Here is a 57,671-nt window from a genome sequence, read left to right as displayed (position 1 = left end):
GGTAATACCTGCAATATAAGCACATTCTAGTAATGTAAGGTCTTCTGCATGTTTACCAAAGAAATATCTTGAAGCAGCTTCTACACCATAAATATGACCACTTAAAGGGATAGTGTTTAAATAAGTTCTTATAATTTCTTCTTTGCTTAATTCTTTATCTAATTGAACAGCTAGAACTATTTCTTTTATTTTTCTATTAATTCGATCTATTGAACTAGATTCTGAAGCGGCTTCTGATGATAAAATAGTATTTTTTATTAATTGCTGAGTAATAGTAGAAGCACCATGTATTCCATTTTGTTTACCCAATATTACCATTACATCTCTAGCAGCGGCTCCTAATATTCTCTTGATATCAATTCCACCATGGCTCATAAAACGCTCGTCTTCTATTGCGATATATGCGTTAATTAAATTTTGCGGCATTTCATCATAAGAAATAATATATCTAATTTCAGTTGATGGTAAGTCATCTATAAATTCACCTTTATCATCATATAATACTGATGGTTGATTTAAATTATAAATAGCATTTACATCTAATGAAGGTGTTGTCTTAATTACAGCGACTACATATCCAACGCCTACAACACCGATTAATAATCCTAGAATTAATATTGTAAGGAAAAAGTATTTGAAAAATCTTTTAATTTTCGATGGCTTTTTCTTTAAGCTTTTTTTCGTGTTTTTGGATTTAACTACTTTTTCTTTTGGATTTTTTGATTTATTAGAATCTTTAGCCATTAGTTCCTCCTTTTATTTATATAAAATATAATATTCAATTCAATTATAGCATATTAATTGTAATAGTAAAATAATAACTATTAGGGTGATAGTATGAAGTATTATACAAAGAAACCTAAGTATCATTATAAAATAAATACTAAGCGAAGTAAGTTTCCATATGGATTGTTAATAATTGTTTTGCTAATTATGGTGTTTAATGGAGTTTTTTATATGTTTAGCAAGAGGATATTAGCATCTGTACTTAGTGTTGGAGAAGTTAAGATGAAGTCTGAAGCAGTAAGAATTATAAATGAAGAAAGTGTTAAGGTTTTTTCTGAGGATTTTAATTATGAGGATATTATAAACATAGAAAAAGATAGTGAAGGAAATATAACTATGGTAAGAGCAGATACTGTTAAACAAAATTATTTAGCATCTCAAGTCGTATTAAATTGTGATGAAAAATTATCTGAACTTGGTGATTTGGGGGTTAAAATACCATTAGGGTATTTAACTAATAATATTATGTTTTATAATATAGGACCTAAAATTACAGTGAAAATGCAACAAGTAGGTAATATAACAACATCATATGAATCAGAGTTTGAAAGCGCTGGAATTAACCAAACAAGACATAAAATTTATTTAAATGTAGAAGCGAAAATGAGAATTGTTGTACCGTTTCATAGTGATGAAATAGAAGTTACAACTCAGATTCCAGTTTCTGATACTATAATAGTAGGGAAAATACCAGATACAGCAATAAATATGAATGGATCTAATTAATTTAAAAAAGTGGTGAAAGCCACTTTTTTATTTTTATAAAATATAAATATGTTTAATTATATAAGGTTTACTATGTAAATGGATATAATTTAATTACACTATAACTTCAATGTTTTATTAATTATCTTATTAAATACCAAATTGCTTTAATATAAAGTATGACATATAATTTAAATATAAATAATATGGAAATAAAAAGGAGAATTAAAAATATGAATATAGCATGGATTGGAACAGGCGTTATGGGAAGTTCTATGGCAAAAAACTTAGCAGAAAATGGGTATAATGTTTATGCATTTAGTAGAACACTTTCTAAATGTGAGCCTTTAAAAGAATTTGGGATTACAGTTACTAGTACTATTAAAGAATGTGTAGAAAACGCAGATGTTGTATTTACTATCGTAGGATATCCAAAGGATGTTGAAGAAGTGTATTTAGGGGAAGAAGGCATATTCAAATATGCAAAAGAAGGTACATATTTAATAGATATGACAACTTCATCTCCTTTATTAGCTAAGAAGATATATGATTTAGGTAAGAAATTTAATGTTTTAGATGCACCTGTTTCTGGTGGAGATATTGGAGCAAAAAATGCAACTTTATCAATAATGGTTGGTGGAGACAAAAAAGATTTTGATTCTATGTATAGCTTATTTGAGTGTTTAGGTAAAAATATAATATATCTTGGAGAAATAGGAAGTGGACAAAATTGTAAAGCATGCAATCAAATTGCTATAGCAGGGACAGTTGCGGCTGTAGCTGAATCAATTATTTATGCAAAAAAAGTAGGACTTGATACAAAAACTGTTTTAGATGCTATATCTAAAGGAGCAGCAGGAAGTTGGCAAATGCAAAATAATGGATATAAAATGATTGAAAAAGATTATGCACCAGGATTTTTTAATAAGCATTTTATAAAAGATATGAAAATTGCTAAGGAGGTAATGGATGAAAAGGGAGAAGAGCTTCCTATACTTAACAAAGTACTTGAGATGTATGAAGAATTAGCTAAAGATGGATTTGAGGATATGGGGACTCAAAGTATTATTGAAAAATATTTATAAATAAGGTTTAATAGAAAAATAATATAAACAGTTGAGGAGGACATAAAGTGATTGAAGTAGGAATAATAGGAGAGGCTAAAGATATTGTTAGTGAAAATAATATTGCTAAGACTTTAAGAAGTGGAGAGTTAATGGTATATGCTACTCCTGCAATGATTGCGCTTATGGAAGAGGCAGCTTATAAAAGCATTCAAGGTGAATTAGAAGAAGGAAAAGGTAGTGTTGGAACACTAATGAATGTAAAACATCTTGCTAGTACACCAATTGGAATGAATGTAACTGCAAAAAGTGAATTAATTGAAGTTGATAGAAGAAGGCTTGTATTTAAGGTCGAAGCTTTTGATGAACGTGATAAAATTGGTGAAGGTATCCATGAACGTTTTATAATTGACAATGAAAGTTTTCAAAATAAAACAGATAATAAATAATTTTTATTAAAATAAAAGCTAGTGAAGGCATTGTAATCACTAGCTTTAACTATGTTTATTAATTATTTGCTTTCCCAATTAAATACATAAGGAACATTTCTATAGTAACCTTCGTAGTCTAATCCGTAACCAACTACAAATAAATCTTCTATTTCAAAACAACAATAATCAGGTTTTAAATCAACTTTTCTTCTAGAAGGTTTATCAAGTAAAACACAAGTTTTAACAGATTTAGCACCTAATTTCTTTACATGGTTTATAACAAACTCCATTGTATATCCAGTATCCATGATATCATCAACTATTATTACATCAAGGCCTTCAATATTATCTGGAATATCATTTACAACAGTTACAGTACCAGTACTAGTTTCACCATGACCATAACTAGAAGTTGTCATGAATCCAACTTTTGCTTTTAAATCTAAAGCTTTAAAGATATCAGCTCCAAAAACAAAGCTTCCTCTTAATAAAGGTAATATATAAACTTCCTTACCTTCATAGTCTTTTGTTATTTCTTCACCTAGTTCTTTTACTCTAGCTTTGATTTGTTCTTCAGAGAAAAGAATATTACGTTTTTTATCTTCCATGTTAAAACCCTCCATTACGATATAATTACTATATTATTATATGAAAAAAACTATTCTAATAATCAGATATTAAAAAGAAACTAAAAAATATATATCTTTTTAGACAATATTTTTAATAATAATATAAATTTTAACAAGTTTTTATACGTTTTGCAACTCAAAATTTGATAACTATTAAAGGATAGAATTATTTACATTTAAATTAGAATAAGATAAAATATAGTGAAATATGGAATTGAATAAAATTTCATGAAAAATTATATGTTTACATATCATAGGGCAAAATATTAATGAGTTTGTTAAAGTGATATATAAACAATGTTTAAATTGAGGTGAAAATATGATATATGGAAATATAGATGGAGTAAAAAAATCTGCTATAGAAGAATTAGATAGATTATATAAAGTAAAATGCCCGAAGGATGAAGTTTGCTCAAGGGAAATAATCGAAGTTATTTCTAGAGTATCAGCATTTATTGAAAGAGAAGTAAGTGTTGCTATTGATAGAAGGGGAAACATAAAATCTATAGCCATTGGTGATTCAACATCTGTTGAAATTGAAGCTTTAGATATTCGTGAAAAGAGATTAGCAGGAGTAAGAATTATTCATACACATCCAAATGGAATGAGTAATTTGTCTGCACTAGATATAAGTGCATTAATTAAATTAAAGCTGGATGCTATTGTAGCAATTGGAATTTATGAAGATAAAATTTTAGATTGCTCATTAGGAATGCTTACAGTTACAGATGATAAATTAGATTATGAGGAAATTGGTAATATATCTTTAGAGGAAATTACAAAAATTCATATTTTAAATAAAATAAGCTATATTGATTCTTTAGTAAAAGAAAAAGAAATAATTGAAGATGATGAAGAAAAGGCAATCTTAGTTGGTTCTGATACAAGAGAAAGTTTAGAAGAACTTAAGGAATTAACAAAAGCTTGTGATATACCAGTGCTAGAAAGTGTATATCAAAGCAGAAGTAAAATTGATGCAGCATTTTATATTGGAAGAGGAAAGGTTCTTGAAATTGCCCAATTAAGACAAAAGTTAAGAGCTAATGTAGTTATTTTTGATGATGAATTATCAGGATCACAGGTAAGAAACTTAGAAGCTGCAATTGGAGCTAAAGTAATTGATAGAACAACGCTTATACTAGAAATATTTGCAAGAAGAGCAAAGTCTAGAGAAGCTAAGATTCAAGTTGAACTTGCTCAGTTAAAATATAGAATGAGTAGACTTCAAGGTTTAGGTACTATAATGTCAAGAACTGGTGGAGGTATTGGTACTAAAGGACCTGGTGAAAAGAAGTTAGAAACTGATAGAAGACATATAAAAGAACAAATATATGATTTAAATGATGAATTAAAGAAAATCAAAAAGATAAGAGAAACTCAAAGGGAGAAAAGAAATAAGGAAAGTATCCCAAAGGTATCTTTAGTTGGATATACAAATGCAGGAAAATCAACATTAAGAAATGCTCTTTGTGATGTAGCAGCTCAAAAGGAAGTTGTAGGCAAAGAAAAAGTCTTTGAAGCAGATATGTTGTTTGCTACATTAGATATAACTACTAGAGCAATAGTTCTTAAAAATAAGGGAGTAATTACGTTAACTGATACAGTTGGTTTTGTAAGAAAACTTCCTCATGATTTAGTAGAGGCATTTAAATCAACATTAGAAGAAGTTATATATTCTGATCTTTTATGTCATGTTGTTGATACATCAAGCGACACAGCTTTAGAGCAAATTAGAGCAGTTGAAGAAGTTTTAGCTGAATTAGGAGCTAAGGATAAGAAAACATTATTAGTTTTAAATAAAATTGATAAGGCTACAGAAGAGCAGATAGAAGCAATTAAAGAAGCAACTGCAGAATATGATACAATAGAAATTTCAGCAAGAGAAGGTATTAATTTAGAAGAATTATTAATGCTTATTGAAGAAAATCTTCCTTATAAAATGAAGAAGTGTGAGTATTTAATACCATACGATAGAAGTGACATGAATTCTTTTCTTCATAGAAATGGAAGAGTTTTAGAAGAAGAATATAGAGATGATGGTACTTTTATGATTGTTGAAGTTGATGACGAAAGTTATAATAAATCAAAGGATTACATCATAAATATAATAATGTAATAGTTAATAAGAGATTACTTAAGATTAAAAGATTCTTAGTTTTAGTATAAGTGTCCATAAATAGGAGTTCAATAATATACTAAAGATGAGGTGAGATTATCCATGTTTGTAACAATGAGATAAATAAATTTTAAGTAGTCTCTTTTTAACATAGGTCCTAATATTGTTATTTTAAAAATATTAATTATTTTAATAGTACTAAATTTCAAAAATCCATTCATAGGTACTTAAAGGAATAATTAATATTTAACAATATTAGGGCCATCTTTTATATTAATTAATTTTATAATGAAGTTAGTAAATTATGGAGGGTTTTACATGTTTAATGGAACTATGATGCAATATTTTGAGTGGTTCTTACTGCCAAAATGTAAATTGTGGAATGAAGCATTAAATGAAGCAGAAAATTTGAGAGAGTTAGGAATAACTGCATTATGGCTTCCGCCTGCATATAAAGGTATTGGTGGAATATATGATGTTGGATATGGGGCATATGACTTATATGATTTAGGAGAGTTTAATCAAAAGGGAACAGTTGAAACAAAGTATGGAAGTAAGGATGAATATCTACAGGCCATTAAAAAGTTAAAAGAAAATAATATTCAATGCTATGCTGATATTGTTGTAAATCATAAAATGGGTGGAGATGATGTTGAAGAAGTTGAAGCAAGTGAAGAGGAGTTTTTTAATAGGAATATACCAGTTAGTGGAGCAAAAATTATTAAAGCTTGGACAAGGTTTAATTTCCCGGGAAGAAATAATAAGTATTCGTCTTTTAAATGGGATTGGAGTGATTTTGATGGAATTGATTATGATGATAAAACAAAAAGAAATAGTATATATAAGTTTTTAAGCAAAGAATGGAATAAGTATGTTGATAATGAAAATGGAAATTATGACTATTTAATGGGCGCAGATTTAGATTTTTCAAATAGAGAGGTTATAGAAGAATTAAAATCTTGGGGCAAATGGTATTTAGAGTTTACTGGTGTTGATGGATTTCGATTAGATGCAGTTAAACATATTAGTTATGATTTTTTTGTTAATTGGCTTACGTATTTAAGAAAAGAAAGTGGAAAAGAATTATTTGCTGTGGGTGAATATTGGCATTCAAATGTAGATGTTTTATTAAATTATATAAAAAATACTAAAAATGTAATGTCCTTATTTGATGTCCCTTTACATTTTAATTTTTATGAGGCCTCAAGGAGTAATGGGGATTTTGATATGAGAAATATTTTTAAAGGAACACTTGTCGAGAGAAATTCAACAAAGGCAGTAACATTTGTTGATAATCATGATACGCAAATAGGTAGTTCTTTGCAATCTTGGGTAGAACCTTGGTTTAAGCCAATTGCATATTCACTAATATTATTAAGAATTGAAGGATATCCTTGTGTATTTTATGGAGATTATTATGGGATTCCAAGTTCTGCGTATTATGGAATTGGAAAATGTTTGGATATTTTATTGAAGATTAGGAAAAACTTAAGTTATGGAGAACAGCATGATTATTTTAATGATAAAAATTTAATTGGATGGACCAGAGAGGGAATAGATGAGGTTGAAAACTCAGGATTGGCAGTTTTGCTTACTAATAGATTAGGTGGAGAAAAGAAAATGTATATTAGTAAAAAATATGCCGGTGAAAAGTTTATTGATGCACTAGGGGGAAGTGATGAAGAAGTTTTAATTGATAATGATGGATATGGTAATTTTAAAGTTAAAAATGGAAGTGTAGCAGTTTGGATTATGAAGAAATTTACATTATAGTATGATATACTATAATGTATAGGAAAATTTAGGAGGTAAATTATTAATGAGGGTAAATTTAAAACGCTTTATACTATTTGCTATTGGATTTTTATTAGTAAGCAGTTTTTCATTTAGTGTTTATGCAGATACTTTAGATAGCGCATCAAATAAGTTTTTTACAAATAATAATATTAATGAAACATTAGATGCACAATCTGACGTATATGCAATAGGAAATAATCTAAAGTTTGCAGGGAAGGTTGAAGCAGATATTCTTGCAGCTGGAAATAACATTACTATTGAAACAGAAAGTGTAGGGGGAAGTATTAGAGTTGCTGGAGCAACAATATTAATTAATTCAAATGTAGAAAGAAATATAAATGCTGCCGCAGCTAGTGTTGAAATAAAAGAGGGAACAAAAGCAAAAGGTATATATGTAGCAAGTGGAGATGTAAATTTTAATGGAGAAGCAGAAGATTTATTTGTTAATGCTGATACAGTTACAATAAATGGAACAGTTACTGGTAACGTAAAAGTTAATTGTAGCAAATTAATAATTGGTGAAAATGCAAGGGTAGATGGAACATTTGAAGTAAGAGGAGAAGAAGAACCTATTATATTAGGGGATTTTGATAGTAGTAAAATTACCTTTGATAAAATAATCACTGATTATGACAATGAAAGTTTATTTGCTGGAATTAATATTGCAGGGAAAATTATAAGTCTTATAACTGCAATAATTTTTTGTATATTAATAACTTTATTTTGTAGTAGGTATAACAATAGAGCTTGTGAAAAACTAGAGCATAGAGGTTGGTTACCATTCTTAATTGGATTTGCAACTTTAATTGTTTTACCGATAGCTGCAGTTTTATTATGTATTACAATTGTTGGAATTCCTATTTCTGTAATAAGTTTAATTATTTATGGAATACTTATATATTTAGCACCAGTGTTTACAGGTATAATACTTGGTAGATTTATATTAAAAAATATGAATGAATATCTTTCAGCAATTATATTTACTTTAATTGTAAAGATAATTACATTTATACCTTATGTTGGTGGGATTTCACTATTCATTTGTGTTTTACTATCATTAGGTGTATTTATTCAAAATACATTTGAGGCTATTAATGATAAATAGTTAGTTAAGTTAAATAGTTGGTTGTATCAGATAAGTTTACATTTTGATACAACCTTTTTATTTGACCTAGGATATTAAATTTTTTATAATAAATTGTATGAGTACGATTTGAGGTATTAATTTATTGGGGGATAATATGGAAAAGTATAGTATTGATTTTAATGATTATGAACCTAAATATGTTCAAATAGCAGAAAATATTAAAAAATTGATTAATTCTAGAATTATTAAAGATGGAGATAAACTTCCTCCTATAAGAGAATTATCTAAAGCTTTAAAGGTTAATAATGTAACAGTGGTAAATTGTTATAATAAGCTTGTTTCTGAAGGCTATGCATATCAAAAGATGGGGTCAGGAACATTTGCAAAAAAGAGAGAAATTGTAGATTATTTTAAGAAAGAGTATTCTAAGGAAATAAAGTTGATAAAAAATAAATATGATAGCAATATTATAGATTTTACTGGAGAAAGTTCAAGAATAGTTAATTTCCCAATAAATAAATTTAAAAAAGTTATTAATGAAGTTTTAGATAGAGATGGAGCAGAAGCTTTGATTAAAGAAGAAGCTTTTGGATATTCACAGTTAAGAAGCACAATTAATGAAGTATTTTGGGATAATTCTTTAAATGTTGAAGATTTATTAATTGTATCAGGGGCTCAGCAAGGAATAGATATTGCATCTAAGGCCATTTTAAATATTAATGATAATGTTATTGTTGAAAAGCCAACTTATGCTGGTGCATTATCTGTATTTAAGTTTAGAAGAGCTAATGTATTTGAAATACCAATTGAGGAAGATGGTATAAATATTAAAAAATTTGAAGAAGTCCTTAAGAAAAATAAAATAAAATGTTTCTATACTATGAGTTATTTTCAAAATCCAACAGGTATTAGTTATAGTAAAGAAAAAAAACTTAAAATTTTAGAGTTAGCTAATAAATATGATTTTTATATAATAGAAGATGATTATTTATCAGAATTAATATTTGATGAGAATATAAAGCATGAACCTTTCAGAGTTTTAGATACTAATGATAGGGTTATTTATATAAAGAGTTTTTCGAAAATATTTTTGCCTGGAATAAGACTTGGTTATATAATATGTCCAGAGGAATTTAGAGAAAGTATTCAAAATTCTAAAATTAATACAGATATAGCAACATCTACACTAATGCAAAGAGCATTAGAGATGTATATTAAAGAAGGCTATTGGATTGGATATATAGATGATTTAAAAAATGGTTATATAAAAAGATATGAATTAATGAAAAAGCTATTAAATGAAAAACTTAAGGATTATGTAGCATTTATGGATCCAAGGGGAGGATTAAGTTTTTATTTAAATATAAAAAATAAAAATATACAATCAAAAGAATTATTTTATAAATTAAAGGAAAAAGGTGTTTATATTACTCCAGGAACAATATTTTATAGGGGATTAAATTTGGGAGAAAGTTATTTTAAGATAGGCTTTTCTCAAGTTAATGAAGATGAAATATTAAGGGGAATTGACATTATTAAGGAGGAATTACAACAGTGGCATATATAACGATTAGGGAATATGGTGAAGATAGTTTTATCGAAAAAAAATCAGAGTTTATTGGATATGCTAAAAGGGTAGAAAATGAGGAAGAAGCAAAAGCTTTCGTAGCAGAAATAAAGTCAAAGCATAAACAAGCAAGACATAATTGCTGGGCATATGTTATAGGCGAAAATATGGGAATACAAAGATATAGTGATGATGGAGAACCACAAGGAACAGCAGGTATTCCAATATTAGAGGTTATGAAGAAGTCTGATATAACAGATTGTGCAGTAGTTGTAACAAGATATTTTGGTGGAATATTACTTGGTGCAGGGGGGCTTACTAGGGCATATACAAAAGGAGCATCTATAGCATTAAAAGCCGGTGGAGTTGTTGAGAAAGTTCAAGGTGTAAAAGTATCTCTACATTTAGATTATGATATGATAGGTAAAGTACAGTATTTCTGTGGTCAAAACAATTGGCATATTGAAGATACTGAATATACTGATAAGGTTATAGTTCATATTTTGGCAGAAGTTTCAGTTGCAGATGAAATTGAAAAAGAAGCAATTGAAGCAAGTAATGGAAAGATTATTGTTGAAAAGAGTGAAAAAGATATTTATTTTAAGGAAGAAAATAGATTATTTAAAATTTTATAATTCATATATTTACACAAAAATTGTTTAATATTTTTCATTATGATATAATAAAAAAGATTTTTAGATTATTTTAAGATTTAGGAGGATGAAATAATGTCAGGACATTCAAAATGGCATAATATACAAAACAAAAAAGGTAAAGCAGATGCTAAAAGAGGGAAGATCTTTACTAAGATAGGTAGAGAGTTAATGATAGCTGTTAAAAATGGAGGACCAGATCCTGATAACAACCCTAAATTAAGAGATGCAATAGCAAAAGCAAAGGCAGCTAATATGCCAAATGATACAGTACAAAGATCAATAAAGAAAGCTTCAGGAGAGTTATCAGCAGTTGATTATGAAAGAATCGTTTATGAAGGATATGGACCATCAGGAGTTGCTGTTATTGTTGATACTTTAACTGATAATAAGAATAGATCAGCAGGAAATGTAAGAAGTGCTTTCACTAAAGGTGGTGGAAACATGGGAACTACAGGATGTGTAGGATTTATGTTCCAAGAAAAAGGTGAAATTGTTATAGAAAAGGGAGACCTTGATGAAGAAGAATTAATGATGATGGCATTAGATGCTGGAGCTGAAGACTTCAATAGTGATGAAGAAGAAGTATTCATAATCACAACTGCACCAGAAGATTTTGGTACAGTAAGAGAAGCTTTAGAAGCTGAAGGATTAGAATTCTTAGAAGCAGCAGTTAAAATGATTCCAGATACATATACTGAAATTGATGAAGATGCAGCTAAGAAATTCCAAAAGATGTTAGATTTACTTGAAGATGATGATGACGTTCAAGAAGTTTACCACAATGCTGAATTCCCAGAAGGATGGGATGAGTAATACTGTTAAATGCAGTAATAGTCAGTGTTATCAGTGTTTTTACAATATGTTTTACAGAAGGTAAAAGTAATATGAAGTAGGAAAAAAGCCTCTTCATTATGATAAATGTTAACAGAAAGCATAGTTTTGACTATGATGTTCATTTAGAAGCTACTTTTCAAAGCAGATTAGCAGATAATTTGTTATGAATAGTGCTTCTTTTTTATTGCTTAAAAACATATAAGTTAATATGGGGGTGTATTAAGTATGAGTAGAAAATCAACAGTTACAAAGGTTTGTCAACACTGTAAAATTGAAAAAAGCTTATCAGATTTCCATAGAAACAGAACAAAGACTGATGGACATAATGGAATATGTAAAGTTTGTCAGGCTGAGATAGATAAAAAGAATAAGCAATAATTTAATTAGTCACTATTCATAATTTTATTTAATTATGAAAGGTGGCTTTTTTATTTATGTTAGTAGAAGATATTGTAAAGGAATTTATTTTTGAGTTACAGGTGCAAAATTATACACCTAGAACAATAAAGGGGTATAAGAACAATATTTTAAAGTTCATGGAATACTGTAAACAAGAATTTGAAGTTTTTGAATTAGAGGAAATAAATCATATTCATATTAAAAAGTATTTTCAGTATTTATTAAGTAAAGGAAGAAGTTCTGTTTATGTAAATAATATATTAAAGAACATAAGGGCATTTTTTAAGTATTGCTATAAGGAAGAATATATAAACAGAAATATAGCTTTAAAGGTTGAATGGCAAAGAGAAAAAAGAACAGTAATTAAGACATTTAATGATGATGAAGTACAGGGGATGCTAGGGGTGTACAGCTATAAGAATTATCTTGAAACAAGGAATAAATGTATAATGGCAGTTTTATTTGATACAGGTATTAGAAACCTTGAACTTTGTACACTAGGTATATTAGATATAAAGGATACTGTTATTTATATTAAAGGTAAAGGAAGAAAAGAAAGAGTTGTTCCTATAAGTCCAATGCTTAAAAAGATAATGATAAAATATGAGAGGGCAAGAGAAGAATACATTAAAGATAGTATTATAAAAGATGATGCTTACTTTTTATCATATAGAGGAAAAAGAATGACAGGTGAAGCAGTTGAGAGAATAGTAAAGCTTTGTGGTAAGGAAGCTAAAATAAGAAGTGAAATAAGATGTTCCCCACATACTTGTAGACATTATTTTGCACAAGCACAATTAAGAAATGGATTAGATGTTTATTCATTAAGCAGATTATTAGGTCATGAAGATATAAGTATAACAAAAAGATACTTACAGGGATTAGAAGATAAAAATATTATTGAAATAAGTATTAAAACAAGTCCATTAATGAATTTGAGAATTAAATAAAATGTTAGTTAGGCAATGAATTAAGTTTCATTGTCTTTTTTTATGTCACAAATTTATAGGAGTAAGGAACTTAGCTTTATGTAAAAGGTAGTCACAGTTATTTAAGGACCTTGAACCTAAATGTATGTAGGAGGTGAAAGATATGAAGTTGGTTCATGTAATTGATATAGAAAATGAAATAATATTAGATATTTATTTTATTGATGAAGTAACAGGAAAGAAAGTTGATTATTCAGTAGAAGAATTTAGAAAAAGTATAAAACAGTAAATAGGGTGGAGGATTTGTAAATGAAAAAGGTGTTGTATTTAGAACAGGGTGAAAAATATAGTGATAAACAAGAAAGGTATTTTATGGTTCCTAATTGGTTACTTGATGAAGGTGAATATATTGAATTAGATATTTATGAAAGAATGGCATTAATATATATTATTAGATTAGTTAATAAAAAGGATAATAGCCAAAGAAAAGGTGATTTATTTTTCTTATCATCAGAGCAGTTAGCAAAGATAGGTAAATTTTCAAACTCAAAAGCAAAGCAAGTATTAAAAAAGCTACAGGAACATGGGTATATTAAAAAAATAAGAACAGGAAATAATTTAATTGGTAAAGCTAATACATATAAAGTGATGAACTTACAACCAAGATATGTAGAAGGAAAAGAAGTAGATTTAAGTGAAGTAGAACATAAATTATTAGAAGAAGATTTTAATGAATTATTATATAGGTGCAAGGGTGTTGCTTATTATTATTCTGATGAAGAAAAATATTCACATAGAAAAGCATTACCATTATTAATTGATTATGATAGTGGTAAAGTAGGATGTTTTGTTGATGGTTAAATAATTTTAACAATGGTATATGAGGGTGTTTGGGTATTAAATTATTGATAATTATTAGAACACATTGTAATTTAAATGGTTACCATATGTACTCTATAAAGAACATATATTAAAGAACATAAATAAAGAAATAATTAATTAAGAAGTATTTGCATTAATTTCATTAATGACAACACAATATAGATGTTTGCTTTATTAATTATGAAACATAATGCAACAGAATAAAATTGTATAACTAAGAAAAGTGAGAGTATAGCAATGTTTAATGAATGTAATAAAATTAATATGTTGCATATCAAAATGGAAAAAATTATAATGTAAATAAAAGTAAAGATATTAAAGGGGGAAATATGAAGTTATATCATATGGCAAAAAAGGGATTATTAAAGGAAAATCAGATATTAGAATCAAAAAGTATTAATGATATAAAGTGTATGGATGATTATACTACTTCTTTGTTACAAGAATACTTTAATAAGTCTTTTAGTAAAGGGGTATGTGTTCATGGTGAACATTATTTTGCTATAGGTGGTGCATTTACATATATTCATCCAGTAACAGAATTAATATTAGAAAAAGGTAGACAAGCAATAGATAAGAATTTACCTTCAAGGGCAAATGCTATTTTTGCAATTGATAATTTAGATAAATTTAATCAATTATGTTCTTTAATGAATATTAATATAAGTGATTATGATATTTGGGAAGTTGAAGCAGAAAACATCTTTAAGGCTGATATGTTTTTAGTAGATACAATTCAGAAATTGGTAATAGAGAATCAATCTATGCTTGTTGCATCAATGTTAACTGATTATTATTGGCAAGGAAAGGCATTAAAAGAATTTCTGAAAAATGATGAAAGTTTTTGGGAATATATTTTAGAACCACCTGTTAAAATTATTCAAAAGATAGAGTAAATAAATTTTAAATAGTTGGAGGAATTATATGGTTTATATGGGGAAAATATTAAGTTAGGATATGCTCATAAAGTAATTAATCAAGATAGGTTTATTTATCCAATACTTGGATTAAAATTAGATAAAAATAGTATTTTAAAAGTAGGGTATGTTGACTTTGTTGATAGTAATTATTTGTTCAATAATATAATTGATAAGGAATTACAAAGTGATTTTTTATTTATAAATGAATTTAATAAAGTGACAACATTTGCTGTTATTGATTTGAGGAAGTATAATAATTATAAAAATATATGCAAGGATGGCAATAATTCATTAGCATTACAAATTTTAAAACAAACAATTGGGGCATTATATTTAGCAATATATAGTAAACAAAAAAGCCCAGATTGTGAAAGAAAAATAGTTATAAGTAATAAGGCAATACTTGAAGTTGAAGAAGGTTTAAACTCTTATATGTCTATATATAATGGAAAATATATGATATGTCCTAATATTGTAAGTGAAGAATTAGTAGCAAAAAATATAGATTATGATATGGACAGTATAAAAGATGTATTAGAAATATTAAAAAAAGATTTTAAATATAAAACTGATTATGAAAAAAAGATTTGTAAGACATTAGAGATTATTTATTCAATATATAATGAGGGGTATTCTTCAGAAAGAGTTATTAAATGGGCAATTGCTTTAAACTATATTTTTAGAGAAAATGATGAGCATGAATTTGATAGTACATATATTGGAAGAAAGTTAAGGATAATTTTCAATGTAATAGATAAAAAAGAAATATATCAAAACTTGCCAAAGTATATATTTAAGGAACCTAAAAAAACTAGGAAAATAAGTGGTATTGTTATTAGTGTTTATAAAAGTGTAAGAAATGATTTGATGCATGGAAAAATAGATTTTTACACAGAATATGGAATTTGTAATGTAGAAGAATTACTTATCCTTAAAGTTACAGTACATGAATTATTAAAATTTATGACTAAAGATGAATATATAAAGAAGTTCAAAAATATTAAGGAATTTAGTGAATTTATTGAAGCCAAGGAAGCTGAAAACATAAGAATTAGAAAGCAAAATAAATAAATATTGTATCAAAGTAATATTTACATAATATAGTTACTATTATATAATGATTATGTTTTTACTGATGTTTTCAGTTAAGGTAACTGTTAATATGCTTTGAAGTAAAAAGTAGTAATAAACCTAGTAGAACAGTAAAATAATTGGTAAGTGATGATGACGTTCAAGAAGTTTACCACAATGCTGAATTCCCAGAAGGATGGGATGAATAGGACTTTTAAGTAAATTTAGTAGTTCTAGAAATGGGTGAAAACTGAATTGACTATGGAATACATAATGAAAACCATAGTACTTTCGATATTAAATACCTTTTGTTTTTACTGATGTAATAGCAAAAGGTATTTTTATTTCAAATATGAAAATGGAGAAGGAGGTTTATCTCAATTAAAAAAGTATAAACCTTCTTTAGCTTTAAAATAGCATTTAAAAAAAGTATTTTATATAAAAGATATTACCAAATTTCATTAAATTCAGTTGTAAAAATTAATTTTGGATCGTTTGTTTCTACTGTATTTGGTATAGGTTTTCTATTCATTTTCCCAAATCCAATAGGTATATAGAAAGTAAAAGGTAGAGGTTTTATTCCAGATTTTAAGTCATTAAAATAATTTAATAAAGCATTTGTAGAACTGGTGTAATGGCTATTATTTAATACAATATCACAATATTTAAATATTGAACCATATGCTGAGTATTCAGAAATTGTTTCAGTTGTTGTGCCTCCATATATAGTTGACATATTATAAATATATTCAGCCGTTTTAAAGCTTGGCCAATAGCCTTTGCCATATACCATATTATGAAAAAACAGATCATGGTTCAGTTCTTTATTATTACTTAATTTAAATGCTTCATAAAGTTGCATAGTAAGAATTTTCATTTTTAAAAAATCATGTCCGTCAGCATTCCATTTAGAGTTAGAATATTTAAGCCATAATAATGATCTTAGATAGGTTGCTTTTAAGTCAGCATACTTTTCAAAAGCAGAAATATCAGAAGTATTTGATATTACTTCAATAAGTGAATTTTCAAAGCCAGTACCTCTTTCATTATAATCAATTATTCCATCATGATTTTCATCAAATCCAGCAAGTAATTCTTTATATAAATTACTATGGAATAAAGTATCATTAGATTTGGCATAGCTTAGTATAGTTGGTTGTAAGCTATGAAGTATAGAATTAGAATTATAGTAAAGTGTTTTTGTTAATAATTCATTCATATTATTATTACTAAGAGATATAAGGTGACCATGATAAGAGGCAAGTTTAGTATTATTTGTGAGATCTACTCCCTTTATATAATATGAACAGGAACCTATACCTCTTTTTTCAGCATCATTGTAAAGATAGTATCTAAAGAGTGGAGAATCAACCCAAAGTGTAGATACTATTTGTTGTTTTTTAATTTTGGCTATAGGGACATCATGAATGAATTCAGTTGGGAAGTGGTATTCTTTTTTTAGTTTTTTTGACTCCAACATTGGGAGGGTATTGAAACAATAACGAGCGCAAAAAGTATCAAGTGCTACGCAATCTAAAGAGGCCCAAATAAAACCTTCAGGAATAGGTTGTGCCTCAGTAGGAACAGCATGAACAACATTTACTATATTAATATTATCAGAAATATTAACAATTAATATTCCTTGACTTTGCACAGCTTTAATAATATCACATTGTGTTCCAGAGAATCCGGCAGTGCGTTTTATAATATACCTTCCATATTTATCTCGCATAGGGAGATGAGTATTCCCATCTATTTTCATAATTAATGGAGAGTGTGGAACTAAACTTCTATAGCTCGGTATTTTAGTGTTTTGAGATCCATAAAGCCAATTTGTATCAGATGGGTTTTCAGTTACTGCACATTGAAGTGGATAAAGTCCGAGTCCAAGATTTTTAAGTGCATTAGTAATTAAATCTTGAGCATGAAGTTTCATGGTAGGAACATTAATTAAAACACAACAAGGATAAAGTTTTATATCTTCTAAATCTGAACTATTTCCGCCAACAATAACCTTATGCAAAACAATTTCAGAATAATTTTGACCATCAGGAATATCAATAGTTCGCCCTCTAGATCTATCTATTTGTAATTGGTTAATATCATAAATCATCATTTTATTAATAGCTTCACCAGGAGAAAGGTAAATACCTTTACAGCTTTCCTCGTAACCATTCATTGGATTATCATCTTCATCACTAGTACAGTGATAAGATAAATATTTACGAGCAAAATAAAATCCCCATCCGCCATAAAAGTTATCATCATCACCATAAAAATCATGAGATCGTCCTTCAAATATTGCTTCATTAGTTATTGTATGCTTAGTATACTTACTATATTGAACACCATAAAGCTCAATGCTGCAGCCACCTTCTGCAATAGCCATATGAGAGTAATGGATATTAGCATAATCGTGGAACCAGCGCATAATGGCAGCAATTATACTCCAATTTGTATTTAAATAAATCATTAAGCCAGCACCGTGAGTAGTAGGATCAATACATATAGGAGAAATTAAATTAGGTTTGAATATTAATAGCTTATTATTAGATATATCTTCTTTAACTTTCAGTATAAAATTTGTTTCTTCATCTAATTTAGCTAGCATTATGGAAACAGCAGAATATATATAATTAATTCTATTTTGAATTTGTTGCCAACTTTCATTATCTTCTTCATTAGAATCTATATATTCTTTTAGTAAATCTGGAATATCTGTATAAGCGTTGTTAACATTTAATCTTATACCAGTGATTGAAGAGCCGTATTTATCCATATCAGCAATGTTTATATTGACTAGAATTTCTTTATTAATTATATTCATAATAATGTTACCTCATTTTAAAAAATATTAATTCTAATCATTAAAATTTCTATAGGGATATCCCATTTGAGAAGAATCATATCTTCCTAATAAATATTTGTAATATTCGGGACCATATAGTTTTTCAAGAGTGGTAGGTGGATATTCATATGATTCTGAAGTGATTTGATATTGTGCTCCTAGTGGCTCAATTACTTTAAGCTCTGACCAAGGATTGTCAAGTGAAGGGGTTAAATTAATATCAGTAATAATTGCTTTTTCTGTAGAGGCTAAAATTGTTTCTTGTTCATATTCTTGTAGTTCAATGTTATTGAATAGAAACCTATTGCAATTGTACTTGAAATTACAAGTAATAGTTAAACCTTTTGAAATAGATGGTTGATTAATGCTTGAAGAGTTAGTAGTAAGATTATTAGTATTAATATTACTTGTGACTATTTCTGCTGTAGCATTAAAGAAGTTAATTCCATTACGTTTTACTGATACTGTTACTGTGTCTCCATTACGGTGTAGTGTAATTTTTTCTGCAAGTTTTTTTTGAAAGCCTAAGATTTCGCGACCAATAAGCATAGCCATATCTTGATTATTTGATAAAACTACATCTAACATATAGTTATAAGATTCATTATTATATAATACAGGTATAATAATTCCTGCTTCTGAATAAGGGGTTCCTAAGCTAATATAGGGAATATGACATACATATACAATTACCATTGAAGAAGCTGGTTTAAGTTGTGGTGGTAATATTTTTTCTAATATTTTTATATCTGTGTTCCAAAACAAATTTAAAGTTTCTGTTCCATGAGTAGTTATTTTAGATAAACCTTTATTTATTGCTTTTAAATCATCTGGAGTTTTAATAAAACTACATTTTTTAGACATAAAACTTCACCCCTATTTAATAAATTTTTATTATACATATTATGACTTATGATTACAAAATGTTACATAAGAAATTCTTTATAAATAATAGAGTTAATATTAGTGAATTTTACATAAATTTCATTTATAGTATGTTGGCAATAGTAGATACTTTATAATTTATTGGAGCTGTATGTTTTTAGTTTACAGTTCCAATAAATTATAGTGATAGTTTAAATACTTATTAGTGAAATTTTTACCATATTTCTTTAAAATGAGCTGTAAATATTAGTTTTGGATCATTTGTTTCAATGGTATTAGGAACTTTAATTCCGTTTAGTTTTCCAAAGCCATGAGGGACAAAGAAGGTAAAAGGTAAAGGTTTTTCTCCAGAATTTAAATCCTTGAAGTAATCTGATAGAGCAGTTGAGGGATTTTTGGTATAATTACCAGAATTTTTTACTATATCACAATATTGAAATAAACATCCATATGGTGAAGAAAGGGAAATTGATTTTAAAGATTGGCCTCCATATACATATGTCATATTATATAAATATTCTACGGTTTTAAAGCTTGGCCAATAGCCTTTGCCATATATCATTTTATTATAAAATAAATCTTTTTCTTGATTTTCTTGTTGACTTAGCTTGAAAGCAAGTGAGAATTTTTCAAGAAAAATACTTTTTCTAGAAGGAACTTCCTGAAGCGTATTAATATCATAAATCATTAGTTTATTCTTGGCTTCACCAGGGGCAAGGAGTATGCCGTTGCAGCTTTCTTCGTATCCATTCATTGGATTATCAGATTCATCTTGTGAACAATGTGATGATAAATATTTACGTACATAATAAAATCCCCAACCACCATCAAAAGTTTTAATTTCACCATCAACTAAACCTTCAACTCTGCCTTCTAATATTCCTTCGTTAGTAATTATCTTATTAATTTGTGAACTAAAGGTTTTGTTGCATATTGAAGCAATTAAATCATTACAACCTTCAATTAATCCCATTTGAGAATAATTTATATTACCATTATCATGAAACCAACGCATAATTGCAGCAACCATAGGCCATTTTGTTGCAAGTGAATAGGCTGAACCTGCACCGTGATTATAACCAGATATACAATCAGGAGACATTATATTGGGTTTAAATAGTAAAATTTTATTTTTTTTAACTTCCTCTTGCAGTTTACACATAAAATTTGTTTCTTCATCTAAATAATTTAGCATAATAAAGATACCACTATATATATAATCAATTTTCTTTTCGATTTCTGACCAAACTTCTTCATTTTGAGTATTGATAAATTTTTGTAGTAAATCAGGAAGTTCTGAATAAGCTTTATCTGCATCTATATGAACCCCAGCAATTAATGAACCAGCTTCATCAAGTTTAAAACCTTCATTATCTATAAAAATTGGTTGTGTAAATAGTTCAGGCAAAATAATATCCTCCTTATGGATTTAAAAAATTACATTAACAACTTATTTTATTAGGATAAATATTGTGAAATAAAAGTAAATTTATAAATTAAAGTAAAATATTTTATTATATGTTATATTAAGAATAGTATTAGATAAGGACCTTTTAGTTTTAATGTATAGAACTTTAATCAATGAAAAAGAATTTATATAATAATTGAGATAATAAAGAGGAGAATTGAAAATGGGAAAATATTTATTAGATACTAATATTGTTATTAAGCTTTGGAATGATAATTCAATGCTTTTAGGAAAATTGATAGAGAAAAATAAAGTTGTTATATTAAAAGAAGTATTAGAAGAACTTTCAATTAAAGAGAAAAAGATATATAGAAGGCAAGAAATTTTAAGTGAAAGGTTTTGTAAGCTTTTACCCTGTAGTATTGAAGTTAAAAATAGTTATCTGAGTGGGTTCTTTATGATATATGATTACGAAATAAAAGGAAGATTTGAAAATAATAATTTATCAAAAAATGATTTATTACAAATATGTGCTTGTTATACTGATGAAAGTTTAACTTTAATCACAGAAGATAAGGAATTATTTAATATAGCTAATTACATTTTAGGTGAAAATAGAGTTAAAAGTATTTTAGATATTGAACTGTGATAATAGATATATTATAATTTACAGGTATTTCGTTGAGAAATTTGGGAGATACTGTACAGTTACAGAGCCGAAGGGGAAAGTGCGGCAAACTCTCAGGCAAAAGGACCAAATTTTGAGAAAACTCTGGAAAGTCTAATGTATAAAAGACACCGACGAAGCAATCTTAAATGTAGTAGGAGAATCTTTCAGGTAAAAAGACAGAGGCGCAATTATTTTAATAATTAGTCTATTGTAAAAATAAATGAGGGGGATTTTTTTTGGACTACATAACAATTTTAGAGTATATAGGAGTTTTTGCTTTTGCCGTATCAGGAGCAATAGTAGCAATTGAAGAGGAATTTGACGTTTTTGGAATATATATAATTGCAATAATTACAGCAATGGGTGGAGGCGTACTTAGAGATATTGTTACAAATGTTGGAATACCAGTATTTTTTACAAGTTATATGACAATTCCTTTTATTATTGCTGGAACTTTATTTGCCATACTTTTAAAAGGAAGGCTAAAGCACAAGAATTTATTTGTTTTTATAGATGCTATTGGACTAGCAGCATTTTTCGTATCTGCAGCAGTTAAAGCTATTGGTAGTAATTATAATTATATGTTATTCATATTTGCAGCTAGTATAACTGGAGTTGGTGGTGGTGTTTTAAGAGATATTATAACAAATAGAAAACCACAAATATTCAAACATGATATTTATTGTGTTGCAGGAGTTATAGGAGTAACTTTGCTTTGGTTTATTTATCCACTAATTGGAGTAGATGTAGCACAATTTATTGCGTTAATAGCAATAGTAATTATAAGAATGGTAAGTTATTATAAGACTATTAATTTACCAGTAGTATGCAGAAAAAGTGAATTCTTAGAGAGTTAAGTGAAAGTTTAATTTATAAAAGAATATAAAAAGACTAATATTAAAATAATAAGTAAAGGTATGAGGAAAATCCTCATACCTTTTTTGTATAATATTTATTAAATAACCTTAGAAAATGAAATAGAACGTAAATATAGTATAAATATGTGTTAATTTAATTTAAAGATCAAATATGCTACTATATGGTCTATAAGAGCTCAAAATAAAAAAATAACAATTTGATATAAGTTAATTAATACTATATAATACAATTATAGAAAATGTTTTAAATAATTTTTAGAAATGTATAAAAAGATAAAAAATACATATTTAAATTTTTAGGGGGAGGAAATGGTATTAGCTTTAATTATTATAATAGGATTAGTTTTACTTTGGGTAATAATTTCACCCTGTTTTGAAAAAATAGGAGAATTTATTAGGAGATATTATGAAAAAATATTTAATGAGCAGGGGGACGAAAAAAATGAAAAAAGGTAATAAAATAGTTGGTGGAATAGTAGTTGCTGGAGTAATGGTAGTGGGAGGAGTATTAATAACACTGTCAACACATAAAATAAAACCAGGATATGTTGGAGTTGTATATAATTTAAGAGGTGGTATTCAAGATAACATTTTAACTCAAGGTTTAAGAATTGTTTCACCATTTCAAAAGGTATCACAATATTCAGTAGCAACTGAGCAGGCGTATCTTTCAAGAGATAAAAAGGAAGGTTCTTTAGATGATGATTCATTTATGATACCAACATCAGATGGGAAGACCGTTAATGTCGATTTAGAGTTTAGCTATCATTTTGATTCAGATAGACTTCCAGAAACATTCACTAGATTTAAGGGACAAACAGGTAAAGAGATAGAGGATAATTTTATAAGAGGTAAGATGAAAGCATGGACTTCAGAAGTATCTTCTACTTTTTCAGTAATTGATATATATGGTGAAAAAAGATCAGAGTTAAATTCAAATGTATTAGCTCATGTAAAAGAGAAGTTTTATGAGTATGGAATTATAATTGATTCAGTAAATTTTTCTAGAATTGAATTAGATGATGAAACAGCTAAAGCTATTCAAGAAAGAATAAATAAGCAACAGGAGTTAGAAACTGCTAAAATAGAGGCACAAAAAGCAGAAATAGAAGCTGAAAGAAAAAAAGTTGAAGCACAAGGTGAAGCAGATGCAAAAATTATCAAAGCACAAGGTGAAGCTGAGGCAAATAAGATTTTAACACAAGATCTTAATGATGAAATTTTAAGTAAAATGTATATTGAAAAGTGGGATGGTGTATTACCAAAGGTTACGTCAGGTGATATAAGTCCGCTTTTAGATTTAAATAACATAGAATAATAAATAAAACATAATGGAGGAAAATAAAATGGAATATAATATTTTTGGAGGAAATTTACCTGCTGTAACAATAAGATTGAATCAAGGGGAAAGTATTTACACACAATCTGGTGGAATGACTTGGATGACGGAAAATATAGAAATGAATACGAATATGAAAGGTGGATTATTTAAAGGTTTAGGGCGTATGATGTCTGGGGATTCAATATTTATGGCAACATATACAGCGAAACACTATCCGGGAGAAATAACAATATCTTCATCATTTCCGGGTGAAATAATAGTGCTAGATTTATCTGATGGAAGAGAATATGTATGTCAAAAAAGTGCATTTTTATGTGCAGAGCCAGGTGTTAATCTATCACTTACAACTAATAGAAGTGTAAAAGGAGGATTCTTTGGTGGAGAAGGCTTTATAATGCAAGAAGTAAGAGGAAAAGGTAAAGTATTTCTTGAAATTGATGGTAGTGTAGTTGCAAAAGATTTAGCACCAGGAGAAAAATTAATAGTAGATACAGGAAATATAGCAGCTTATGAAAGAAGTGTTAAATATGATGCTAAAATGGTAAAGGGATTTAAAAATATATTATTTGGGGGAGAAGGATTGTTTTTAACGACTTTAACTGGACCAGGTAGAGTATATCTTCAAACTATGACAATGCCAAGTTTTGCTGAAAGAATAATACCATATTTACCAGCATCAAGAAATAATTAAATATTTATATTGAAAGAGCGGTTAATTTGACAGCTCTTTCTTTTTATATCTTTGAATATAGCTATGAGTGGCTGAAATGTTAAAATGATTGTAGCAGATTGTACTATAAGTAGTTATTTTAAAAAATATAATAGAAATTAAGGAGAAAAATAAAAATAATATAGGTATAACTAGGTTGTTGGAAAAAATTAAAAATGATACAATTTTGTTATTAAACAATTTATGGAAAATAGAAATATAATATTGGGGGGAGTTTTTATGAATGAAAAAACAAAGGATTTGGTATGGGCCGCATTGTTTCTTGCAATAGGTATAGTTATACCTTATGTTTTTCATGTAACTAGTTTGCCAGGACAAATATTTTTACCTATGCATATTCCAGTTTTATTATGTGGAGTAATATTAGGAAAAAAGTATGGTTTGATTTTAGGAATATTATTACCTTTTGTTAATTCAGTACTTTTAGGAATGCCAGCTATATTCCCAACAGGAGTTTCTATGGCATTTGAGCTTGCAACATATGGAATAGTTACAGGACTATTATATAAAGATAAAAAGTATAATATATTTATATCATTAATTGTAGCTATGGTTGTTGGAAGAATAGTATCTGGAGTGGCAAATTATATTTTATTAACAGTAGGTGGAAATGTTTTTGTATTTACAGCATTTTTGACTACAACTTTTATTAAAGCAATACCAGGAATAATTATTCAGCTCATATTAATACCAGTAGTATTAAAGGCTGTAGAGCATGTGAAAAAAGGAGAAGCTGTGATAAATGAATAATAGAGAATTTTTTAATAGCTTAGCTTATAAATGGGATGAAATGTGTCATCATGATGATAAAAAAATAAGAAAAATACTTCAACTATCGGATATAGAGAAAGGCTCAAAAATTCTTGATATAGGAACAGGAACAGGTATATTAATTAGTTATTTGTTAGAAAAGTCGCCATCAAAATTGGTTGCTGTTGATATCTCAGAAAATATGATAGAAGTAGCAAGAGAAAAATATAAGAAAGAAAATGTTGAGTTTGTAGTATCTGATATTATGAATTTTAATGAAGGTAGATATGATTATATATTTATATATTCAGCATACCCTCATTTTAAAGATAAAGAAAAATTATTTGAACATTTATATAAATTATTAAATGAAAATGGAAAAGTTATAATAGCTCATTCTCAAAGCAGAAATGAAATAAACCATGTGCATTCTAAAAGTGATTTAGTTAAAGAAGATTTACTATTACCTGTAGAAGATAATGTTAGAATAATAAATAAATACTTAAGTACTAGAACTACTATTGATAATTCGGAAATTTATTATATAGAAGCTATAAAAAATAAGTAGACATGTTTTAGCATTTATAAAGTATAAGGAGCTGAATTTATAGCTTCTTATACTTTAAAATATAAAAAAGTCTAGACATTTTGAAGAGTATTATATATACTAATAAATATAAGGCGCCATAGCCAAGTGGTAAGGCAGAGGTCTGCAAAACCTTTATTCCCCAGTTCAAATCTGGGTGGCGCCTCCAAAATAGTTTAAATTAAGGGGTTATACACTAAATATTAGTGTATAACCCCTTTTGTTAAATATTGGAATAAAAGGATAGTAAATAAAAATATTTCATTTGTATTGAGAATAAGAAATTAATATTTAGATTTAAAGGAGTTAGAGTAAATAATATGAAAAAGCTAAAAAGATTAATTTCAGGAATGATTTTTTTGTGTATGTTTATAACACTTATATCAAAAAGTACCTTTGCAGATGGGACATTATGTAAAATAATATTTTATGATGGTATTCATTATATTGAAGATCCTAAAAACACTCAAGAAGATATTGTTGTTTATTGTATGAATAATGAACTTAATTGGCCACACATAACAGAAAATGGACAACAGATTCCAGATTATGTATATGGGTACCTTGATTCAAAGGATATTCAAAATTATGATGAAATGATTAAAAATTTGAAAAAGATTCTTTTTATGGGATATCCTTATAATGGAATGAGACTTTACGAAATTATTGAAGATAAAGATGGATATATTCCTTCTGAAGAAGAATTTAATGATATGTTAAAGCCAGATCCTATTCTTGTATAGGCATTCCCAGAATTAGGACATCATAAATTTACTATTGATAACTTTAGTGAGAATAAAGATGTTTTATTAAAATTTATTTATGATGTTTTAATGACGAAAGAAACTAATATAAATAGTAGTTTAACAAAACCAGATATTATGGTTAACCCATTTTATAAAGCAGTAATATGTTTAATTAATTTTGATAACCCATTAGAGGCATTTGCATATATGTATTCAGATTCTTATTATGTTACTGAAGAAGAAGCCTATAATAATACTCAAAGTGCAATTTGGAAATTGATGTATGATTATGGAGTTCCATCTAATAACTTAAATGATATATCGAATTATAAACTTGGTGAAGTCTTCATGCAGTATGCTAATTCTGATTTTATTATTCTTGCAGAAGAACCTTTAAGTGATAAAATTGAAGTTAAAAGTGATTTTAAATTTACTCAAGGAAGCGATGGAAAATGGTATAGTGGGAATTTTAGAATAGAAGAGCCTGATGAATATAATGGAATGTATATATTAGATTTACCAGATGGAATTTCATTAATGAATGGATCAGTAGATAATATTTATGGAAATCAAGATTATGTTTTTGTTTCAGATCATATGCCTGAAAGTGATGAAGAATTCAGAATATGGAGTAATATAATGTGGGCAAAAGAACCAAGTCAGTATTCCCCTTTAAAAGATATTGAATATAAAGGTAAAAAGTATCAAAAAATGACGGGACTTTATACAAATAGAACACATTTGTGGACTGAATTTACATATGGAGATGTTTCAAGTGGAGATTTGAAAGTAACGAATAAAGTATCAGGAAATGCAGCAGATAAAACAAAAGAATTTACATATACAGTAATACTTTCAGATAAAACTATAAATGGAAAGTATGGAGAAATGGAGTTTAAAAATGGAGTTTCAATTTTTAAACTAAGAGATAATGAAAGCAAAGAAGCAATAGGATTACCAGCAAATGTTGAGTATGAAATAATTGAAAGTGATAATGAAGAATACCAAGTAACTTCAAGCAATTCAACTGGAAAAATTGAAGCAAATCAAATAATAACGGTAGAATTTACAAATATAAAAAATTTAAAACCAACACAAATACCAGATTTAGATCCAATGCCAATACCAGATGAGGAAGCAAATATAGTTGATACTAATAAACCAATTAATCCATCAACTATACCTAATAAAGAAGAGATAAACCAAAATACTATTGATAAATTACCTAATACAGGTAGAAGTAATTTTATATTAATAGGAATATTAATGATTTTAAGTGGTGTAGCCATAGTAAAAAATAAAAAATAATTTATGAAAATTTAAGACTGTAAATAATTTTATATAATTTAGTTCTAGAAAAATATTACTGGAAAATTTGATTTCCAGTAATATTTTTTTATATAGATTTATTTTTATGAAATATAAAATAGTTTAAGAAATTTTTAAGAAAACTGTAATGGAAAAGAAAAGATAATTAGTGAAAAATAAGGTAGAATATGATAGGATAATATGCAAAGGTAAAATAATGTAAAAAATGGGGGAAGGATGAATGAAAGTAAAAAATATAAAAATATTTAGTGCCATTTTATTAGTCTTTATCTTTAATTTAATTGCACCAAATATGAAGGTAAATGCAAGTAAAAATGATGATAAGTATGATCTGACTATAAGTTATGGTATAGATGGAAAATATAAGGCTCAAAAATATATGCCAGTTACTGTACAAATAAATAATTTAGAAAAAGATTTTAATGGAGAAATAGAGCTAAGGATAGTATCTGACTATGCAGGAGGATATAACTCATATTCAAAGGAAGTTTACGCAAAAGTTGGAGAAAGTGTAAGTGTAACAATTCCAGTGAAATTTTTAGATGGAAATAATAGTGGAACACTTTGTTTAGTGGAAAATGATAAAGTTTTATATGAAAAAAAATTTCATGTTTCTTCTGGAAGAGTAAGTGAGGGAAATGCACTAACAGGATTATTAACTGATGATGCTACTGCATTAGGGTATTTAGGAGATATAACTTATTTTGATTCTTCTTATTCAAATGTAGGAAGAATGAATTGCGTTAATATAGATGAAAGTTATCTGAGTGAAAACGGATTAAATATAGATGTATTAGATTTAATAGTAATAAATAACTATAATATGGCCAATTTAAATGAAGATCATTATGGTTCCTTAAATAATTGGGTTAATGAAGGTGGAACTTTAATAATTGGTACAGGTGCAAATGAAAGTAAAACAATAACTAACATAAATAAGAACTTCTTAAATATTTCTTCAGAAGGAACTATTGAAAGAAATGTTGCTATTACTAATGAAAATTTAAATTTAATATTATCACAAATAACTTTAGAGGGAGCAACCGTTACAAATAACAGTTATGGAAATAAGTTAGTTTATTCATTAGATAGAGGTGCAGGAACTATTTTAGTAACTACATTTGATTTAGGATTAGAGCCTTTTATATCAAGTAGTGATGCAACTTTAATGTTACAAAATATGTTGATAGAAACGTTTGATAAGATTTATCAACAAGATTATAATGGCAGCTATAATTCATCAAGCTATCAAGCAAGTTATATGTTAAGAAATATTCCAGTTCAAGATGTAGTAAGCCCAGTAACATTAGGAATAATACTTGCAACATATGCAGTTTTAGTTGGAATAGTTTTATATGTTGTTTTAAAGAAGATGAAAAGAAATGAATTAACATGGATACTTATACCTATAACAGCAGTAATATTTACTATATTAATTTATTTATTAGGAAGTAAGATGAAATTTAAGGATGTTGTAGTAAACTCAGTTAATATTATATCAACTGATGAAAACGGAAAAGGGCAAATAAATGGATATATAGGTATTGGAAGTAAAAATAAAGGTAATTTAAAGATAGAAAAAGAAGAAAATTTAAATATGAAGTATATTTCTGATGACTATTATTATTATGGAGATACAAGTAGTGAAACTAAAACTTTAAAAATTAAAACAACATATATAAAAGATAATTCATATTTTACAGTAGCCAATAATGTATCAGAAATGAATAAATTTGAGGTTTCAGGAAAAGAAATAGTATTACCTAAAATAGAAAACTCTTTAAAAATTAAAGATGGAAGTTTAGAAGGAACTATTAAAAATAATTTAGACTATGATATTAAAAAATTAATTATAGTATCTGGGCAGAGTGTATGGGATTTAGGTGAAGTAAGTACAGGAGAACAAATTTCTATTTCAGAAGCAGAAATAAAAAATAGTTATGGAATTCAAGGATATGCAGATAGTATTCAAAATGAATATTATAATGCACAATGGGATGATTCTGTAGATAAGAGAGATCCGAAATTTAAAAATGTAGAAAGATATTCTTCATTATTATATTTACTAAGTAATGGTAATTATATTGGAGCGAAAACAAAAATTATTGCTATTACTGACTTACCGGTTGATTATAGTTTAAAAATAGAAAATAAATCAATTTCAAATTATGATTTAACTGCGGTAGTACAAGATGCAGATATAGATTTTAAGGATGAAGATGGAAATTTAAATTTTCCAGAAGGATATTTTGAGTACAATATTGCTTCTATAGCTGATACAGCAAACTTTGATTATTATGAAGGATATATTTATGGTTATGGTGATGTAATTTTAGAATATGATATTGATACTAACGTAGATGTAAAAGAAATTACTATTAATTCAGGTACTGATAGATGGGGATATCAATATGGAGTTGATGGAGAGTATTATATATACAATTATAATACAAATGAATATGAAAAATTTAGTTTATCATCAGGAAGCTATAAGATATCAAATGATGGAAGCTATACTTTAAATAATAAGATACAAATAAAGATTGTAGCTAGCAATGATGGTAATAATGCAGCTCCAAAATTAATGATAAAAGGGGTGGAGAAATAATGTTAGTTATAAAGAATCTTGAAAAATCATATGGAAGTTTTAAGGCTGTAAATGGATTAAATTTAGAGATTAAAAAAGGTGAGATATTTGGTTTTATAGGGCCAAATGGTGCAGGAAAAAGTACAACGATGAAGATTATTTCAGGACTTTTATCACCAGATAGTGGAGAAGTTTATGTTGATGGAATAGATGCAATAAAAAATAATAAGGCATTAAAAGATAAAATTGGATACATGCCAGATTTCTTTGGAGTTTATGATAATTTAAAAGCAATTGAGTATTTAGAGTTTTATGCTTCAATTTATGGGATTGTTGGAAAAGAAGCAAGAGAATTATCTATGGATTTACTTAGATTAGTTAATTTAGAAGATAAATATGACGCCTATGTTGATGGATTATCAAGAGGGATGAAGCAAAGATTATGTTTAGCAAGGTGTCTTGTTCATAATCCAGATCTTTTAATTTTAGATGAACCTGCTTCAGGAATGGATCCAAGAGCTAGATATGAAATGAAGGGGATATTAAGAAACTTAAAGGAAATGGGTAAAACAATTATAGTTTCTTCTCACATATTACCAGAGCTTGGGGAAGTATGTACTAATATTGGTATAGTTAAAAATGGAGTTGTAGTTTGCCAAGGAACTGTTGATGAAATAATGACAAGAGCAGCAGGGGCTTCACCTATAGTATTTACTGTTTTAGATAAAGAAGAGGATGCAGTTAAAGCTCTTAAAGAATTACCATATGTAGATAGCATTAAGGTTGATGATAAGAAGATTACTGCTAATATAAAAGGTGATGATGAAGTTATAAGCAATCTTTTAAAGTTCTTAGTGTTAAAAGATATTCCAATATTAAATTACAGTAGAGCAGTTGGTAATTTAGAAGATGTATTCATTCAAATTACAGCAGATAGTGATGAGGAGGTATAATTATGAGAGTAAATCCAGTATTAAGAAATGAGAGTAAAATAGCAGTAAGAAGTATTAAATTTACACTTATGATATTTGCATATATAGCTGCCTTATCAATAGCAGTAATGATTTATTATACTTCATTAAATTCAAGAATATTTTCAAGTGGATTAGATTTAGAATCATCGGTTATATTTTATGTTGTAATGGCAATTGGTCAAGCTTTATTGTTACTCTTCATAGTTCCAGCATTAAGTTCAACTGCAATATGTTCAGAAAGGGAAAAACAAACATTAGACATATTGCTATCATCAAAGTTGACACCATTACAAATAATTCTAGGAAAGGTTTCGGCTTCATCGTTAAGAGTTATAGTTCTTATAATTTCAACAATGCCGCTTTATGCAATAGGAGCATTAATTGGTGGTGTTAAGCTTACTAATATATTATGGTTGGTAGTATTTTTTATAATTAACACAATTTTTGTTAGTTCAATAGGAGTTTTTGTTTCTACATATGTAAAAACTTCTAAGGCGGCTACAGCATTAACATATGGATTAGTTTTACTTATTTATATAGGAATTATTGTTATTACCTGGGTAATACTTATTGTGACTGTTTACCAAATGAATATGAGTGGAAATTATACATCTACAGTACCTAAAGCATCTCCTATAGTGTATTTAAGCCCTATAGTGGGATTTGCAAGCTTACTATTAAATCAAGTTGGATCAGGTATGGGCTTTGAGTCTATAATATCTGAATTTGGAATAAGCACATATTCAGAATATATTTCAATAGCAGTGCAATTAGGGCTTTCTATATTATTTATATATTTAGCAGCAATAAAACTTAATCCATTAAAGAAGAAAAGAAAAAGTAAATCTAAAAAAGTAAAGGAGTAGTAAAATGGATTCTTTAGATAAAGCTATTTTAATGTTTTTAAATAAGGCTTCTAAAAGAATTAAAGCAAACTTCTTATTAAATTTAAGCATAGTAGGATTGAAAATTCTGCTATGCTTAATCTTTAGTTTGCTTTTAATATCACTTTTTATAAGCATTCCTTATGTCTTAGAAATTTGTATAGGAATATTAGTAATAGGACTAGTAATTATTTTAATTTTTGGATTTATTAAATCACCGAAAAAGAATCAAATCGCCCTTATGGTGGATTCAAAAGGATTAGATGAAAGGCTTATTACTTCATTAGGACTTATAGAGTGTAATGATAATATGTCAATAGCGCAAAAGCAAGATACAGTAAGTCATATTAAAAACTTTGATATAAAAAAGAATATTAAGATGAATATAGATAAAAAGCAAGTACTATTAGTTTTAGCACTAGTAATTATGTGTATTTTAGTAATGTTTGTGCCTACTACTGCAAGAAAAGAAGCACAAAAAATAAGAGAGTTTGATAAATACCAAAAATCAGTTATTGAAAAAGTTGAAAAAGAAAAGAAGGAAATAGAAAAGTCAGAAGATTTATCAGAGGAAGAAAAAGAAGAAGTTAAAAAGCTTTTAGAAGATGCAGTTAAGGAATTAAAAGAAAGTGAAAAGAAGTCTGAATTAAATAAGACTTTAGAACGTTTAGAAAAAAAGTTAGAAGATAAAAAAGAAAAATTATCTTCAGAAAAAGCTAAAGAAGCATTGGAAGAGGCTAAAAAGAAATTATTAGATGAATTTAATAAAGAAAAAGAAGATACAGCTAAAAAAGATGTAAATAAATTAGTAAATGAGCTTATGAAAAAAGAAGAAAGTAAAGATTTAGCAGAAGCAATGATGAATGGAGATACAGAAGGTATAAATAAAGAATTAGAAGAAATTCAAAAAAAACTAAATAATATGAGTAGTGCAGAGCTAAGTGAACTTTCTGAAGCCTTAAAAAATGCAGCATTAGAAATGAGTGATGAAGAATTAGCAGAAGCTTTGAAAAATGCTTCAAATTCAGTGCTAGATAAAAAACTTGATAGCGAAAGCCTATCTGATGCTATTTCAAAATCAATAAGTAATAGTACTGGACAAAGTAGTAGTTCGCAATCATCAGAATCAGGAGAAAATCAAGGTCAAGGACAAGGATCTAGTAATGGTCAAGGCTCAGGTTCTGGAAGTGGTGAAGGGCAAGGCGGATCAAGTGGAAATGGATCAGGGGCAGGTTCTGGAACGGGATGGAATACTGGTAGTACTGAAGGCAAAGAAAATGATTTAGAAAATTCTAAAGGTGAGCAAATATATATTCCAGGAAGAAATGAAGGTGAAGATGGGAATCTTACTGGTAATAAAAATGAAAATGGAAATTCACAAGGAATAGAAAATCAAACTGGGATGAATATAGGTGGAGAAAAGATAGATTACGATAAGGTAATTGGTGATTATAGTAATAGTGCTTTAGAAGGAGCTAATAATAGCAATTTACCACAAAGCTTAAAAGATATTATAAAAAATTATTTTGAGCAATTAAATTAATCCAAATATTAATAAATTTAACTAGAAAATTTTATGAGGTGGCAAAGATGGAAATTAATGAAGTATCAATTATAGAAGTTTCAAAGAAGATAAAAAGATGTGAAGAAGAAATAAGTAAAGGAATAATTGGGCAAAAGGATACAATTAGAAATGTATTAATAGCTATATTTGCAGAAGGAAATGTACTTTTAGAAGGTATGCCTGGAATGGGAAAAACTCAATTAGTTAAAACAATTGGAAAGGTGTTAGATTTAAATTTTTCTAGAATACAATTTACACCAGACTTAATGCCAGCTGATGTAGTAGGAACGAATATTGTAGTTAAAGAAAATGATAACACAGTATTTAAGTTTGAAAAGGGGCCAGTATTTACAAATCTTTTATTAGCTGATGAAATTAATAGAGCTACTCCTAAAACTCAATCTGCACTTTTAGAAGCAATGGGAGAAAAAACAGTAACAGTAGGTAAAACAACTTATGAGATGCCAAAACCATTTATGGTATTAGCAACTCAAAATCCTATAGAGCAAGAAGGTACTTATCCTCTTCCAGAAGCCCAGCTTGATAGATTTTTGTTTAAGCTTAATGTAGAATTTCCTAATTTAGATGAATTAAAAGAAATAATGGATTTAACATTAACTAATAACAAGTTAGAACTTTCTAATGTACTAGAAGGTAGTGAAATATTAGAACTTAGAAATATTATTAAGGAAATTAAAATTGCAGAACCAGTTAAAGAATATGCTTTAAAGTTAATACTTGCAACCCATCCAGAACTAGAATATGGAGCTGAGATAGCTAAAAAATATGTAGAAGCAGGAGCAGGACCAAGAGCTGCACAAGGTATTATTGCAGGAGCAAAAGTTAGAGCTGTAATGGAAGGTAGATTAAATGTATCATTTGAAGATATAAAAGAACTGGCATACCCAGTATTAAGACATAGAATTATCTTAAATTTTGATGCAATAACTGAAGGATTAAATGAAGAAGATATAATTTCTAAAATTTTAGAAGACTTAAAGGTAGTGTAAAAAATGAGGGAAACGATATTTAATGAGGACTTCTTTAAAAAGCTAAATAAAATTAATATGTATATTAATTTTAAGCTTAGTGGAGGTACTCAAGGTGGAAGAAAATCAAAAGCAAAAGGGGTATCAGTTGAGTTTTCAGATTATAGAGAATATGCACCAGGTGATGATTTTAGAAGGATAGATTGGAATGCTTACGGAAGATTTGATAAATTCTTTGTAAAAGTATTTATGGAAGAAAGAGAAGGTTTATTTAACTTTTTTATTGATAAAAGTAAATCTATGGATTATGGAAAATATAACAAAAAAGAGACAGCTTTAAAAATAGTAGCGGCTTTAAGTTATATTGCATTGAATAATCTTGATAGAGTTAATATAAGCACCATGAATGATGGAGTAATAGAAAATTTAAAGACAAGCACTGGCAATAAAGGGTTTCAAAAAATATTGAGAGATCTTGAAAATATTAATTTTGATGGAAGTACAGATTTAAGCTCAAGCATTAAAAAAAGACATTTAAATTTGAGAGGAATATCTATTGTAGTATCAGACTTCTTAAATAATTCAGGATTAGAAGGTTTAGAAGAGGGATTAAAATATTTAGCTTATAAAAAACAAGAAATAATATTAGTACAAGTATTATGTGAAGAAGAAATTAATCCTGAATTTAATAATGAAATAACTTTAGTTGATAGCGAAACAGGTGAAAATATTAAGCTTAGTGTTACACCAGCATTAATAAAGGATTATAAAGAAACTTTAAAAAAATACAATGATAGTATTGAGGCATTAGTCAGAAAATACGGTGGAAAGCTTATAACTGTTAATTCGTCTATGAATATAGAGGAAATAATTTTAAATGAATTTAGTAAAAGAAAAGTATTGTATTAGGGGGAAGAAATATGGGCTTTACTAATTTATGGCCATTATTTTTACTTTTGACTATTCCTCCAGTAATAATGCTTTACATATTAAAGCGTAAATATAAAGAAGAAGTCATATCTTCATCTTTATTATGGAAGGAAGTTTATAAAAATACTAGGGCCAATACACCATGGGAAAAATTCAAGAAAAATATAATGCTATTATTACAAATTATAATAATTTTAAGTGTAATTTTAGCTCTTATGAGTCCTTTTATTAGTATAGGAGGGCAGAGCTATAAAAATGTAATAATAGTAATAGATAATACTGCAAGTATGAATGCAATATATGATGGAGATAAGAGTAGGCTAGAACAAGGGAAAGAGATTGCAAAGGAATATTTAAATAGTACTAAAGATGGAACAAATGCTTATATTATTTCTTATGATGGAACTTCAAATTTACTTTTAAATGGGGAATTTAATAAAGCTAATACCAATTCTGTTATTGATAAAATAAGTAAAAGCTATGGCAGTGGAGATATAAATGATGTAATATCCTTTGTTAATGCTATAGGTGATGGAATAGGAGAAGAATATGAAGCATTAATTTTTACTGATAAACAAGCCACAATTTCGGATATAAATGGAAGAATAGTTTATTTGGGGAATAGTGGATTAAATGCTTCTATAGATAATATTTCACATAAATTTGTAGATGATAAGATTAAAGTAATTGCTAATGTTACTAATAATGGAGATGGTTTATATGAAGGTGATTTTTCATTATATAATGGTGAGGAATTAGCTTTAGTAGAAGGGTTAACTCTACAAGTTGGTGAAAGTAAAACTTTATCTTTTGAATTGGATGCTTTAAATTCTGATTACTTAAAAGGGGAGTTATCAAGAAAAGATATATTAATGGAGGATAATGTTTATTATCATGTAGTTAGTGAAAATAAGGTAAAGAAAATATTATTAGTTACAGATGAAAATGTATTTTTAGAAAAGGCCTTTGGAGTTATTGAAAATACAGAAGTTTATAAAACTAATGATGCATCTAATATAATAGGAAATGATGAGTATGACCTTTATGTATTTGATAATAAGATGCCAGAGGCTATGCCAAGTAAGGGAAGCATATTGTTTATAAATCCTAGTTCTAATGAATTCTTTAATGTATTAAAGGGTGGAGAAATAGGTCAGGCTAAAGCTGTTAAGGGAGAAGTTTCTAATTATTTAGAAGATACACAATTTACATTATCAGAATATAACATAATAGAAACGCCGTATTATGGTACTAATATACTTACAGTAGATAATAATTCTATTGGATTTAAGGGTGAATTAAGTAATAGAAAAATAGCAGCATTATCTTTTGATTTACATTCAACTGATTTTACACTTAAAAAAGAATTTCCGATTCTTGTATATGAACTTGGGGAAGAATTAATTTCTACAGGAATGGTATATAGTAATAATTTTAAAGCTGGAGAAAAAATAGTAGTAAAATCTTCAGACTTTGAAAGTAAAATAAATATATCTTACCCTAATGGAGATATTAAAAGTTTAGAATCAGGCGAAGAAGTAAAAGGAGAATTAGCTTTAGGTGTATATAAAATAAATCAAAACGATAATAAAGAAAGTTTTTCGGTAAACTTCCCAACTTCCAGTGAAAGTGATACTTCAATAGAAACAATTGGAGAAAATGATAATATAGTTGATGGCAAAAGTAACTTAAAAAGTGGGATCAATTTAGCACCAATATTCATATTACTAGCTATGTTAATAGTTGCTTTTGAGTGGATATTATACAAGAAAGGTAATTAGGAGGAGATAAAAATGAAATTAGATATAGGAAATTTATACTTTTTAATATTAATTCCAATACTTATCTTCTTTATTTACTATAGTGTGAAAAAGTTTAGAAGTAACAGTAAAAATGATACATTAATATTAATAAGTAGAATAATTATTTTTACTTTATTACTGCTATCATTTGCTAATATAACAGTAAGTATTAAGGGGAAAAACATTTCAACAGTATTTTTATTAGATGTTTCAGAAAGTATTAGTTCTTTTAAAAATAATGGTGAAAGTTTTATAAATAATGCATTAGAAATAATGCCTAAGGGAAATAAAGCTGGAGTAATATTATTTGGTGATAATGCAAAAGTAGATAAAATTATAGATAATAAATCTTCGTATAAAAGTTTAAATTCCAGTCCAGTTTCTACAGCAACCAATATCCAAAGTGCAGTAGAAACAGCAATAACATTATTTGAAGATGGTGCATCTAAGAGAATAGTTCTTATAACTGATGGAGAAGAAAATAAAGGAGATATACTAAAATCTATTCCATTAATTAATGCTGAAAACATAGATTTAAAAGTATATAAAGTTAGTGGGCAAAGTGGTGATGAGGTTTATGTAGATAGTGTAACTATCCCAGACAATATATCTATTGGGGAAGAATTTTCTGTACAAATAGATTTAGAGTCTAATTATTCAACCTCAGCAAAACTTACTCTTTTTAGTGGGAGAGAAAAAGTTGGAGAACAAGTTGTAGAAGTAAAAAAAGGAAGTAATTCTTTTATTTTTAGGGATGTTCAAAATAGTGGGGGATTTAAGAGTTATAGAGTTACAGTTGAAGCAGATGGTGATACTAATAAGATAAATAATGAATATAGTGCTTATACAAATGTAATTGATAAACCTAATGTTTTAATAATAAATGGTGTAAGGGGGGATTCGCAAGCACTAGAAGAAATATTAAATAATGGTGGGGCTAATATTAAAACTATTTCTCCAAGCTCATCACCAAGTACATTAAATGAACTTTTAGAATATAAAGTAATAGTACTAAATAATGTTTATAAAGATGATTTAACTAATGGTTTTATGGATAATATTGAAAGCTATGTTAAGGATTATGGCGGTGGAGTTGTTACTTTTGGTGGTGAGGATTCCTATGCTCTTGGAGGATATAAAGATACAGCATTAGAAACTATACTTCCTGTAAATATGGATAAGAAAGGTAAAAATGAGGTCCCTTCTATAAGTATTAATTTAATTATAGATAAGTCTGGGAGTATGAGTGCTGAAGGTGGAGGAGTTAGTAAATTAACACTTGCAAAAGAAGCTGCAATGAAGGCTATAGATAATTTAAGGGAAATAGATGATATATCAGTAATTGCTTTTGATGATACTTTTGATGTTGTAGTTCCTACTCAAAAAGTTACTGATAAGGATTATATAAAGGAGCTTATATCAGGAATACAAATAAGAGGTGGAACATCAATATATCCGGCACTTGAAAAAGGATATAATATTCAAAGTGAAAGTGATGCAAAAATAAAGCACACAATCTTATTAACTGATGGACAAGATTCAATTCCTTATTCAACTTATGAGGAACTTATACAAAAATTTAATAATGAAAATATAACATTATCAACGGTTGCAGTTGGAAGTGATTCTAATTCAAGTCTTTTAAGTGATTTAGCAACAGCAGGAAATGGTAGAAGTTATTATACTGACATTTATACAGATATTCCAAGAATATTTGCTCAAGAAGTATTAATGTCTGTAGGAACTTATATAATAAACGAAGAATTCACACCAAGTGTAGTAAGTAATCATGAAGTATTAGCAGGAGTGCAGACATCAGAAGGGCTTCCATCATTACTTGGGTATATAGGGACATCTTTAAAGGACGATGCAATTGAAATATTAAGCTCTAATAGAGATGAACCAATACTTGCAGTAAGGCAATATGGAATTGGGAAAACAGCAAGCTTTACAAGTGATATTGATGGAAGTTGGAGTAAAAATTATTTAACTTGGGAGTATGGTGCTCAATTAATTAAAAATATAGTTTATTATGCAATACCATCATATGGTGAAGAGGGTAATTTATTTATATCCCAAGATGGGAATGAAGCTAAGGTTGAATATTATAATGATAATGTTGATTCTGATACTAAAGTAACTGGTGTTTATAATGGGGATGATGGTACTCAAGGTGAGTTTACTTTAATTCAAACTGAACCAGGAAAATTTGAAGCAAATGTTCCATTAAGTGATTTAGGATTTTATAATTTCAACATTAGGCAGCAAGAGGGAGAAAATATAACTAGTAATTATAAAGGAGCTTTTGCTCTTAAGTATTCTGATGAATATAAGTTTAATACTAATTCAGTTAAACTAGATTCTCTTGTAAGTGAAACTAATGGATCTTTTATAAATAAGCCTGAAGAGGTTTTTGAAGGAAAGCTTAAAAAGGAGTATAAGAAAATTAATTTAACTAATCCACTTCTTATATTAGGGTTAATATTATTCTTATTAGATATAGTTTATAGAAGATTGAATTTAGATTTTTCTAAGTATATTAAAATTGGTAATAAGAATAAGAAAAAGGAAGTTAATAAAAAGAGTTTGATTAAGGAAGAATTAGCAGTAGAAAAAGATAAAAATGATATAAAGACTCCAGATATATCTAATGATAATATAAAGGATAAAGTTAACAAGAAAGAGAAGAAACCTAAGGTAAAAAAGAAGAGTGAAGAAAAATCTAAGCCTAAAGCTATTAATACTAGGGAGTTACTTAAAAAGAAAAAAGATAGAAATGGTATATAGCAAATAAAAAAACTGTTGCAAAGTTATAAGTTGCAACAGTTTTTATTTAAATTACAAAATTCTTCCATGGTTATATTTATTAGCTAACCTTTTTATGGTTTGCTCTTGCAGCTTCTTCTCTATGCTTTCTAGCATACCAATCTTCACATATATTATCAAACTCTTCCTCAGTTAAATCACTTTTAGACATCATAGAAGTATAAGGTGCATATTTGTTGGTAGTAGTATAGAATTTATCAACTAAGATATGATCCTTCTTATATTCAAATTTGTAGTCTTGATGTTTGTCATAATTATAAATTGTCATAAAATCACTCTCTTTCATTTATTTTAATTTTAAATTATTGTTGACAATATTAAATAAGACTTATTTAAAATATTAGACAATCATTATTTTGTGTACATTTCTTATTTCTTTGTACAAATATATTATATGTTTAAAGTCAATAAAGATCAAAAAAGTATCAGTGATAATGAAGGAGAAACAGTGAGAAAATCAAAATATTAAATGTATAATATTTGAATAAAAAATTTTTTTCATCAATTTTTAAGCAAAATAATCTTATTTAGGAAAAATTAATTAGTAAATAAAATATTTAAATAGTTGTAATAGATTAAATTATTAAATTAAGGCACTTGCAATAATATAGGTGTCTTTTGTTATTTAAAATCATAGGATAATATGAAGCAATTATGGAGGATAGTTAATGAAAAAAAAAAGAAAAAATAAATACAAATGCAGTTGCGATAGATTTGAAGATTTTACGGTTCCTCCGTGTGCAAAGTTTTTAGGAAGTGTTAGTCCATTAGTTAAAGATGGAAAGATAGTCTATAGAAATTATAATAGACTTTATTTATTTTTAAGTTACAATTATTCGAGATTTAAGACAGAACAATATAATCCTTTAAATCCATTAACTTTTAATACTAAAACCAATGGGAATTTACAAATCGATTTATATTGTTTTATTATAGGTTTATATATTAATGAAGTTGAAAAAGGTAATATAAAATTTGATAGAAATGTAAAAATTCATGATAATAAATATGCTGATCAATTTATAAAAAAAGTTATGGGTAATAATTATGATTTAGATAGTTCATTTATACCATCACTAACATATGTAATTTCTAATTCAAGTGCAGTAATTCCATTTTATACTGGAGTTATTGATATAAGTATTACTAATTTTTATATTATCCTTATGCTCAGCAGGTTTAATACTGATTACGGATTATTATTTTCTGATAATGCTTATATTACTAATGATTTTATTAATAGAACACTTGCTAATATTTATGTTGAGTTTAATACATGTAATAATTAATAATAATTGAAAAAGGTTAATTAGGTTGATACTATAATTAATAAATATTAAAATAAATCTTGAATAAATCAAGAAGTAATATATACACATGATGTGAGGTAGAAAATGAAAATAAGAGTACCAGAATATTTTAAAGATTTTAAATGTATATCTTCAGAATGTGAAGATACATGTTGTGCCGGATGGGGAATAGTAATTGATGATGAAACTTATAAAAAGTATCAAAAGGTTGAAGGACCTTTTGGTGAGAGACTAAGAAATGAAATAGTACATGATGCTGGAGAAAATATATTTGTATTAAGGGGAAATAATTGTCCGTTTTTAGATGAAAAAAAATTATGTGATATTTATAAGAATGTTGGAGAAGATGCTCTTTGTTATACTTGTAAACAGTATCCAAGGTATACAGAGGAATTTGGAAGTTTACGTGAAGTTGGAATTTCGTTATCATGTCCTGAAGCTGCAAGAATAATTTTAAGAAATTCAAAGAAAGCTACTTTTGAGTTAGATGAAAATGATGAAGAAGTAAATAGTTATAATGATATTAATGCAAAACTTTATTTAGAACTTATACAATGTAGAAAAATAATATTAGATATTATTCAAGATAGAGAGATTGATTTAAATGTAAGAGCTTCAATAGTATTATATTTCACTAAAGAAATTCAAGATAAAATAGATGAAAATGATATTTCAGATATAAGATTTATTAGGGAAAAATATCTTGATAGAAATTTTGTAAAAGATGTTATCACTACATTGGAGAAATATAATAATAAAGAAAATTATAAATATCATAATATGAAGGAATATTTTAATGTGTTTAAGAGATTAAAGCATATAACTCCTAATGATCCTTTAGGCTTAGATGATGCTATAAGATATTTTTGGCAAAGTGAAGATGATAAAGAGGTGTATTTATCTAAGCATAAGGCATTTAATAAGTATTATAAAGAAAAGATATATAAGTTTGAACATATATTAGTCTACTTTATATTTAGATACTTTATGAAAGCAGTATTTGATTATGATGTATCTGCAAAGATAAAAACAGCAATAGTTAGTTACTTGATGATTAAGGAGTTATGTATTGTAAGATTTACTGAAGAAGGTCAGCTTAATGATGCGGATATAGTTGATATTAGCCATATGTATTCAAAGGATATTGAGCATTTAGAAGAAAATATTGAAAGTTTAGCAGAAATATTTGAAACTAATGATGTTTTTTCTGTTGAAGAAATGTTAATTACATTAATGAATTAAATTGATCACAATAAATTTAAAAAATAATAATATATAAGTATATTAAGTAAAAGAAGGTGCAAAAGACAAGAATTATTCTTTTAGCACCTTTTGTATATTATAAAAAATTGTGGAAGAGTAATGAACTATAGTGTGAGAAAGGAAGATAATATTGTTAAATTTTAAGTGTTTAAGTGATATATTAAAAATGAAAAAAGAAGATAAAAAATTATAAGGTAAGACAATAGGGTCTAAAGCAATGATTCCTGAAGTCTGCCTTTTTTATTTTATAATTAGAATATTAGATTTATTATATAGATGATTTTTAAATTATGAATTTAAAGTTTTATAGAGGATAATATTAAAATTTTCAAAAAGGTATTGTCATATGAAAAATAATGAAATAAGATGAAAAATAAGTAAATAAAAAAAAGGAGATAACATATGAAAAATTTAGATTTTATTTATAATAGAAAAAGTATTAGAAAATTCAAAGATATAGAAGTACAAGAAGAAGATATTATTAAAATGTTAGATGCTGCTATACATGCGCCTTCTCCAAAAAATCAGCAAACATGGCATTTTGTTGTAATTCAAAATAATGAATTAATTAATAAAATAGCAGATATAGTAACTAAAAATCATATAAATTTAGCAGAAATGGCTAAAGAAGAAAAACAAAGAAAACTTATGATGAATTTACTTTCTTATTATACTTGCTTTAGGAATGCGCCAGTATTAGTTGTTGTTTATTCAAAAGAATATTATATGGTAGAAGAGACAATACTTAGAGATAATAATGCTAGTCAAGATATTATTAATGAGCTAAAATTCCCTAATTCCGCAGCACAAGGTATAGGAGCAGCTATAGAAAATTTCTTATTAGCAGCGACAGAACTAGGATATGGAACATGTTACATGACAGGACCAACTCATTCTAAAATAGAAATTGAAGAGCTTATTAACTTTGAAAAAGAAGGATATAATTTAATGTCAATGATAGCACTTGGAGTTGCTGAAGATGATGTTCCAAATTCACCACCACGTAAAAAAATAGAAGAAGTAGTTACATTTATAAAGTAATAGTTTTATGTTAATGAAATAAAAAATCTGGACAAAAGATGTTCAGATTTTTTTATTGGCAAATATTATAAAAATATTTTAAAAGTGAAGATGCGAGGAAATTTTGTAAATTCAAGAAAAATTACGGAAACACAATAAATTATTATTAAAATTAAAATATATAATTATTTTTATAAAAAAATTGCAATAAATAATCGAAAAAGGTTGATAAATTGATAATGGTATAGTAAAATAATACTAAATTAACTATAGATTTGTAGTGAAAAACGTGGGGGGATAAAATGGAACAAAGAACAGAAGAAAAAGTAATTGATTTGCAAGAAAAGAGAAAAGTATCTTTAATTGAAAAGATTGGGAAGAAAATACCAGATCCAGTTATAATATTTGCAATATTTTATGTTGTTGTTTTAGCGGCAACTTTCTTCTTAGGAGGAAAAACATTTGATGTTATGAATGGTGATGGAACTTATACAACTCATACTATTTTAAATATGTTTGATGCAGAAAATGTTCAATGGATATTTTCAAATGCATTACTTACTAACTGGTTAGCATATGGTGGAGGGGTACTAGGTACAATTCTAGTTGTTATGCTAGGTGTTGGTTTAGCAGAAGAGTCAGGACTTTTATCTACATTAATAAAAAAGGTTGGATTAAAAGTTTCAGATAAAATGCTTCCAATAGTTTTAGTATTTTTAGGAATCATGAGTAGTATAGCTACTGATGCAGGTTATGTAATTTTAATACCTCTAGCAGGTCTTTTATATGCAGGGTTAAAGAAAAATCCACTTATTGGTATGGCTGCGGCTTTTGCAGGGGTTTCAGCAGGATTCAGTGCTAACTTAATTCCAGCTACACCAATAGATATAATAATTGGTAATAATGCGAAGATATTTGCAGAAGGACAGGGAATTCCTTTTACTAATGCTGCTGGACAAGCTTTAAATCCAGCTACTATGCACTATTACTTCGTAGTTGCATCTACATTTATGTTAGCAGCTATAGGTGCTTTTGTAACTATAAAGATAATTAAGCCAAGACTTGAAAAAGAAAGTTATATAATTCCAGAGGATATGAACTTAGATGACTTTACAGTTAAGCCTGTTGAAAATAAAGCTCTTAAGTTTGCTGGTTTAGGATTTTTAATTGCAGCTGTATGTGTAATAGGATTATATTTTGGTCCTTTAAAGACTTTTATAGATTCAGATGGTTCGAAAGTAACACCATTTATGGATAATATTATATTAATAATAACATTCTTATTCTTTATGCCAGGGGTATTCTATGGTATAAAAGTTGGAAAGTTTAAAACAGCTAATGATGTAGTTAAAGGTATGTCTAAACAAATGGGATCTATGGGATCAGTTCTTGTTTTAACATTCTTCTCATATAACTTCTTAGCATTATTATCTAAGAGTGGACTTGGAACTTATATTACTTACTTAGGTGGTAATTTATTAAAAGCTATGAATTTATCAGAGTATCCAATTCTTTTAATAATAGGATTTATACTTATTACAGCGGTAATAAACTTATTTGTTGGAGGATTAACTTCAAAATGGATGTTACTTGGTCCAATATTCTTACCAATGTTATATAAAGTAAATTCAAATATGACACCAGAAGTTGTAGCTGCAGCTTATAGAGTTGCTGACTCATCAACTAATATAATAACTCCATTAATGTCTTATGCAGGTATAATATTAGTATTTATGAGAAAGTATAAGCCAGAATATACAATTGGTGATATGATAAGATTAATGATGCCTTACTCAGTAAGCTTCTTAATTGGATGGACAATACTTTTACTAGGATTCTTTGCATTTGGAATTCCATTTGGATTCTAGTATTTAAATAATAAGAATAAAACTCCTTTTACAGTGATTTAATGTAAAAGGAGTTTTGTTTTACATTAGTATTTTTATTAAAAAATATAATATAAAAGAAATAGTATGTACTAGAATTCATATAATAGGATTTTTTAGTTTGTTGAATGTAAAATTTTATATTGATATACTAAAAATAAAGAGGTATAAAGTTAAAAGGGGTAGGAGTTAATAAAATGAGAATAGAAACAGATTATCTTATTATTCGTAATTTTGAATTAAAAGATGAGAAAGATTTAAGAGAATATATGCTACAACGAATAGATGCAGAATTTGAAGGATATCCGGATTTTAAAAAAGAGAAATCAAAAGAAGAAATAAAATTTAGAGCCGAAAGTGATGAATTTTTTGCTATTGAGCTAAAAGAGACTCATAAGGTTATTGGAAATATATATTTAGGGAAAAGGGAATTTAATAACAGAGAATTAGGATATGTATTAAATGAAAATTATCAAAATAAAGGATATGGTACTCAAGCTAGTAAGGCAATAGTTGAATATGCATTTGAATAAGGAGTACACAGAGTTTATGCAGAATGTGCGCCACAGAACATAGCTTCTTGGAAGGTTATGGAGAAGATTGGATTAAAAAGAGAAGCTTATTTTAGAAAAAATGTTTATTTTCATTTAGATTTAGAAGGAAATCCAATATATTGGGATACGTATGTATATGCAGCATTAAACCCTAATGATAAGTAGTAAAACAGGTAGCCTGTTAATTCATATTAGATATGAGCTAACAGGCTTATATTTATACTTTTTTTAATTTTTTAAATACATTAGATTTTTCAAGTGCTGTAGCTAAAACTAGGGCAATAACTATACCAACAATTGACTGAATAATATTACTAGGGATTGATGCGATTGCAGCAGGAAATCCATATAGTATAGTTTCAAATAAAGCATAACCTAATACCTGAAATGCACATCCAAGAATACAGCCTATAATCCAAGCGAATTTATTTTTATTAATTAAATTGTGTGCAATTGTGCAAATGATTATAACCATGATAGCTTTAATAAAAAATGTAGGAATTATATATTGCATGTATCCACTCAATAAATCACATAATGCTGCGCCTAAACCAGCTGCTAATGCCCCTTCTTTCTTTCCTAAAATAAAGGCAGATAGGATAACCATGGAATCACCAATATGAGTATATCCATTTAATGATGGAATTTTAATTAAGTATGTTGCTACAAAGACTAATGCAGCCATTATAGCTATTTTTGTAATATCTTTAGTATTAACACTTTTATTTGACATAAAAAAACCTCCACAATAATTTCCATATTAATAAGATACACTAAATAAAATAAACATTCTAATGTATGGGTACAATTATAGATGGTAATATAATAATGTATTTATATTAAGTTTAAGTTATAGTACATGTAAAATGTGATATAATAGTGAAAAAATAAATGCTTAAAGGAGAACATATTATGGATAAAAATAAAAATGTTAGATTAGGGTTAATTGAATTGTGGAAAAATAAGGCTAGAACTTTAGGATATACTCAAAAAGAAGTTGATGAAAGAAATAACCAAAATTTCTTTTTAAAAGAAGAGTATGATATATTAACTGAATTTTATAGAGAATATGAAAAAGGGAATGTAAAGTAAGAAAATATATATTAAATATTTAAGGAAAACTAAGATTTAAACATAATTATTGACTAATTTTAGTTTTCCTTGTAAAATTATAACATGTTTATGGTAATATATTCTATGTAATTGTTTTAATATTGAGAAAAACACCGAAGATATAAAAGTATAAGTTAATTGGAAATGGGATTAAAAAAGAAAGAAGCAGATAAGTTATAGTAATTTTAATTCTAAGGGAATGAGGGGAAAGAATGGACAATAAAAGAAAAGATGAATTAGGAAGTTTATTTGTATTTAATAATAAATATAGTAATAAGGAGTTTGAAAAGGTTACCATACAAGAGCTTGTATTTTTGATTTATACAATAAGGGTTTTTAAAGAAAAGGAAATTTTAAAAAACTATGATTATGATACTAAAATTATAACATTTACTAAAGTTTTAATTAATAAGATTAAATTAACAAAAAAATTATATATTGCTTATGATAAAAATACTAAATATCCATATTTAGATTTTCAAGGGAGAGCATGGATATTTTCAGAAAAAGAGTTTGCTGATAAAGCAGAAGAATATTTTAATAAAGAAGAAACATTCTTACAGATGAAGGAGTTAATAAACTTAAATGTAATGAATGAATTTGGTAAATTGCATTATTTGGGTATTGAGAAAGTTATAATTGATAATGGACAATATAACATAGAAATAAATAGGAATGATATATTACCATCACCTGATTATAGTAATATACCAGCAAGAAAAATTCCAGTTATGAATCCAAAGCTTCAATTTGCTATGATATATTTTTTCCAATATGCTTATTCAGGGAAAAATTATAAGAATAAGGCAGAAGTAATTCGTGGGTTAGAAGCAAATATGCTTGAAGAGGTTTTAAGAGCTAAATTTTTATTACCAATAAAATTAGAAAGTGATAATATTGGGATTGATAGCAATGGAGCAAATGTTGTTGAAAAAGGAAGTAAAGTTAATTTTACAGTTATTAAAGATAAAGACAGCTTAAGATGGCTTCCAGCATTTACTGATTGGTATGAATTTAATAAGGCTTTTGATAAAAGTAAACTAAAGAGTAGTATTTGTTCTTTTGAAGATATTTTAACTATTTCTAAAAATCTAGAAGGTATAGTAATTAATTGTAATGGGTTAGCTCTGAAGATTGATGAAAACAATAGAAAAGTAATTATGGAATTTATGGAAAATAAAAAATAAATATTTAAGAAGAATATTAAACTGATTGTGTAAAAGTTTAGAATTTTATACAATCAGTTTTTATTATTTTTAGAGTATATATTTTAGATTAAAAATAATTTATTGACATAAAATAAGATTATATGTAGAATTAAAAACTTTATTATGGTAAAATAAGCAAATTAAAAAGTACCAAAGGAGGAGAAAAATGAAATTAATATTAAGGTATTTAAAAAAATATAAAGGGCTTGTCTTACTGAATTTGGTAGGTGTATTTGGATTTGCATTAGTAGAATTGGGTATACCAACAATAATGGCAGATGTAATAGATAAAGGTATAGCCTATAATGATATAAACTATGTAAAGAAAATGGGATTTGTTATTGTTGTAATATCAATATTAGGTGCTATGGGTAGTATTTTGTTAGGATATACTTCAGCAAATATTTCTACAAAGGTAGTCAGAGATATAAGAAATGATATATTTAAGAAAGCACAGGAATTTTCACATACTGAATATGATAAGTTTGGCATTTCTTCTATGATAACAAGGACTACAAATGATGCATTTCAAGTTATGCAATTTACCAATACAATCCTAAGGATGGCCATGATATGTCCAGTAATGTTTATTTTAAGTTTATTTATGATATTAAAAACAAATGTAAGATTATCATTAATATTAGTAGTAACATTACCACTTATAGTATTAGGTGTATTTTTAATTGCAAAAACATCTCATCCATGGTCACAAAGTCAGCAAAAAAACTTGGATACTTTAAATAGGATTTCAAGAGAAAATTTAACAGGAATAAGAGTTATAAGAGCTTTTGGAAATGATGATTATGAAAGCAAAAGATTTAGTAATGCAAATAATAAATATGCAAGTATTTCAAAAAAATTATTTAAATTGATGTCAGTTGCGCAACCATCATTTTTTTTATTACTGAATTTAGCAATAATAGTATTATTTTGGGTTGCTAGTAAAATGATTAATATTGGTATACTACAAGTTGGACAATTAGTAGCATTTATAGAATATTTATTTCATGCAATGTTTTCGTTAATGCTATTTTCAAATGTATTTGTAATGTATCCTAAGGCTCAAGTTTCAGCAGAAAGAATTGAAGAAGTATTAACTTCCGAAACAATAATAAAAGATCCTGTGCAAGGAGTAACAGAAACAAATAATGAAGGTACATTAGTATTTAATGATGTAACATTTACTTATCCAGATGGAGAGGAGCCTGTAATAAAAAATGTTTCATTTAAAGCTAAGAAGGGGGAAACAATAGCTTTTATAGGAAGTACCGGAAGTGGTAAATCAACTCTTATAAATCTTATACCAAGATTTTATGATGTTACGGGAGGTAGCATAAAAATAGATGGAATAGACGTAAGAGATTTTAAAATTAAATCATTACGTCAGAAAATAGGATTTATAAGGCAAAAAACATTACTATTTACAGGAAGTATTAAAAGTAACATAAAATTTGGTAAACAGGAAGCAAGTCATGATGAAGTAGTAGAAAGTGCTAAAACAGCACAAGCATACGATTTTATCAGCAAAAAAGAATTAAAGTTTGATGAACCAATAGGTGAAGGTGGTTCAAATGTTTCTGGAGGTCAGAAACAAAGGTTATCTATTGCAAGAGCATTAGTTAGAAAGCCTGAAATATATATTTTTGACGATAGTTTTTCAGCCTTAGACTTTAAAACAGATGCAATTTTAAGGGCAGAACTAAAAAAAGAAACAGCTGACGCAATAGTATTAATAGTAGCTCAAAGAATAGGTTCAATAATGGAAGCTGATAAAATTATTGTATTAGATGAAGGTAAAGTAGTTGGATGTGGAAAACATAAAGAACTTTTAAAGAGTTGTTCAGTATATAAAGAAATAGCATTATCACAACTTACAGAGGAGGAATTAGCATAATGGTAAAGATTAAGGATTCAATAAATAAAATTACTCCTTTTGTGAAACCTTATAAAATAGGATTTTTAACAGCAATATTACTTATAATCATAGCAGCAGTATTTACAGCGCTTGCACCAAAAACTGAAGGTTTAGTAATAACTCAGCTTACCAATGATTCCTTTGAATTAATCAAGGGAGTACCGGGAGCAAGTGTAAATTTTAAATATATTACAAAAGTTTTAATATTATTATTAGGTGTATATTTAGGAAATGTATTAGCAACATTTGCAGCAAGTTTCTTATTAACTAATGCTATTCAAAATAGTATGAGAGATTTGAGAGGAGCAGTTCAAGATAAAATAAGAAAATTACCAGTGAGCTATTTTGATAAAAATAGTTATGGGGATGTTTTAAGTAGGATTACTAATGATATAGATACTATTTCAAATGCACTTCAACAAAGTTTAAGTCAAGTTGTAAATTCTATACTGTCAGTAGTTTTAGCATTAGTAATGATGTATTCAATAAATATCAAGCTGGCATTAATAGCAACGATTATAATCCCACTAAGTTTTATAGTATCAAAGGTGGTAGTAAGTAAATCTCAAGGATATTTTAAGAAGCAACAAGATGCATTAGGTAAATTAAATGGAACAGTACAAGAAATGTATACTGGATTTAATGAAATTAAATTATATGGGAAAGAAGAGGATGCAATAGAAGAGTTTATCACTATAAATGGTGAACTTCAAGTTGCTGGATTTAAAGCTCAATTTATCTCAAGTACTATGGGGCCACTAGTATCTTTAATTTGTTACCTTGGGATAGCTGCTATTGGTATACTTGGAGCTGTTATTTCGATTGCTGGAGGAATTACTGTTGGTAATCTTCAAGCATTTATAAGGTATATATGGCAAATAAATCAACCTTTATCTCAAGTAACTCAACTATCATCAGCAATTCAATCAGCATTTGCTGCTGTTGATAGAGTATTTGAATTTTTACAGGAGGAAGAAGAAATACAAGATAAAAGCACTTCAATTAAATTAGATAATCCAAGAGGGGATGTTTCTTTTGAACATGTAAGGTTTGGATATAGTGACGATAAAATTTTAATACATGATTTAAATGCGGAAATTAAAGCAGGCCAGATGGTAGCAATAGTAGGACCTACTGGAGCAGGTAAAACTACATTGATTAATTTATTAATGAGATTTTATGAACTTAATGGTGGAGCTATTAAAATTGATGGAGTAGATACTAGAGATATGAAACGTGAAGATTTACGTAGTATGTTTGGTATGGTACTTCAAGATACTTGGTTATTTAATGGAACAATAGAAGATAATATAAAGTATGGTAGGTTTAATGCTACCAAGGATGATGTTATACTTGCAGCTAAAATAGCTAATGTACATCACTTTATAAAAACTTTACCGGATGGATATGATATGTTTTTAAATGAAGAGGCATCAAACATATCACAAGGAGAAAAACAGTTATTGACTATAGCAAGGGCAATAATATCTGATCCAGCTATTTTAATTTTAGATGAAGCAACAAGTTCTGTTGATACTAGAGTTGAGCTTATGTTACAAAAAGCTATGCAAAATATTATGAAAGGTAGAACAAGCTTTGTGATAGCTCATAGATTATCTACAATTAAGAGTGCTGATTTAATACTAGTAATTAAGGATGGAAATATAATAGAGCAAGGAAATCATGAAGAATTAATGGAAAAAGGTGGGTTCTATAAAGAATTATATAATAGTCAATTTTCCGAAGAGGCAGAATAAGTAACAAATAATAAATTTATATTGGAGGTGTTATTCATGAAAGATAAAGAACAAGATAAAGAAGAGTTTTATAAGAAAATACAACAAGAACAAATGTTAATAGATATAGATGAATTTGCTCATAAAATGCTTGAGGGAGAAGAGGAGAATATTCCAGGAAGTAATAAAGGATTAGATTAAAAATATAGTAAAGTACACCTATAAATGAACTGCCCTTTAAAATAAATATAGGGCAGTTCATAAAATTAATTAAAGTATTTGATTTCACTTTTATACAAATCCTAATAATAGACCAATCATATGAATTAAAAAAGAAATAATCCAAGCTATTGCACATTGTATTACTACAATTCCAAGGGCAGCCTTTCTTGAGCCCAGTTCTCTTTTAATACATGCTATTGCAGCAACACAAGGTGTATATAATAATGTAAATATTAAAAATACAAATGCAGTAAAAGGTGTAAATAATGTTGATAAAGCTGATGTATTCCCGCCTAATAAAACTGTTAATGTGCTAACTACACTTTCTTTTGCTGTAAAGCCTGTAATCAATGCTGTGGAAATCCTCCAGTCTCCAAAGCCTAAAGGAATAAATAAAGGAGTTATTAATCCACCAATACTAGCTAACATGCTTCTACCAGAATCTGCTACGACATTAAGTCTAGTATCAAAAGTTTGTAAAAACCATATTATAATAGTTGCTACAAAAATAATTGTAAATGCTTTTGTAATAAAGTCTTTAGCTTTAGTCCAAATTAGTTGCCAAACACTTTTAGGACTAGGAAATCTATAGTTTGGTAGTTCCATTACAAAAGGTATTGGCTCACCTTTAAAGGCACTATTTTTAAGAAGTAGGGCAAATAAAATACCAACTATAATTCCGGAAAAATACAAAATAACCATAACTAACACGCGATATTTATTAAAAAAAGCATAAGTGAACAAAGCATAAATTGGAAGTTTAGCTGAACAACTCATAAAAGGAATTAATAAAATTGTCATTTTGCGATCACGCTCAGATGAAAGTGTCCTTGTTGCCATTATAGCAGGGACAGAACATCCAAAGCCAAGAAGTAAGGGAACAAAACTTCTACCTGAAAGTCCTATTTTTCTTAAAAGTTTATCCATTATAAAAGCAATTCTTGCCATATATCCACTATCTTCTAAAATTGATAAAAAGAAAAACAATACAACTATTATAGGTAAAAAGCTAAGAACGCTTCCAACACCACCAAAAATACCATCAATTACAAGTGATTTTACTGTTGGATTAAGTCCATAAGAGGTTAATGCAGTGTCACAAATATTTGTAAACCAGTTTATTCCATAAGTTAGTAAATCTGAAAATGTAGCACCTATTACATTAAAAGTAAGCCAAAATACAATTGCAATAATAGCAATAAAGGAAGGAAGTGCTGTATACTTTCCAGTAAGTATGTTATCTATTTTTATACTTCGTTTATGAGATTTACTTTCTCGGGCCTTTATAACAGTATTATCGCATACTCTGTTAATAAAGCTAAAGCGCATATCTGCCAGAGCAGCTTGTCTATCCTTTCCAGTTTCATTTTCCATTTCAATTATAATATGATTTAGCATTTGTTTTTCATTAGTATCTAGTTTTAAAGCTTCTAAAATAATGTGATCTCCTTCAACTAGTTTTGTAGCTGCAAATCTTTCTGGGATATGTGCATTTTTAGAGTGATCATCGGTTAAATGTATTATTGCATGAATGCATCTATGGATTGCGGCTTGTTCATCAGAAATTTTTTCATCACAAAAATCTAACCGTCCAGGGCACTCATTGTATCTGGCTACGTGAATAGCATGTTCTATTAGTTCATCAATACCCATATTTTTTGAAGCTGATATTGGGACAACTGGAATTCCAAGAGTTTCTTCCAATAAATTAACTTTAATTGTACCACCATTTTCTTGAACTTCATCCATCATATTTAAGGCAAGAACCATAGGAATATCCATTTCAATTAGTTGCATAGTTAAATAAAGGTTACGTTCAATATTAGTAGCATCCACAATATTTATTATTCCCCTAGGACGATTATTAATAAGAAAATCTCTAGTTACAATTTCTTCATCAGTATAAGGAGAAAGAGAGTATATTCCAGGGAGATCTGTTACTGTAGCTTCAGGATGATTTTTAATAATTCCATCTTTTCTATCAACTGTTACACCAGGGAAATTACCAACGTGTTGATTACTTCCTGTTAACTGATTAAAAAGAGTAGTTTTACCAGAGTTTTGATTTCCTATTAAACCAAAGGTAATAGGTTCACTTTCACGTAATTCATTTCCTTTTTTACGGACATGATAAATGCCCATTTCACCAACTTGCGGATGTGGAATATCGTTAATTCTTTCTTTTAAATCTTCAGTATACTTTGTATCTTGAATGTCTTTAATTTCAATTTTTGCAGCATCCTGTAGTCTTAAGGTTAATTCATAGCCACGTAAGCGTAATTCTATTGGGTCTCCCATAGGTGCTGTTTTTATAAGAGAAACTTTAGTTTCAGGAGTAAGTCCCATATCCAGAAAGTGATTTCTTAATGCTCCTTTGCCTCCAACTTTTACAATAGTAGCAGTTTTTCCAACTTCTAATTCATCTAATGTCATTTTAATCACCTACCTTTAATTACTTAACTAATATAATAATTATTCAAAAAAATAATTTATTTGATTAAAATAAAAATTTTATTAGAAAAAGTTGAATTAAATTTGTTTAAATATACAAAAAAGAAATAGTTTAATATTTATTTTCAATAAAATTTATTACAAATATAAGTATAAACAATAAAATGAATGGAAATATCAGCAATAAAGAAATCTAGTATTTCAGATTAAGTATTATATATAAAATTATAAGATGTAAGAAATAATAAAAGTATATCATTGGAAATAAATAAAGAAGAAAAGATAATATTATTAAATATATTATAAAAATATTTAGTGTAGCATAAAGGGAAAAAATAATATATACGAATATTGTAGAAAATGTTGAAAAAAATATTCGTATAATGTAAAATGCTAATTGAACAAAGGGATAAAATGTAATTATCTTTACAAATGGAGGGGAAAAACTTGTTAAAAAACAATAATAAATTAATTGCATTAATTACAGCACTTACAATAAGTGTAGGAATGGTAATGCCGTCTAGAATAGCAAAGGCAGATGAAATTACTAATGAAACTATTGAATTAGTAGATGAAGTTTCAAATAGTGATGAATCAAAAATGGATAGTGGAAATAAAGTAATTGATATTTTAAGCTTTAATGATTTTCATGGAAATGTTTTAGAATCAGGAAAGAATATAGGTGCGGCGAAATTAACAGGCGTAATCAAAGAGTATCAAACTAAAGATGAAGCAAGCGATACATATGGTGTTGTAACTGTATCAGGGGGAGATTTATATCAAGGTACAGCAATATCAAACATATTAGAAGGTAAGCCAGTAAATGAAATGATTAAAGAAATTGGAATGGTAGCTTCAGCTATTGGCAATCATGAATATGATTGGGGTTCAAATAAAATAAAAAATTGGGCTGATGAAGCAGGATTTGATTTTGTTGCTGCAAATTTAATAGATGAGACTACAGGTACAATACCAGACTATGCAGTTCCATATATTATAACAGATGTAGAAGGAGTTAATGTTGCATTTATAGGTATTGCGACTCCAGAAACATTAACAAGTACAAAAGCAGAAAATGTAATAGGATTGAAGTTCTTAGATATAATTGAGACTTTAGATAAATATTCTCAAATAGTTAGAGCTGAAGGTGCAGATATAGTAATTGCATTAACTCATTCACCAGCAACTGAAGATAGCAATGGAGTAATAACAGGAGAAGCAGCTGAAATTGCAGCAAATGCAAATGATATTGATGCAGTTATTGCAGCTCATAATCATAAATTTGTAGATGGATTTGTAACAAATATCAATAACGGTAAAGAAATTCCTGTTGTGCAAGCTGGTTATAATGGTAGAGGACTATCAGTGCTTACTTTTACTGTTGATGATAATAATGAAATAATAAGTATAGATGCAAATACAAGACAATTCTATGTTGAAAGTACAGTTAATGACTTCCCTATTGATAAAAATGTTGATGAAGCAATATCTAAATTTAATGATGAATTAGCACCAACTTTAGCAACTGAAATAGTTGATTTAGAATTTGATTTAGATCATGATAGATATGCTGGTGTTACACCACTTGGTATTACAGTTGCAGAAGCCATGAGACAAGCCGGAGGAACACAAGTAGCAATTGCAAATGGTGGAGGTATTAGAGCGCCATTGTCTAAAGGAATGTTAACACTAGGAGATATGTATACAATATTACCTTTTGATAATAATGTAGTTACTATGAAAGTAACAGGAGCTAAGCTAAAAGAATTAATTCAGCATGGAATTAATCCAGATGGATTTGGATGGGGGCAGTATTCAGGTTTAACAGTTTGGTATGATTCAAAAACAGATGAAATAACTTCAATGAGATTATCAGATGGAACAAAAGTTGAAGATGATGAATATTACACACTAACAAGTATTGATTTCCTGATGACTGGTGGAGATAGCTATAATTTTGATGGACACATTGATCCAGTAATAATTGGAGAAATGAGGGATGTAATCATAAATGAATGGCAAACAAAGGGAATAGAAAAGTTAAATTATAATTTATTAATTGACGGAGAAGATACTACTGATATTGTTGCAGATGAAAAAGTAGAAGTTAAGCCAGAGATTACTCCAGAGCAAGTTCCTTCAGAAACTCCAGATTCAAATGAAAATGTAGAAAGTGATAAAGGAACAGGAAGTGTTGAAAAGTTACCACAAACAGGTACACCATTATCTTCAGCACAAGTTATATTTATATCATTAGCTATAATTGCTGTTGGATTTGTTATTTTTAATAAAAAAGAAGAGATTGCATAAAAATTAAAGGGGCTGTATCAAAATAAATTTTGATATTAGCCGATAAAAAAAGGAGGGTTCGAATTCGAATCCTCCTTTTTGC

52 protein-coding genes, 1 tRNA gene and 2 riboswitches (1 of these 55 running past the window's edge) are annotated in these 57,671 nt (G+C 27.6%); of the genes, 45 read left to right on the top strand and 8 right to left on the bottom strand.

Annotation, left to right across the window (positions count from 1 at the left end; translation table 11 throughout):
- A protein-coding gene (locus ABUA17_RS05870; protein WP_042393603.1) for a transglycosylase domain-containing protein crosses the window boundary here: on the bottom strand, window positions 1–744 show its beginning. 1,959 nt of this gene lie to the left of the window's left edge; 744 of the gene's 2,703 nt are visible here — the first part of the coding sequence; it begins with the start codon at window positions 742–744; its stop codon lies off the left edge, out of view.
- Between the two features lie 93 nt (window positions 745–837).
- Here ABUA17_RS05870 and yunB point away from each other — a divergent pair, with 93 nt between their 5' ends.
- From yunB to ABUA17_RS05855, 3 genes are all read left to right on the top strand, one after another.
- On the top strand, window positions 838–1,512 hold the full coding sequence (gene yunB / locus ABUA17_RS05865; RefSeq protein WP_042393605.1) for a sporulation protein YunB: 675 nt from the start codon (window positions 838–840) through the stop codon (window positions 1,510–1,512).
- A gap of 185 nt (window positions 1,513–1,697) precedes the next feature.
- Window positions 1,698–2,576 (top strand): NAD(P)-dependent oxidoreductase, encoded by an 879-nt coding sequence (locus tag ABUA17_RS05860; RefSeq protein ID WP_074431740.1) that lies wholly within the window; start codon window positions 1,698–1,700, stop codon window positions 2,574–2,576.
- A 47-nt stretch (window positions 2,577–2,623) separates the two neighbouring features.
- Window positions 2,624–3,004 carry a thioesterase family protein gene (locus ABUA17_RS05855; protein ID WP_042393610.1) on the top strand — a complete coding sequence of 127 codons (381 nt, stop codon included), beginning with the start codon at window positions 2,624–2,626 and terminating at the stop codon, window positions 3,002–3,004.
- 62 nt (window positions 3,005–3,066) lie between these two features.
- Here the strand turns inward: ABUA17_RS05855 and hpt are convergent, their stop codons facing one another.
- A complete protein-coding gene (gene hpt / locus ABUA17_RS05850) occupies window positions 3,067–3,594 on the bottom strand; it encodes a hypoxanthine phosphoribosyltransferase (RefSeq protein ID WP_042393614.1) in 528 nt (175 codons plus the stop codon).
- 340 nt (window positions 3,595–3,934) lie between these two features.
- Here hpt and hflX point away from each other — a divergent pair, with 340 nt between their 5' ends.
- The 12 genes from hflX (at window position 3,935) to ABUA17_RS05790 (ending at window position 15,873) form a co-directional block, all read left to right on the top strand.
- Window positions 3,935–5,731 (top strand): GTPase HflX, encoded by a 1,797-nt coding sequence (hflX, locus tag ABUA17_RS05845; protein ID WP_042393617.1) that lies wholly within the window; start codon window positions 3,935–3,937, stop codon window positions 5,729–5,731.
- A gap of 318 nt (window positions 5,732–6,049) precedes the next feature.
- Window positions 6,050–7,504 (top strand): alpha-amylase, encoded by a 1,455-nt coding sequence (locus ABUA17_RS05840; RefSeq protein ID WP_078061260.1) that lies wholly within the window; start codon window positions 6,050–6,052, stop codon window positions 7,502–7,504.
- Between the two features lie 46 nt (window positions 7,505–7,550).
- Window positions 7,551–8,633, top strand: coding sequence for a DUF8173 domain-containing protein (locus tag ABUA17_RS05835; protein ID WP_042393621.1), 1,083 nt, complete (start codon window positions 7,551–7,553; stop codon window positions 8,631–8,633).
- A gap of 136 nt (window positions 8,634–8,769) precedes the next feature.
- The gene (gene pdxR, locus ABUA17_RS05830) at window positions 8,770–10,182 is read left to right on the top strand and encodes a MocR-like pyridoxine biosynthesis transcription factor PdxR (RefSeq protein WP_042393623.1); all 1,413 of its coding nucleotides are present in this window, start codon (window positions 8,770–8,772) and stop codon (window positions 10,180–10,182) included.
- Window positions 10,170–10,817, top strand: a complete 648-nt coding sequence (locus tag ABUA17_RS05825; RefSeq protein WP_042393625.1) for a YigZ family protein — start codon at window positions 10,170–10,172, stop codon at window positions 10,815–10,817. Before pdxR ends, ABUA17_RS05825 begins: the two co-directional genes overlap by 13 nt.
- Before the next feature lie 93 nt (window positions 10,818–10,910).
- Window positions 10,911–11,651, top strand: a complete 741-nt coding sequence (locus tag ABUA17_RS05820; protein WP_042393627.1) for a YebC/PmpR family DNA-binding transcriptional regulator — start codon at window positions 10,911–10,913, stop codon at window positions 11,649–11,651.
- Between the two features lie 246 nt (window positions 11,652–11,897).
- Window positions 11,898–12,050 carry a hypothetical protein gene (locus tag ABUA17_RS05815; protein WP_195951244.1) on the top strand — a complete coding sequence of 51 codons (153 nt, stop codon included), beginning with the start codon at window positions 11,898–11,900 and terminating at the stop codon, window positions 12,048–12,050.
- A gap of 56 nt (window positions 12,051–12,106) precedes the next feature.
- Entirely contained in the window at window positions 12,107–13,021 is a 915-nt protein-coding gene (locus ABUA17_RS05810) for a tyrosine-type recombinase/integrase (protein WP_195951243.1), read from the top strand.
- Window positions 13,022–13,163: 142 nt separating this feature from the next.
- The gene (locus ABUA17_RS05805) at window positions 13,164–13,289 is read left to right on the top strand and encodes a hypothetical protein (protein WP_279325359.1); all 126 of its coding nucleotides are present in this window, start codon (window positions 13,164–13,166) and stop codon (window positions 13,287–13,289) included.
- Window positions 13,290–13,309: 20 nt separating this feature from the next.
- The gene (locus tag ABUA17_RS05800) at window positions 13,310–13,861 is read left to right on the top strand and encodes a hypothetical protein (protein ID WP_195951242.1); all 552 of its coding nucleotides are present in this window, start codon (window positions 13,310–13,312) and stop codon (window positions 13,859–13,861) included.
- A gap of 350 nt (window positions 13,862–14,211) precedes the next feature.
- A complete protein-coding gene (locus ABUA17_RS05795) occupies window positions 14,212–14,778 on the top strand; it encodes a DUF2441 domain-containing protein (RefSeq protein WP_195951241.1) in 567 nt (188 codons plus the stop codon).
- Window positions 14,779–14,793: 15 nt separating this feature from the next.
- Window positions 14,794–15,873: a hypothetical protein gene (locus ABUA17_RS05790; RefSeq protein ID WP_349817973.1), complete on the top strand. Its 1,080-nt coding sequence runs from the start codon at window positions 14,794–14,796 to the stop codon at window positions 15,871–15,873.
- A 448-nt stretch (window positions 15,874–16,321) separates the two neighbouring features.
- On the opposite strand, the gene ABUA17_RS05785 is transcribed toward ABUA17_RS05790, so the two are convergent.
- From ABUA17_RS05785 to ABUA17_RS05775, 3 genes are all read right to left on the bottom strand, one after another.
- Window positions 16,322–18,700 (bottom strand): DUF362 domain-containing protein, encoded by a 2,379-nt coding sequence (locus ABUA17_RS05785; protein ID WP_243275937.1) that lies wholly within the window; start codon window positions 18,698–18,700, stop codon window positions 16,322–16,324.
- A gap of 33 nt (window positions 18,701–18,733) precedes the next feature.
- Window positions 18,734–19,585, bottom strand: a complete 852-nt coding sequence (locus ABUA17_RS05780; protein ID WP_195951239.1) for an acetoacetate decarboxylase family protein — start codon at window positions 19,583–19,585, stop codon at window positions 18,734–18,736.
- 235 nt (window positions 19,586–19,820) lie between these two features.
- Window positions 19,821–21,014 (bottom strand): hypothetical protein, encoded by a 1,194-nt coding sequence (locus ABUA17_RS05775; protein WP_042393670.1) that lies wholly within the window; start codon window positions 21,012–21,014, stop codon window positions 19,821–19,823.
- A gap of 223 nt (window positions 21,015–21,237) precedes the next feature.
- Here ABUA17_RS05775 and ABUA17_RS05770 point away from each other — a divergent pair, with 223 nt between their 5' ends.
- The 18 genes from ABUA17_RS05770 (at window position 21,238) to ABUA17_RS05685 (ending at window position 40,562) form a co-directional block, all read left to right on the top strand.
- The gene (locus tag ABUA17_RS05770; protein ID WP_042393673.1) at window positions 21,238–21,663 is read left to right on the top strand and encodes a PIN domain-containing protein; all 426 of its coding nucleotides are present in this window, start codon (window positions 21,238–21,240) and stop codon (window positions 21,661–21,663) included.
- A 32-nt stretch (window positions 21,664–21,695) separates the two neighbouring features.
- A riboswitch (glycine riboswitch) is annotated at window positions 21,696–21,781 on the top strand.
- A gap of 3 nt (window positions 21,782–21,784) precedes the next feature.
- Window positions 21,785–21,866: riboswitch (glycine riboswitch) on the top strand.
- 54 nt (window positions 21,867–21,920) lie between these two features.
- Window positions 21,921–22,541, top strand: a complete 621-nt coding sequence (locus ABUA17_RS05765) for a trimeric intracellular cation channel family protein (RefSeq protein ID WP_042393676.1) — start codon at window positions 21,921–21,923, stop codon at window positions 22,539–22,541.
- A 330-nt stretch (window positions 22,542–22,871) separates the two neighbouring features.
- Window positions 22,872–23,018 carry a DUF8570 family protein gene (locus tag ABUA17_RS05760; RefSeq protein ID WP_172676187.1) on the top strand — a complete coding sequence of 49 codons (147 nt, stop codon included), beginning with the start codon at window positions 22,872–22,874 and terminating at the stop codon, window positions 23,016–23,018.
- Window positions 23,005–23,880, top strand: coding sequence for a prohibitin family protein (locus tag ABUA17_RS05755; protein WP_042393679.1), 876 nt, complete (start codon window positions 23,005–23,007; stop codon window positions 23,878–23,880). Before ABUA17_RS05760 ends, ABUA17_RS05755 begins: the two co-directional genes overlap by 14 nt.
- Before the next feature lie 28 nt (window positions 23,881–23,908).
- Window positions 23,909–24,595 carry a TIGR00266 family protein gene (locus ABUA17_RS05750; RefSeq protein WP_042393682.1) on the top strand — a complete coding sequence of 229 codons (687 nt, stop codon included), beginning with the start codon at window positions 23,909–23,911 and terminating at the stop codon, window positions 24,593–24,595.
- 258 nt (window positions 24,596–24,853) lie between these two features.
- Window positions 24,854–25,384: an ECF transporter S component gene (locus ABUA17_RS05745; RefSeq protein ID WP_042393686.1), complete on the top strand. Its 531-nt coding sequence runs from the start codon at window positions 24,854–24,856 to the stop codon at window positions 25,382–25,384.
- On the top strand, window positions 25,377–25,952 hold the full coding sequence (locus tag ABUA17_RS05740) for a class I SAM-dependent methyltransferase (protein WP_042393689.1): 576 nt from the start codon (window positions 25,377–25,379) through the stop codon (window positions 25,950–25,952). The genes ABUA17_RS05745 and ABUA17_RS05740 overlap by 8 nt, the downstream gene beginning before the upstream one ends.
- Before the next feature lie 112 nt (window positions 25,953–26,064).
- A tRNA-Cys gene (locus ABUA17_RS05735) sits at window positions 26,065–26,139 on the top strand.
- A 151-nt stretch (window positions 26,140–26,290) separates the two neighbouring features.
- Window positions 26,291–26,713 carry a hypothetical protein gene (locus ABUA17_RS05730; RefSeq protein WP_052330558.1) on the top strand — a complete coding sequence of 141 codons (423 nt, stop codon included), beginning with the start codon at window positions 26,291–26,293 and terminating at the stop codon, window positions 26,711–26,713.
- Between the two features lie 90 nt (window positions 26,714–26,803).
- A complete protein-coding gene (locus ABUA17_RS05725) occupies window positions 26,804–28,024 on the top strand; it encodes an LPXTG cell wall anchor domain-containing protein (protein ID WP_195952441.1) in 1,221 nt (406 codons plus the stop codon).
- A gap of 241 nt (window positions 28,025–28,265) precedes the next feature.
- A complete protein-coding gene (locus tag ABUA17_RS05720; RefSeq protein WP_195951237.1) occupies window positions 28,266–30,653 on the top strand; it encodes a DUF8725 domain-containing protein in 2,388 nt (795 codons plus the stop codon).
- Complete coding sequence (locus ABUA17_RS05715) at window positions 30,653–31,585, top strand: ABC transporter ATP-binding protein (RefSeq protein ID WP_042393695.1); 933 nt, start codon at window positions 30,653–30,655, stop codon at window positions 31,583–31,585. The genes ABUA17_RS05720 and ABUA17_RS05715 overlap by 1 nt, the downstream gene beginning before the upstream one ends.
- 2 nt (window positions 31,586–31,587) lie before the next feature.
- Window positions 31,588–32,472, top strand: a complete 885-nt coding sequence (locus tag ABUA17_RS05710) for an ABC transporter permease (protein WP_042393698.1) — start codon at window positions 31,588–31,590, stop codon at window positions 32,470–32,472.
- Between the two features lie 4 nt (window positions 32,473–32,476).
- A complete protein-coding gene (locus ABUA17_RS05705) occupies window positions 32,477–34,033 on the top strand; it encodes a DUF8809 domain-containing protein (RefSeq protein ID WP_042393701.1) in 1,557 nt (518 codons plus the stop codon).
- Between the two features lie 47 nt (window positions 34,034–34,080).
- Window positions 34,081–35,064 (top strand): AAA family ATPase, encoded by a 984-nt coding sequence (locus ABUA17_RS05700; protein ID WP_042393704.1) that lies wholly within the window; start codon window positions 34,081–34,083, stop codon window positions 35,062–35,064.
- Window positions 35,065–35,067: 3 nt separating this feature from the next.
- Window positions 35,068–35,952, top strand: a complete 885-nt coding sequence (locus tag ABUA17_RS05695) for a DUF58 domain-containing protein (protein WP_042393707.1) — start codon at window positions 35,068–35,070, stop codon at window positions 35,950–35,952.
- Between the two features lie 11 nt (window positions 35,953–35,963).
- Window positions 35,964–37,754 (top strand): vWA domain-containing protein, encoded by a 1,791-nt coding sequence (locus ABUA17_RS05690; RefSeq protein WP_195951236.1) that lies wholly within the window; start codon window positions 35,964–35,966, stop codon window positions 37,752–37,754.
- A 12-nt stretch (window positions 37,755–37,766) separates the two neighbouring features.
- Window positions 37,767–40,562 (top strand): VWA domain-containing protein, encoded by a 2,796-nt coding sequence (locus ABUA17_RS05685; protein WP_055291138.1) that lies wholly within the window; start codon window positions 37,767–37,769, stop codon window positions 40,560–40,562.
- A gap of 79 nt (window positions 40,563–40,641) precedes the next feature.
- On the opposite strand, the gene ABUA17_RS05680 is transcribed toward ABUA17_RS05685, so the two are convergent.
- A complete protein-coding gene (locus ABUA17_RS05680) occupies window positions 40,642–40,869 on the bottom strand; it encodes a hypothetical protein (protein ID WP_055291140.1) in 228 nt (75 codons plus the stop codon).
- Between the two features lie 400 nt (window positions 40,870–41,269).
- On the opposite strand from ABUA17_RS05680, the gene ABUA17_RS05675 reads away from it, so the two are divergent.
- The 6 genes from ABUA17_RS05675 (at window position 41,270) to ABUA17_RS05650 (ending at window position 46,799) form a co-directional block, all read left to right on the top strand.
- Window positions 41,270–41,890: a hypothetical protein gene (locus ABUA17_RS05675; protein ID WP_042393718.1), complete on the top strand. Its 621-nt coding sequence runs from the start codon at window positions 41,270–41,272 to the stop codon at window positions 41,888–41,890.
- Window positions 41,891–41,995: 105 nt separating this feature from the next.
- A complete protein-coding gene (fliB, locus tag ABUA17_RS05670) occupies window positions 41,996–43,153 on the top strand; it encodes a flagellin lysine-N-methylase (RefSeq protein ID WP_042393722.1) in 1,158 nt (385 codons plus the stop codon).
- Between the two features lie 423 nt (window positions 43,154–43,576).
- A complete protein-coding gene (locus ABUA17_RS05665) occupies window positions 43,577–44,215 on the top strand; it encodes a nitroreductase family protein (protein ID WP_042393724.1) in 639 nt (212 codons plus the stop codon).
- A gap of 281 nt (window positions 44,216–44,496) precedes the next feature.
- Window positions 44,497–46,062 (top strand): AbgT family transporter, encoded by a 1,566-nt coding sequence (locus ABUA17_RS05660; RefSeq protein ID WP_042393727.1) that lies wholly within the window; start codon window positions 44,497–44,499, stop codon window positions 46,060–46,062.
- A 215-nt stretch (window positions 46,063–46,277) separates the two neighbouring features.
- Window positions 46,278–46,613, top strand: a complete 336-nt coding sequence (locus ABUA17_RS05655; RefSeq protein WP_242833211.1) for a GNAT family N-acetyltransferase — start codon at window positions 46,278–46,280, stop codon at window positions 46,611–46,613.
- Window positions 46,614–46,670: 57 nt separating this feature from the next.
- On the top strand, window positions 46,671–46,799 hold the full coding sequence (locus ABUA17_RS05650; protein WP_260457827.1) for a hypothetical protein: 129 nt from the start codon (window positions 46,671–46,673) through the stop codon (window positions 46,797–46,799).
- Window positions 46,800–46,851: 52 nt separating this feature from the next.
- Here ABUA17_RS05650 and ABUA17_RS05645 read toward each other — a convergent pair whose 3' ends face one another.
- On the bottom strand, window positions 46,852–47,367 hold the full coding sequence (locus ABUA17_RS05645) for an ECF transporter S component (RefSeq protein WP_154820479.1): 516 nt from the start codon (window positions 47,365–47,367) through the stop codon (window positions 46,852–46,854).
- Window positions 47,368–47,546: 179 nt separating this feature from the next.
- On the opposite strand from ABUA17_RS05645, the gene ABUA17_RS05640 reads away from it, so the two are divergent.
- The 5 genes from ABUA17_RS05640 to ABUA17_RS05620 all read left to right on the top strand — a co-directional run bounded on the left by ABUA17_RS05640 (window position 47,547) and on the right by ABUA17_RS05620 (window position 52,807).
- Window positions 47,547–47,726: a hypothetical protein gene (locus ABUA17_RS05640; protein WP_055291988.1), complete on the top strand. Its 180-nt coding sequence runs from the start codon at window positions 47,547–47,549 to the stop codon at window positions 47,724–47,726.
- 233 nt (window positions 47,727–47,959) lie between these two features.
- Window positions 47,960–48,934, top strand: a complete 975-nt coding sequence (locus ABUA17_RS05635) for an SseB family protein (RefSeq protein WP_195951235.1) — start codon at window positions 47,960–47,962, stop codon at window positions 48,932–48,934.
- Window positions 48,935–49,121: 187 nt separating this feature from the next.
- Complete coding sequence (locus ABUA17_RS05630) at window positions 49,122–50,849, top strand: ABC transporter ATP-binding protein (RefSeq protein WP_055275200.1); 1,728 nt, start codon at window positions 49,122–49,124, stop codon at window positions 50,847–50,849.
- Window positions 50,849–52,627 carry an ABC transporter ATP-binding protein gene (locus ABUA17_RS05625; protein ID WP_055291990.1) on the top strand — a complete coding sequence of 593 codons (1,779 nt, stop codon included), beginning with the start codon at window positions 50,849–50,851 and terminating at the stop codon, window positions 52,625–52,627. The genes ABUA17_RS05630 and ABUA17_RS05625 overlap by 1 nt, the downstream gene beginning before the upstream one ends.
- 36 nt (window positions 52,628–52,663) lie before the next feature.
- Complete coding sequence (locus ABUA17_RS05620; RefSeq protein WP_156327341.1) at window positions 52,664–52,807, top strand: hypothetical protein; 144 nt, start codon at window positions 52,664–52,666, stop codon at window positions 52,805–52,807.
- Between the two features lie 90 nt (window positions 52,808–52,897).
- Here the strand turns inward: ABUA17_RS05620 and feoB are convergent, their stop codons facing one another.
- A complete protein-coding gene (gene feoB, locus ABUA17_RS05615) occupies window positions 52,898–55,261 on the bottom strand; it encodes a ferrous iron transport protein B (protein WP_042393747.1) in 2,364 nt (787 codons plus the stop codon).
- A 465-nt stretch (window positions 55,262–55,726) separates the two neighbouring features.
- Between feoB and ABUA17_RS05610 the strand changes: the two genes are divergently transcribed.
- Window positions 55,727–57,589 carry a 5'-nucleotidase C-terminal domain-containing protein gene (locus ABUA17_RS05610; protein ID WP_195951234.1) on the top strand — a complete coding sequence of 621 codons (1,863 nt, stop codon included), beginning with the start codon at window positions 55,727–55,729 and terminating at the stop codon, window positions 57,587–57,589.
- Window positions 57,590–57,671 lie beyond the last annotated feature (82 nt).

The organism is Clostridium sp. RTP31139st1_H3_RTP31139_211217, assembly GCF_040227035.1.
GTDB classification, from domain to species: Bacteria; Bacillota; Clostridia; order Clostridiales; family Clostridiaceae; genus Clostridium; species Clostridium saudiense.
The sequence above is the reverse complement of the archived record's forward strand: the minus strand, read 5'-3'. Positions and strand labels throughout refer to the sequence as shown.

Bases quoted from the DNA above. Each gene is read 5' to 3' on its own strand.
- yunB (WP_042393605.1), top strand. From the start codon at position 838: ATGAAGTATTATACAAAGAAACCTAAGTATCATTATAAAATAAATACT.
- ABUA17_RS05860 (WP_074431740.1), top strand. From the start codon at position 1,698: ATGGAAATAAAAAGGAGAATTAAAAATATGAATATAGCATGGATTGGA.
- hpt (WP_042393614.1), bottom strand. From the start codon at position 3,594: ATGGAAGATAAAAAACGTAATATTCTTTTCTCTGAAGAACAAATCAAA.
- hflX (WP_042393617.1), top strand. From the start codon at position 3,935: ATGATATATGGAAATATAGATGGAGTAAAAAAATCTGCTATAGAAGAA.
- ABUA17_RS05840 (WP_078061260.1), top strand. From the start codon at position 6,050: ATGTTTAATGGAACTATGATGCAATATTTTGAGTGGTTCTTACTGCCA.
- ABUA17_RS05835 (WP_042393621.1), top strand. From the start codon at position 7,551: ATGAGGGTAAATTTAAAACGCTTTATACTATTTGCTATTGGATTTTTA.
- pdxR (WP_042393623.1), top strand. From the start codon at position 8,770: ATGGAAAAGTATAGTATTGATTTTAATGATTATGAACCTAAATATGTT.
- ABUA17_RS05820 (WP_042393627.1), top strand. From the start codon at position 10,911: ATGTCAGGACATTCAAAATGGCATAATATACAAAACAAAAAAGGTAAA.
- ABUA17_RS05815 (WP_195951244.1), top strand. From the start codon at position 11,898: ATGAGTAGAAAATCAACAGTTACAAAGGTTTGTCAACACTGTAAAATT.
- ABUA17_RS05810 (WP_195951243.1), top strand. From the start codon at position 12,107: ATGTTAGTAGAAGATATTGTAAAGGAATTTATTTTTGAGTTACAGGTG.
- ABUA17_RS05805 (WP_279325359.1), top strand. From the start codon at position 13,164: ATGAAGTTGGTTCATGTAATTGATATAGAAAATGAAATAATATTAGAT.
- ABUA17_RS05800 (WP_195951242.1), top strand. From the start codon at position 13,310: ATGAAAAAGGTGTTGTATTTAGAACAGGGTGAAAAATATAGTGATAAA.
- ABUA17_RS05795 (WP_195951241.1), top strand. From the start codon at position 14,212: ATGAAGTTATATCATATGGCAAAAAAGGGATTATTAAAGGAAAATCAG.
- ABUA17_RS05785 (WP_243275937.1), bottom strand. From the start codon at position 18,700: ATGAATATAATTAATAAAGAAATTCTAGTCAATATAAACATTGCTGAT.
- ABUA17_RS05780 (WP_195951239.1), bottom strand. From the start codon at position 19,585: ATGTCTAAAAAATGTAGTTTTATTAAAACTCCAGATGATTTAAAAGCA.
- ABUA17_RS05770 (WP_042393673.1), top strand. From the start codon at position 21,238: ATGGGAAAATATTTATTAGATACTAATATTGTTATTAAGCTTTGGAAT.
- ABUA17_RS05760 (WP_172676187.1), top strand. From the start codon at position 22,872: ATGGTATTAGCTTTAATTATTATAATAGGATTAGTTTTACTTTGGGTA.
- ABUA17_RS05755 (WP_042393679.1), top strand. From the start codon at position 23,005: ATGAAAAAAGGTAATAAAATAGTTGGTGGAATAGTAGTTGCTGGAGTA.
- ABUA17_RS05750 (WP_042393682.1), top strand. From the start codon at position 23,909: ATGGAATATAATATTTTTGGAGGAAATTTACCTGCTGTAACAATAAGA.
- ABUA17_RS05745 (WP_042393686.1), top strand. From the start codon at position 24,854: ATGAATGAAAAAACAAAGGATTTGGTATGGGCCGCATTGTTTCTTGCA.
- ABUA17_RS05740 (WP_042393689.1), top strand. From the start codon at position 25,377: ATGAATAATAGAGAATTTTTTAATAGCTTAGCTTATAAATGGGATGAA.
- ABUA17_RS05730 (WP_052330558.1), top strand. From the start codon at position 26,291: ATGAAAAAGCTAAAAAGATTAATTTCAGGAATGATTTTTTTGTGTATG.
- ABUA17_RS05725 (WP_195952441.1), top strand. From the start codon at position 26,804: ATGACGAAAGAAACTAATATAAATAGTAGTTTAACAAAACCAGATATT.
- ABUA17_RS05720 (WP_195951237.1), top strand. From the start codon at position 28,266: ATGAAAGTAAAAAATATAAAAATATTTAGTGCCATTTTATTAGTCTTT.
- ABUA17_RS05715 (WP_042393695.1), top strand. From the start codon at position 30,653: ATGTTAGTTATAAAGAATCTTGAAAAATCATATGGAAGTTTTAAGGCT.
- ABUA17_RS05710 (WP_042393698.1), top strand. From the start codon at position 31,588: ATGAGAGTAAATCCAGTATTAAGAAATGAGAGTAAAATAGCAGTAAGA.
- ABUA17_RS05705 (WP_042393701.1), top strand. From the start codon at position 32,477: ATGGATTCTTTAGATAAAGCTATTTTAATGTTTTTAAATAAGGCTTCT.
- ABUA17_RS05700 (WP_042393704.1), top strand. From the start codon at position 34,081: ATGGAAATTAATGAAGTATCAATTATAGAAGTTTCAAAGAAGATAAAA.
- ABUA17_RS05695 (WP_042393707.1), top strand. From the start codon at position 35,068: ATGAGGGAAACGATATTTAATGAGGACTTCTTTAAAAAGCTAAATAAA.
- ABUA17_RS05690 (WP_195951236.1), top strand. From the start codon at position 35,964: ATGGGCTTTACTAATTTATGGCCATTATTTTTACTTTTGACTATTCCT.
- ABUA17_RS05685 (WP_055291138.1), top strand. From the start codon at position 37,767: ATGAAATTAGATATAGGAAATTTATACTTTTTAATATTAATTCCAATA.
- ABUA17_RS05680 (WP_055291140.1), bottom strand. From the start codon at position 40,869: ATGACAATTTATAATTATGACAAACATCAAGACTACAAATTTGAATAT.
- ABUA17_RS05675 (WP_042393718.1), top strand. From the start codon at position 41,270: ATGAAAAAAAAAAGAAAAAATAAATACAAATGCAGTTGCGATAGATTT.
- fliB (WP_042393722.1), top strand. From the start codon at position 41,996: ATGAAAATAAGAGTACCAGAATATTTTAAAGATTTTAAATGTATATCT.
- ABUA17_RS05665 (WP_042393724.1), top strand. From the start codon at position 43,577: ATGAAAAATTTAGATTTTATTTATAATAGAAAAAGTATTAGAAAATTC.
- ABUA17_RS05660 (WP_042393727.1), top strand. From the start codon at position 44,497: ATGGAACAAAGAACAGAAGAAAAAGTAATTGATTTGCAAGAAAAGAGA.
- ABUA17_RS05655 (WP_242833211.1), top strand. From the start codon at position 46,278: ATGAGAATAGAAACAGATTATCTTATTATTCGTAATTTTGAATTAAAA.
- ABUA17_RS05650 (WP_260457827.1), top strand. From the start codon at position 46,671: ATGGAGAAGATTGGATTAAAAAGAGAAGCTTATTTTAGAAAAAATGTT.
- ABUA17_RS05645 (WP_154820479.1), bottom strand. From the start codon at position 47,367: ATGTCAAATAAAAGTGTTAATACTAAAGATATTACAAAAATAGCTATA.
- ABUA17_RS05640 (WP_055291988.1), top strand. From the start codon at position 47,547: ATGGATAAAAATAAAAATGTTAGATTAGGGTTAATTGAATTGTGGAAA.
- ABUA17_RS05635 (WP_195951235.1), top strand. From the start codon at position 47,960: ATGGACAATAAAAGAAAAGATGAATTAGGAAGTTTATTTGTATTTAAT.
- ABUA17_RS05630 (WP_055275200.1), top strand. From the start codon at position 49,122: ATGAAATTAATATTAAGGTATTTAAAAAAATATAAAGGGCTTGTCTTA.
- ABUA17_RS05625 (WP_055291990.1), top strand. From the start codon at position 50,849: ATGGTAAAGATTAAGGATTCAATAAATAAAATTACTCCTTTTGTGAAA.
- ABUA17_RS05620 (WP_156327341.1), top strand. From the start codon at position 52,664: ATGAAAGATAAAGAACAAGATAAAGAAGAGTTTTATAAGAAAATACAA.
- feoB (WP_042393747.1), bottom strand. From the start codon at position 55,261: ATGACATTAGATGAATTAGAAGTTGGAAAAACTGCTACTATTGTAAAA.